A 43,589-nucleotide genomic window follows, 5' to 3' on the forward strand; every position below is an offset into this window, starting at 1 on the left:
CACCCACCTAGGCATCGGACGCGCCCACAAAAACAACCCCGTAATCGCCCTAATACACGGACCACACACCATAATCATCAACAAAAACACCGGGGAAATCATCGCCGAACACACCATCACCCCCAACAAAACCTACCAACCAAAAAACGGACAAATGTCCTGAAACACCCCAAACCCAAAACGGACAAATGACCCGAAACACCCACCCCAAAAACCCAAAAAATCCCGCGACATATGCGGACATATGTCGCGGGACATCACATTCGTCGGGGTGACAGGATTTGAACCTGCGACCTCTTCGTCCCGAACGAAGCGCGCTACCAAACTGCGCCACACCCCGAGCAACTTAAACATTGTAGGCATACGCTCGGTAAATCCAAAAATTAGCCGCCCGGTTTTCAACAGATTTCACATATAAACAGCACCGCACACCCAAAAAACCTGGGTCGTCCTCAAAAAGGAATCAAAACAGCCAGACCCCAATCCCCAATCCCACTACCGCTGCCAGCAAAGACGCCCCCCAAACTAGCACCAGCACCCCGCAAGCACGAAGCCACTTTCCCCGCTGCGCAAGCGAAAAAACATCAAAGACAAAAGTTGAAAAAGTAGAAAACCCGCCCAGGAAACCAGTAACCATCAGGACGAAAAGACTAGCTCCTGCCTCAAAATGTCCGGTAACAACCCCCGACAATACAAATCCGCCCAGAAAACAAGAAACCACGTTCACCAGGGCAATCCCGCCGTAAGAATACCGTTTTTCGGGCTTCCTCCACGTCAAATCAATTCCCCAACGACAAAGCGCACCTATGCCGCCGCTAACCCCGACTAAAATCGCGAAACCAAAACTACTCACAACGCCGCTTCTTACCGTCCAGATTGGAGCATTTAGCAGGAAGGTATTTTCCGGCTAACCGAGAGCCCAAGTCCACACACAGCACCCCTACTACCAGCAGGATTAAACCTAATATCGATGTGAAACAAAACCTTCCACCCATTGCCCACAAATCGCTATTCGCAAAACTTAGCTCACCACTTACCGCCGCAATCCCCAAAGCAGAAAAAGTAGTGAAAGCACCCAAAAATCCAGTGGTTATTCCCAGTTTTATAGGAAGTGTCAAACGGTTTACACGAGTGCCAGCCCTATCAGCAGAGGTCTTAAAATACCCCAACAGGAAAGCACCCAAAAGATTAACCGAAATCACCCCGAAAGTCAGCGATGACCAGGTGAAATAATTATTTGAAAACGTAAGCGTAACCCTGTCTATCCCCCAGCGTGTTAAAGTACCTGCTATCCCTCCAATAAAGATACAAATCCCGCAAAAAAAGGCACTCCGCCAAGTATTGAAATCAGCAGATTTAGGCTTCAGCGGCATTTTCTTCCCTCGCCACTAATCCTCACAAATAATGTCACTATCGGGTAGTTTTCCGCCCACCAGATAATTATCTACCGCCTGTTGAACACAATCAGAACCCATCCCATAGGCAGTGTGAGAATAAGACTTCCATTTCACCAGACGCGACCCATCCAACTGTTGATGAACCGACTGAGCCATCGCAAAAGGAGTAGCCGGATCATTAGTATTACCAACCAACAAAATCGGTTGCGCGCCCTCTACCATAATTCTTTGACGACTAGCCTTAGACGGCCACGACCAAGCCTGGAGTGCATATTCCCCGTAAGCCATAGAAGAACCCATAATTGGGAAGCTATTTATTATCTGGTCACCGCGAGCATCCCATTCTTTTTTATCTCCCTGCACCGGATAATCCACCCCGTTAATCGCGATAAACGCATCCTGAGAATTATTTCTGTATTTCCCATCTGCACCTCGCTCGTTAAATAAATCCGAGACTTTAAGCAGCGGCGCGCCATCCCCATTAAAGGCTGATTTCAGATTCTCTAAGAGCGCGGGATACAGATTCTCGTAATAGAGCATCCCGACCACTGCCCCTAGGGCTAAAGCCCCATTCACAGGGCGCGCCCTATCTCCACTTTCAATCGGAGAAGCATCGGCGTCTAAAAAGAACTGTTTCAACCGTTTAAGCCCGGCCTGTTTGCTAGCCCAAGGACATTCTTTACCCTCGGATACACACCAGGAAGCAAAATTAGCGAATGCGTCCTCGAAACCTTTCGCTTGAGCCAAAGAAACCTGCCCGTAAGAGTAGGAACCATCTAGCACTCCGTCCAAAACCAGGCGCCCAACATTTTTAGGAAATAGCTGCGCATAGGTGGTTCCCAAGAAAGAACCATAAGAATATCCCAGGTAGGAGAGTTTTTTGTCTCCTAGCACTGCCCGCATGATGTCTAAATCCCGAGCAGCCGACCGAGTATCCAAATACTTTGCGAAATCGCCATTTTTTGCTCGGCATTGCTCAGCGAACTCTTTCATTTGCGCAACTGAACGTTCCCGACCGGCAACAGTAGCCAGATTAATGCTTTCAGCCAAGGATTCATCCTTTTGCGCATCCGTGGTACATTCCAGCGGGTGAGAGCGTCCCACTCCCCTAGGGTCAAATCCCACCACATCAAAGGCGGAAAAAACCGCTCTAGAAAAGGTTTCTTGGCTGTTCTTCAGCAGATTAACCCCGGAGCCTCCCGGACCACCAGGGTTAATAAATAAACTCCCCAAGCGTTTCCCGCTGGCTGCTCGGCGTGCCAGCTGTAACTCGATAGTGTCACCTTGCGGTTTTTCGTAATCTAGCGGCACCTTTACTTTTGCGCATTGATAGTTCTTGAAATCTGTTTCGCTACAGCCAGTCCAAGCAGCTTTTTGTCGATAGAAATCTTCAAGCCCCGCAGGAATCGGGCTATCGTCTCCCTGTAAAGGATTGGTTTGCGAGGACGAGCTGGGGGTAACTCTTGGTTGCGTACCTATCCCAATAGAGCAGCCCGCCGTCATACACACCGCAAATACGCTGGCGAGCAGCGCAAACATTTTTTGTTTACCCATAAACTTACTGCCTTAAATCCATCATCATTGCTTCCATGGTGAGCAGGGGAGTCACGTTTGCCGCCAGGCGACGCCTCGCGGTGCGGATTGCATCTAGTCTGCGCAAGGTACGCTGCGGGGTAGAACCTTGTGCCACGGAGTCAATAGTTTGCGACAAATCCACGTTAATCAAGGGTACTTTCGCGCCGCTTTGCAGCAGATACACATCCCGATAAAACCCCAGAAGATTCAGTAATACCCGGTCAAGACTGTCGCGCACATACCGGGTGGCGCGGCGTTTTTGATCTGCTTTTAACGCAGTTTCTTGGGCTTTTAAGGCAGGTGGCAGTCGTGACCCCTCTTGTCCATACCCTAGGGAGCGATGCAATTCGTCAAGTTCAGCCTGATCTTTTTTAGCTGCCCGCTCACTGGCATCGGTTTTTGCCGCCTCCACCAGTTTTTGTGCTAATAATACTGCCTGAGCAACACTGCTGGTAGTAACGGCAGAAAGTAAAATATCGTGGCGACGTGCAAGTTCTGTTTCATCACGAACCAGTGATTTTGCGACCCCGATATGGCATTGAGAAAGCGCTGCCGCGCGGCGAGCAGTTACCGGATCTGCCCCCTCCTTTTCCACTAATAGCTCTGCCACCTGCGACACTGGTGGAGTAACTAAAGCAACATGGCGACAGCGTGAACGAATGGTAGGTAACACGTCGCCAGGTTGAGTGGTACACAGCAACCACACCGTGCGCGGTGGTGGCTCCTCTATTGCTTTCAGCAGCAAATTAGAGGTGCGCTCTACCATTCGATCTGCGTCCTCCAGCAAAATAACCCGCCATTTTCCTCCAGCGGGAGCTTGCTGCGCCAAGGTGACCAGGGAAGCTATCTCCTCCATTTTTATAATCAGTCGCTCAGTGGTAACCACTTTCACGTCTGGATGGGTATTTTTGAGGACGCGCTGACATCCAGGGCAACAGCCACACCCTGCTATTTGCGAATCTTCGCATTGCAGCGCTGCCGCAAAAGCAAGCGCCGCCACCGAACGCCCCGCACCGGGCGGGCCGGTAATTAGCCAGGCTTGCGACATTTTCCTGGCTAGAGAACCGCTGTCGCCTCCATCTTTATCGGTTTGTCTTAGCTCGCGCGCCGAAACGGCTGCCGCCTGGAAAATCCCGACCGCTCCCTTTTGACCAACAATGTCCTCCCAAACGCTCATAACTGCCGCAACCCTAAGTTATTATCAGCACTCGCCGAGGTGTCCTGGCCGTCACCCGCAGCGCCTGAGAATACCGCACCCGCATCGCCAGTCAGCACCCCACTATCCTGACCAGCAGTTTTTCCTCCAATAATCCGTTTGGCAAATGCCGCACTGACTAAATCCAAAACTTGCTGATGGATTTTAGCTATCCCACCGGTAGCGTCTAGCACTTTTATTCGCTGCTTATCACGCGCAGCTATCTGCAAGAATGCTTGCCGCACTGCTTGATGGAAATCCAGAGGAGCCGCTTCCATTCGGTCGGGATTTCCCAAACTGCGCGCCCTTAAAACCTGCGGATCCCCATCAAGTAAAATGGTCAGGTCGGGAAGCAGATTACCGGTTGCCCACAGGGAGATTTCTTCAATTTTTTCTAATCCTAAACCTCGTCCTATTCCCTGATAGGCGAGTGAAGAATCCAGGTAGCGGTCAGAAACTACCACTTCGCCCGCGAGCAGATGCGGTTTGATTATCGTCTGTGCGTGCCAAGCCCGGTCGGCGGCGTATAGCAGCGCCTCGGTGTAGGGGTCGATGTCCTCTCCGTGCATGACTTCCCGGCGTAACCTTTGCCCCAGGCTGGTTCCTCCGGGTTCAAAGGTGGTTATAGCTGCTGCACCGCGCGCCGCCAACGCCTGCATCAGCAGTTTTACCTGAGTAGATTTCCCGGTATAGTCCCCTCCTTCAAAGGAGATAAAGAAACCTGGATAGGGCGTGGCGGCATTCATGTGTTTAGCTTACCGAACTTATCTAGATTGGCGCTGCGGTAGTTGTGGGAGATGGAATCCGAAAATCGGTTGCGGATTTCCGCTCCTTTAATCAGCTGCAATCTGGTGAGCAGAGACAATCTTTTTCTCAAAAAGGCTCTGTTAATCGGAAAGGCTATTCCACCAGTCCAGCAGATGTTCGCGCGCCGCCTCTTTGCCAATCTCGCCCTCTTCTAGACGCAAGTTCAACAGGTATTTATAGGCTTTCCCCACCTCTGGACCTGGTTTTATCTGTAAAAGCTGCATGATTTCTTCGCCGTCTAGTTCGGGGCGAATCCGGGATAGTTCTTCTTTTTCGGCCAGCTGGGCGATGCGTTTTTCCAGGTCATCATAGGCGTGTTCTAGGCGCGCCGCGCGGCGTCGATTCCGGGTAGTGCAATCGGCGCGGGTTAGGCGGTGTAGGCGGGTAAGCATCAATCCGGCATCGGCTACGTAGCGACGCACGGCCGAATCACTCCAAGCCTGTTCCCCATAGCCGTGAAACCGCAGGTGCAAAGCAACTAACTGGGTTACGTCCTTGATGGTTTGTTTATCGAAATGGAGGGCGCGCATCCGTTTTCGGGTAAGTTTCGCTCCCACGATTTCATGGTGGTGAAAAGAAACTGTCCCATTTTTTTCAAAACGGCGGGTCGCCGGTTTGCCCACGTCATGCATGAGGGCGGCGAAACGCAAAATAAAATCGGGACGCGGAACCTCCCCCTCGGGGTCGGTCTCTAAGGCTATCGCCTGGTCCACTACGGTCAAGGTATGTTCATAAACATCCTTGTGGCGACCGTGTTCATCGACAGTGGCTCGCAGATTTGCCACTTCCGGCAGCACCAGTGCCGCCAGACCGGTGTAAACCATGAGTTCTAGCCCTTTACGGGGATTAACCCCCAGCATTAGTTTTTCCAGTTCGACTCGTATCCGCTCGGGGGACACAATCTCGATGCGGCTAGCCATATTTTCCATGGCTGCCATTACCGGCATGGTTACATCTAAATCTAGTTGGGAAGCGAAACGTGCCGCCCGCATCATCCGCAAAGGGTCATCGTCAAAGGACTGCTCGGGTGAGACTGGGGTACGTAATTGTCCACTAACCAGGTCGGTGATTCCTTGATGGGGATCAACTAGGGTTAAATCCGGCAAGCGCAGCGCCATTGCGTTTACCGTGAAATCTCGGCGGCTGAGGTCGCCCTCTAAGGTATCCCCAAATTGGACGGCAGGTTTGCGGCTATCGCTTTGGTATTCATCACTGCGATAGGTGGTTACTTCTACATTTAATCCGTGTTTGTGAGCACCGATAGTGCCAAATTCTTTCCCCATGGTCCACACGGTTCCCGCCCAGTTTTTCAAAATCTGTTCGGTCTCGTCTGGTCGTGCCGAAGTCGCTAAATCCCAATCATGCGGAATCCTGCCACACATGGCATCTCGCACCGGCCCACCTACTAGGGATAGTTCTTGCCCGCGAGCGGTAAACAGCTCCGCTAGTTCGTGGATTGGGGCAGGCAGGTCACTGAGCGCTCCCAGCATATTAGCGAGGGCGTGCGCTGCGTTTTCCGGCAGGGTTACTTTCGCTGGGGCTGCGCTATCTGATTCGTTAGCCAGGTGAAGATTGCTTTTCATCGTTTCCAGATTGCCAGAAATTATGCGCCTGTTCCAAGTGGCAAGTTGTTGGGTTGTTATTAAGAGCGCAAGGTAACATTAAAGATATGTCTGTTCGCAATTCGTATCGCCGCCGCCGACGCATGGGTTCGCGCCGCGTTGCCTCGCTACCAATTGTGGACGAGACTTCTGCCGGTGGTTTGATGCTGAAAATTGAGCAAGGTCAGGCTTTTGTAGCGCTGATTGCTCGGCGTAACCGGAATGGAGAAATCGAGTGGTGCCTACCTAAAGGCCATTTAGAGGCGGGCGAGACTGCCCAGGAGGCTGCTCGGCGGGAAATATTTGAAGAGACTGGGATTAAAGGCAAGATTGTTGCTCCGCTAATTTCTATCGACTATTGGTTTGCTGGCGCGGGTAGGCGTATTCATAAAGTTGTGCATCACTATCTGTTAGAGGCAACCGGGGGCACGATTACGGTCGCTAACGACCCGGATCAAGAAGCTGAAGCTGCCGCTTGGATACCTTTAGAGGAGGTTTCAAAGATTCTGGTTTACCCTAATGAACGCAGAGTGGTTGCTACTGCCCTGGAATTGTTGGAAATCGGGGATTAGGGTGGCTGGGTCACGCCTGGGGGCAAAGTTTTATTTGACACTGGCTTTCGCTGCTCTGATTTTTGCTTTTGCCCTGGAAGCGAGCTGCGCCCTTAGTGCTATGGCTAAGAATTTGGGGCAGGCAAAAGTTTCTGTGGCAATCTCTGCTATCAGTCCCGATATTTTGACTTTTTCTGAGGACGATAAAGGGTTTCCGGAAAAAGTTACCGTTAAAGGCAGCGTCACTAACTCTAGTGACGCTGCCATAGATAATGTGAGGGTGCTAGTTAGAACCAGTTCTCGCCTGGCTACTGACGCTAAGACTATTCATGATTGGGTTAAAGGTAGCTCTGACAAGGGTTTTGGTTCTTTGCGGGTTAAGACCAGTAAATCTTTAGGACAGTTGCCAGCGAAGAAATCTGTAGATTTTACGGTGGAGATTCCCGCTAGCTCCCTCCCTAAACCTACTAAAACCGCATTTGGGAGCTTAGCGGTGGAAACTATCGTCACCGCTAACCGACTCACCAGCGAGGACGCTACTGCGGGCAGATCTTTACTGCTATATGGGGATGGGAAAAACTTAAGCGCGAAAACCAAGCTCTCGGTGATTGCGCCACTTTCTGCCTCTTCCCCGGAAATGGCGAAATGGTTAGCGACTGGGGGTGCGGGCAGCGCTGCCACTGCTGGGGAACAGGAAAGTGACAGTGCGAAGCCTTTGAAAAGCGTTAGCGATAACGCTGGTTTAGTTAAATCCCTCTCTAGGGTGGGGATAACTTGGGTAATCGATCCGGCACTGCTTCAAAGTGATTCTCCCCTATTGACCGGCAGTTTTAATCCTCTTCCCGAGAGAAAACCTCCCCTTAGTCTCGATGAAACCATGCTTGAAGCTCTAAAGGTTGCGCAAAGCAAAGGAGCCAGCCTGTCGTTGGATTTATGGGGGGCTCCTGATTTTGTGCAGCTTGACGAGGGAGCGCTCATCCAGTCAGCTCAGTGGAATCAGCAGCTTGGGAAGCTGCTGGGGAAACAGGTATTACTGGAGCCCAGCACGGTTTTCTTAGCGAATCCTACTTGGGTTGATCGCGCCGATAAGATTTGTAAAACAGGCGATAATCGTCTTACGAACGGTTGCGTTTTTGTTACCGGCGGAAACCAGTTAGAGCTGACCGGAAAATACAACTACCAACCGGATCTCTTAGGACAAGTACGCTTAGAGAATCAAACCCGTAACTATCTGGGTGACCATGGTGACCTGTCGGCGTTAATGACTAAATCCTCTGGTCAAAATGCTTTTACTGACACCCAGTTGGCGCGGGCAATCTTGGCGGCAATAGCTAATGAACGCCCCTCACAGCCCCGCCTAGTTAATATCGCGCTTGCGAACGCCGCCTTAGCCAGCTCTACCGCCCAGCAGCGTTTAGCTAAAATTCTTTCAGACCCCTGGGTAGACCCAGTTTCCCTTTCTCAGGCACTCAGCTCGAACCCTACCCCGGTTTCTTTCCCTAAAAGGTCGCAAACCTCTAGGCTAGCTGCGTCCTCTGCCAGTTCCCTCGGGGTTAGCGGTAGTTCTTTCCAGCCCGCCACTACCGCCATAAATAAGGCACGCAGCCAGGTACTTCCCTCGTTAAATAAAATAACCGACTCACCGCAGCGAATCAGTGTTCCTCTCTACCAGCAGCTATTACTTTCCACTTCTAGAGCGATGACGGTTGCCGAACGTACCCAGGCAATCAGTAATGCCAGCCGAGAGATTGACCTGATTTCCGGGGCGGTCCAAATCCAGTCGTCCTCGGATATTAATCTCATCTCCGATCGCAGTGAAATACCCATCAAAGTGTTAAACCGGCTGCCAGTGCAGGTGAGGGTACGTTTACAGCTACATCCGACCGATGCGCGTTTACGAGCCGATTCGGCTCCGCAGGTGAGCCTGGCTCCCAAGGGGTCAAAGAATATTAGAATCCCGGTAACTGCGGTGCGTAACGGAAACGTCAGCGCTAACGTGGAGATTCTATCTGAGGACGGTAACCTGGTACTCGGCAAGCAACAACAGATTAACCTGCGCATTCGTAGTGGCTGGGAGGATCATATTTTCCTAGGTTTCATTTTGAGTGCAGCCACAGTTTTCATAGTGGGTTTGGTTCTTAACTTGCGGCGAGGTACCCGCATGGAACGTAACCAAGAAGAGGAGGAGTGAGTGAGCGCACAAGCAGATAAACCCGATAGTGAAATCCGGGGGATTAAAAAGGTAAATGTGGCTCGTGCCTCTGGGATTATGCTCGCGGGCACGATGCTTTCACGGATTCTCGGTTTTGTGCGGGCAGCTTTACTTATTGCCCTGATTGGTTCTATCGGCGCAAATGATGCATTCCAGGCTGCCAATAACCTGCCGAACATTATTTATAATCTGCTTGCCTCCTCTATCCTCTCCGCGGTTCTGGTGCCTCAAATTGTGCGGGCTTTACAACGCAAGAATTCTGACGAGTTCATTAACCGGCTGCTTACTTTGTTCACTACCGGGCTGCTGCTGCTTACTCTTATTTGTGTCGCCCTAGCACCTGTTTTCATCACCCTTTTCGCCGCGAAACTAGATCCGGGGTGGAAACAGCTGGCAATCACGTTTTCTTATTGGTCACTCCCCCAAGTTTTCTTTTATGGTCTTTATTCGCTGTGGGGACAGTTCCTCAACGCGAAAGGTTCTTTTGGCCCATATATGTGGGCACCGGTGGTAAACAATGTGGTGGGCATTGCCGGGATATTTATTTTTTGGCAGGTATTAGGTACCGAAACTGATTGGGCAAAAGATCCCAGCGTTTGGACTGGGGAGCCTATAGCTTTACTTGCCGGGATATCTACTTTAGGTATCGTGGTGCAAGCCCTGATTTTATTGATTCCTCTGCGTCGCTCGGGATTCAAAATGCGACCGGTCTGGGGGATTCGTGGATACGGTCTCGGCGAAGTATCTCGCACCGCTATGTGGGCGTTTTCTGCGTTATGTGTAGCCCAACTTGGGTTTTTGGCGATTTCTAATATCGCGGCGGCAGCTAACGGTTATGCTTCAAAAAATCACGTTACTATCGCTACTACCACTGCTTATAACACTGCCTTCACCGTATATATGATTCCGCAATCCATGATTGTGACCTCGGTAGTTACCGCCATGTTTACCTCGATGAGCGCTATGGTGGCGGTGGGGCAGCTTTCCCGTTTGCGTAACCAGTTTCTTGCCACCCAGCAGGGAGTTGGTTTGATTACCGCTCTATGTGCAGCGTTAATGATGGTCTTAGCTGTGCCGATTATGCAGTTCATTATGCCTACCAGCGCTACTGCTTCCGTGCGCGCCTTTGCCCAGGTATTAGCGGTGATGGCGCTTGGGATTCCGTTCCTGGGATTTTTTAACCTATCCCAAAGGTTAATTTTGGCTTTCGCTGATGCCCGGAGCACATTTTTTGTGCAAATCCCGATGACTATCTTCACTTTGGTTGTTTGTGGTTTAACCGTTGTTTTCTTACCGGTTAAATACTGGGTTGCAGGTGCGGAGGTGGGTACCCAAATGTCTTACCTGGTGGGAGCAGCTCTAACTATTTGGTTGTTGCATACTAAACATTTGCCGTTAAAGTTTACTTCTCAGCTTTGGCGTTCCCTGTGGACAATCATGCTGGCTGCGGTGGGATCTGCCTGCGCGGGCTGGTTGATTTTGCATTATTGGGGCCCATTTTCCGGCAGTGAACATGATTCAGCGCTTACCCATATGATGGGGGCTTTCGCCAGGGTGATGGTAGTGACCACGGTAATGACGATTCTTTACTTAGGTCTGCTGCTCGCGTGGCGTTCGCCCGCCCTGGGATTATTGGCGGTTCCAGTCTGGAAGAAACTAGGGCGTGCTCGTCCTTTACCGCGCATACTAGCGTATGCACAGCAGGAGGCAGTTTTGGAAGATAGCGATAAATTGAGTGAAGACGAAAGCGAGCTCAGCGAGATAAAATCGGGGCAAGACTCTCCCGGGCAGGTAGAACCACAAGTGGATGAAACCCCAGTTATCGGCGGTAATGTAAATGCGCTAGACAGCGATACTGCTGAGGCATCACCGCTGGAACCTGAGGATGAAATAACTACAGAAGATGAGGACAAAGTGGGCAATGACCAGGTAAAAGTTAGCGCCGTGAGCTATAACGCTGATGGATACGTTAATCTGCAATCCGGTATGAATCTGCGTTTTCCCTCGCAAGAAGATTTTGGTTTGATTACTCTGGGGCAACGTTTGGACGGAGATTTCTTACCAGAAAAGGATGTTTGGACGGTTACTGATGAGGGCGAACAAAGCGCTGAACTGCTAGTTTTGCAGGGTAAACGGGAAAATAGTAGAAGCTATTATCAGCGCCTACAACAGGTAAACGCCTCCTGTCTGCAAGACTTTATTTGGATTAGCTCTGACCCGGTGGATGCGGTTTTATTGCGGGCAATCCCGGCCCGTCCTCTAAGTCAAATTGTTTCCTCTGGAATGCCTCCCGAGGTGATTCATTCTCTAATCTCCCAGGTCAGCGAAGGGCTTTCCCAGTTACATCAAGCAGATTTGGCGCATGGAGCAATCGATCCGGCACATATTTTGGTTGGTGCAGATGGGCAAGTGATTATCCGCTTGGATGTGGCTGACCAGAACGCTACTGCTCATTTGAAAGAGGCGCAAACTCGGGATGGTCAGCAAGTATTAGAGCTGCTATATTTCCTGTGCAGCGGTAAACGTGACCAGTTTGAACAGGCGAAAAATGGCGAAAAACTGGCTCCGCCCTCTGATTTTCATAACGGAAGCGATGTTGATTTAGATGCGGTCGCCCTCGCCGGGGTGGCGATACCTTCAGCGCGTCTGTGCCAGGCTATCTGGGAGCAACTGGGGCAAGCTGACCTAGAGCCGGTCGCGCAATGGTTAAAAAAGGATGATTCCCCGATGGAGAAAACCCCTGAAAAACCCAGTAAGAAACCGTTAGCAATGGAAGGTGCCCCTGTCGAGCGGGTCATAAAACCAGTGTTACCCCCGGCAGCTAAAATCCCGGATAGGCGTAATCATCCTTTTGTTGAACCGGCTGAAACCCAGGCGATTCCGCTGGCCGAAATGCAGGAAATGAACCTTAATCCCGAGGAAGAGCAGGCTGGCTCGGGGGCTTGGATTCCGCAAGCGGTCAGCAAAGATGATTCATTGTCGGATATGGCTACTCCTCCGAACTTTTTGGATCGTTTAAGTGGTGGCGATAAACCGGCAGGGCAAATCCCTACGCTGGCTGCTACGGTTTTGCCATCTACCCCTTTTGAGGAGCAATCCGTTTCTAAGGACGAAATGGCGGGAGAAAAAGTTGCTGCTAGTTCTAAGAATCCGCACCAGATTGAAAAGCAGAAAGCGAAACTCGCTAGGAAGATGCAGCGCGATAAGCAGCGGGCTGCCCGTACCCAGCAGCGAGAACAGCAGCGACAGCAAAGGCGCGAAAAGCGGCTTTCCAAGCTGTCTCCAAGAGATTTAGAGCCGGTAAATGCTACTCGACGAGTAGTTGCCTCTAGCCTTGTTGGCATGGCGGCGCTGCTAGTAATCTCGGTTTTAGTGCTGATTTATTGGCCTCAGCATAACCCTCCGGTAGCTAAGCCTTCTCCTTCGCACTCTCAATCTCAAAAGCAGTCCTCTACAGTGACGGCAGCAAAACCGGCGGAGATTGCCGGGGTTTCTTCTATAGATGCCGAGGGTAATGACACTGAACACCCAGAGCTTGCCGACCGGATGATTGACGGCAAGGAGGATTCTTGGTGGCGTTCTCGGTTCTTCCGTAACCCGAAACTAGGCGACCGGAATGGTTTTGGGGTGGTTGTTACTTTTAAAGATAAAGCTACTATTTCCGAGATTAGGTTAAAAACTAAGGCTCAGGGCGGAAAGATTGAGGTACGTTCTCTGCCTGATTCGGGACTTCCCCGGGATGGCAAGGTGCTTACTACCGGTTCTTTTGCTGATACGGTCACTTTGAAGCTTAATCCTGCGACTAACGCTCATGCCCTGATTTTATGGTTCCCAGAACTGCCGGTAGATAACACTGGCAACAATAGAGCCACAATTTCAGAGATTTCCGTTTCCTAGCAAAGCTCATTGGGTTTTCCAGGTTTGCGAATAGATTGGTTTGGTCTTTGAGTCACCGTTCGGACTCCTCGTTGTACCAGTAACCCCGTTCAGGATTACACACAACTTCGTCCTCCTCACTAATGAAAAAAGCCCGAAGGCTTTTTTCACCGTTCGGACTCCTCGTTGTACGCCCGCAGGGGATCGGCGGTGCTACGCACCAGCAACGGTTTTCGGAGCACAGCCTCCGAAAACCACTGGCGCGGGCGAACGCTCAGCCCGCGTTCGCTACCTTCCCGCGCCAGCCCTCACGGGTTCGATCCCAGGGACTCAAAATTATTTAAGCCCGGCGCAAGGCCGGGCTTAAATAATTTAGTACGCCCGCAGGGGATCGAACCCTGGACCCACGGATTAAAAGTCCGTTGCTCTACCAACTGAGCTACAGGCGCCTGTCGTAAAGACAAGCTCTATTGTACAAGTAGACCCCACTTTCCCCCAACTCAGATTTTGGTTGCTTCCCTCACTAAAGACACCGTAAAGTAGTATTCAAATCCCTCCATACTTCGGCGGGTTTTGTTTCTAAGAAAGGGTTCTCATGCTCACGCCAACTACTTTTGGAACTCCCCTATCAAAATCTGCTTTACGAGTACTGTTACTCGGCTCAGGAGAGTTAGGCAAAGAGCTAGCAATCGCATTCATGCGTATCGGGGTAGAGGTTCACGCTGCTGACCGTTACCAAAATGCTCCCGCCCAGCAGGTAGCACACTATTCGCATACCCTCGATATGACTAACGGTGAGCAGGTCGCCATATTGGTTAAAAAAATCCGTCCCCACTTTATCGTTCCCGAGATTGAGGCAATTGCTACCGAGACTCTCGAAAAAATTGCCGCTTCCAGTCAGGTAACAGTCATCCCCACCGCTCACGCCACCCGTCTCACCATGGATAGGGAGGGTATCCGGCGGCTTACCGCCGAAAAACTGGGGATACCAACTTCCCGCTATCTTTTTGCTACCGGTAAAGAACAAATGCGCCAAGCGGTAGAGAAAATTGGTCTGCCCTGCATTGTAAAACCGGTAATGTCCTCCTCTGGAAAAGGACAATCCTTAATAAAAAGCCCGGAAGAAATCGATTCCGCCTGGAATTACGCCCTAGAGGGTGGACGCGGAGACAGTCAAGGTCGAGTAATAGTGGAGCAACTGGTTGATTTTGACTATGAAATCACCCTGCTAACGGTACGTTCCTTGGATGCTCAAACCGGTCAGACAGTCACCAGTTTTTGTCAGCCAATTGGACATCGCCAAGAGCACGGGGATTACCAAGAGTCTTGGCAACCAGCCCCTATGGACAGTGAAGTATTGAGCAAAGCGCAAGACATTGCTGAAAAAGTCACTTCTGCTCTGGGAGGACGCGGCCTGTTCGGGGTGGAACTGTTTATTTGTGGTGATGAAGTCCTATTTTCTGAGGTGTCGCCGCGTCCTCATGACACCGGAATGGTCACCATGCTCACCGGATACCTCTCAGAGTTTGAGCTTCATGCCCGCGCTATTTTAGGTCTGCCAGTCGATACCCGTCTGCGCACTCCCGGAGCCTCCGCGGTTATTAGCGGCACCACTCAAAGTTCGGCACCGGTTTACCGAGGTCTAGCAAAGGCTCTTTCCCTACCGGAAGTAGATATTCGCCTATTTGGTAAACCTGATTGCCGTCCCGGTCGCAGAATGGGAGTAGCTTTAGCCCGTGGGAACGATATTCCTCAGGCACTGAACCGAGCAAAGGAAGCAGCACGCTCAATTACGGTAGAGGACGCTTAGTTGCTGAAATATAAAAGGATTATTTACCTTAGTAAAACCCTATTTTCTTGACGATTTTTTCTCTATATTTTTTCCGGTTAGCAATCAGGGAAATTTTATAGAAATACTTTCCACCAACAGATATGTTGGTTTAAACTACAAGTAACTAAGTAGAATTATTGCTATTAGAAACATCAGAAAAACATCATTAATCAATCAAATGGGGGAAGAAAACCTTATGGCACGGAAAACTAGAATAGTTCTTATTGATGATATTAACGGTGAACTTGGTGATGAAACCATAAAGTTCGGTCTGGATGGTATTGATTATGAAATCGATTTATCTACAGAAAACGCCAATAAACTTCGGGAAGCTTTAAATCCGTGGGTTCAGGCGGGACGACGGGTAGGTGGACGCCGGATAGCGGGAACCGATAAGCGTCCAGCTTCTGATGCCGCCAAGATTCGTGATTGGGCGAAGGAACAAAATATCGAGGTATCCGAGAAAGGACGTATCTCAGCCAAGATACGCTCAGCCTATTACCGTACCCATTTGCAATAGTTTCGGGACTTTCACCCCGTGCGCCTTGAACCAAAAAATGAAAGACTAAGGATATGACTTACAAACTGATACTGCTCCGTCATGGGCAAAGCGAATGGAATGCAAAGAATCTTTTCACCGGTTGGGTAGATGTTCCCCTCTCTGATCAGGGACGCCAGGAAGCTGTTCATGGTGGCGAACTGATGAAGCAAGAAAACATTTTGCCAGATGTTGTTTTCACTTCTTTACTACGCCGGGCGATTATGACCGCTAATCTTTCTTTGGATGCGGCTGATCGTCACTGGATTCCGGTTCAGCGCAGCTGGCGTTTGAATGAACGCCACTATGGCGCTTTACAGGGCAAAGACAAGAAAGCTATCCGGGACGAATACGGCGATGAACAGTTCATGCTGTGGCGTCGTTCCTACTCCACTCCGCCTCCGGAAATCGAACTAGGTTCCGAGTTTTCCCAAGATCAAGATCCACGCTACTGCGGGGAACCGATTCCGCGTACTGAATGCCTAGAGCAGGTACTAGAGCGCCTACTTCCCTATTGGGAGGAAGCGATTGTCCCCGAGCTAAAGAGCGGTAAGACGGTTATGGTTGCCGCACATGGCAATTCGCTGCGTGCGATTGTTAAGCACCTGGATCAGATTAGTGACGAGGATATCTCTGAGCTTAATATCCCTACTGGGATTCCGCTTTACTACGAGTTGGATGAGAATCTCCAGCCCGTGAAAAAGGGTGGCACTTACCTGGATCCGGATGCGCAGGCAAAGATTGCGGCTGTAGCTAACCAGGGCAAATAGTAGCTTTTCTTTTTGATTAATCCCCGAGGACGTCCTCGGGGATTTTTCTTTGCCTCGGTTTTTCTGGTTTCGGTTTCCCTTTGATGATAGGGGTTTTAAGGGGCTATAAGTTTTTAAAAGAGATTACCGCCACTTTCGGGCAGGTTTGTAGCAGTGAACACATATTTGTGGCAAACTTAAGGACAGGTGCTACCTGCACCTGTGTCACTGGTGACACGTTTGGTGGACGCTGGCGTCGGCTGAACAGTTACATGAGGCACTCCACTCGGATCGTCGGGCACGTACCTGCCCGTGGAGGAGAGATATTAATATGGCAAGAATAGTTTTTGATTCCGTTACTCGGGTTTACCCCGGTTCAGATCATCCAGCTGTAGACAGGTTGAATCTGGAAATTGCTGATGGCGAGTTTCTAGTTTTGGTTGGTCCTTCTGGTTGCGGAAAGTCCACTTCTTTGCGGATGCTAGCCGGGCTAGAGGATGTTAATTCCGGCAAGATTTATATCGGCGATAACGATGTCACCGATATGGCTCCCAAGGATCGCGATATCGCCATGGTTTTCCAGAACTATGCGCTTTACCCGCACATGACGGTGCGTCAAAACATGGGTTTCGCCCTCAAGATCGCTAAGGTTCCGCAGGCAGAAATCGATAAGCGGGTTGAACAGGCTGCCGCGACTCTTGATTTGACCGAATATTTGGATCGTAAACCGAAGGCTCTTTCTGGTGGTCAGCGTCAGCGGGTAGCGATGGGGCGCGCGATTGTGCGTAAACCCCAGGTGTTCTTGATGGATGAACCGCTGTCGAACTTGGATGCGAAGCTGCGTGTACAAACCCGTACCCAGATTGCCCAGTTGCAGCGCACTTTAGGGGTTACTACTCTTTACGTTACTCACGACCAGACTGAGGCTCTGACTATGGGTGACCGGATTGCGGTTATCGCTGGTGGTGTTTTGCAGCAGGTTGGTACCCCTGAGGAGCTTTATGATCGCCCAGGTAATGCTTTCGTGGCGGCCTTCATTGGTTCACCGGCTATGAATATCGGTACTTTCCGGGTTGATAACGGAGTGGCTGTCCTTGGTGATGCTCGCATTCCGCTCAGCCAGGCTACGCTAGATGCGATGACTCCTGAAGATAATGGGGAAATCATTATTGGTTTCCGCCCTGAGGCTTTGGATGTTCAAGCTGACGGTCAGGATATGGCTCATAGCATTCCAATTAAGGTTACCCATGTGGAAGAACTAGGTTCTGATGCTTACGTTTATGGAACGCTGGCTGGTCATGATCCCAGTCTGCGCACTGATGACAAGCCGCGCCTGGCTCAGGTTACGGTTCGCGTTCCTCCGCGTACCGCTCCTCCAGCAGGTTCGATTATGCCGGTCAGGATTCGCCCTGGTGGTCAGCATAACTTCTCTGCTGCTACTCAGAATCGGTTGCCTGAATAGAGCGTTATAGGATTTAGATTCCTCTCAAAGTTGTGGGGGGGCAGGCATTGTGCCTGCCCCCCACGATTTTTTAGTTATAGATTTTTAGGTGCTAATCCTTAATTTTTGCTATTTGCTTAAGTCTTGGGTATTTACCCTGATTTTTATTATTTACCTGAACGGTTTGGATATTAACCGCGGGTTTGGGTTTATTGCGCCTATTTGGCTCTATAAACCCAAACCCGATTGACAGTTCTTGTTTAACGTAAGGGGTGGGGGAACGCCGATTTCGGCGTTCCCCCACCCCTTACGTTTTAGAGCATTAACCCTATTTTTTAGTTGATTTCACGTTTTCTTTTAGCAGTGCTTTGCTTGGCGCCGCCTAGCGAGCAAATAGATGCCAGCACCGGCAGTAATGGTTGATAGTCCTAGCACGGTTGATAAATCTGCTGCCCCGGTTCTTGGCAGTTGTTTAGCCTGTGCGCTAGCGCTAGCTGCTGGTTTTCCTTTCTGTCCCGGTAGGGGTGCCGTACATTCCTTATATAGTTTCTCGTAGGTTGCTTTAGTGTCTATTAGCTTGGAATTCGCCGATTTGACCGCGTTTTCTAGCGGTTCTAACTGCGCTAGGGCTGCTTCATATTCTGCTTTTAGTTTTTCAACCTGTTCGGCAGGGGTGTTTACAGCTTGTGCAGCCTCTAAATAGCGCTGATATTGCGCCATTACCTCAGCGATAGCCTGCTGGCTTTCGGCACTAACCTTAATAGTTGTGGGCGCGCGTAGCGCTGCTACTGGCATCGGGGCCGGAGCCGGCTTGGGGGCGGTTTGCTGCTTGACCCAGGCATCGAGGTCGGGTACTTTCTGTACGGCTTCGTTATCTACCACAGCCTGATCTTTAGCTTTCTGGGCAGTATCTTTTGCCGCCTCAGCGTCCTGTGCTGCTTTCTCCACTTCTTCTTTCGCCGTATTCGCATCGGTTACCGCTTTATCTGCGGCTTCGACATTAGACTTGGCGTCATCCGCAGCCTTTTGGGCGGCGGCTTTGTCTGCGTAATCCTTGGCTGCCGCCTCGTTTGTCGTCTTGGCGTCCGCTGCTTTTTGATCAGCGGTGTCTTTAGCTTTCTGCGCATTTTGTGCCTGGGTTTCGGCCTCGGCAGCTTTCTGCTTCGCTTCGTTTAGCTTGGTGTCGGCATCGGTTACTACCGCATCGGTTTTAGCTTTTTCGGATTCAGCAGCCTTCAGGTCAGCTTCTGCCTGCTTTACTGCATTTTCTGCCTCATCCAGCTGTTTCGTAGCGTCAGCCTTGGTGGCTTTTACCGCTTCATAGTTCTCTTTAGCCGCATCTAAAGCCTTTTGCTTTTCATCTACTTTCTTTTGCGCCTCATCAGCGGCTTGCCGCTTAGTATTAACTTCCTCTTGTGCCTGGGTGACTGCTTCATCTGCTGCCGCTTTAGCCTTTTCCGCGTTTAGCAGTTCCGTGCGTTTGTTTTCAACTACACCGTTTTGAGCTTTAGCAGCAGCCTTAGCGGCTTCTAGGTCTTGCTTTGCAGATGTGGCAGCTTCCTCAGCTTTCTTGAGTGCTTCTTTAGCAGCCTCAAGTTTCGCTTTACAGGCCTCGCATTTCTTTGCTTCTGCCTCAGAGGCGGCTATCGCCTCTTGCAATTTTTGTTCGACTTCAGCTTGCTTGGCTAGTTTTTCTTGCAAACCCGCGTTTGCCTCAGCTTTAGCCAGCGCATCGCGAGCTTCTTGAGAACCATTCTCCTTGGCGTCCTTCAATCCGTTGTAATACTTCATGAAGTCCTTTTGATATTCCATTCCTCCACAGAATAAGCTTTACCTGTAATTTCCGAGCTTAAATCAAGAGATTGTACGTACCTGTATCGCGAGCTTGAAGGGCGAAAAGCGTAACCCATTACTTTTCGTTCTTCCGGACTCCACGAATATCCCCACATTAAATCATCAACCAGGTTCGTGTAGTGACCAACCGATTTACCTTTAGGTGCAAGCGCCTTATCCATGTCCGTTCTGGTTTTGTACCCCTTCGCACGTAAATCGTCGAAAAGTTCCTTCTCTTCATCCCACCATCCTTGAAGTGCTTGCGCTGCAGTTCTAGTACCCCAAGAGAGGTTCTCGTAGGGAGGTTGAATCGCAGTAGCGTGCCCAATCTTTGCTTGCGACCAGTTAGCGTTAGCTTGTGCAACTGCCATCACAAAATCGTCTACCTGCAGGATAGATAGTTTTCGCCCGTCAATTCCGCCATCTTTCTGGCGTTTCTCATTGATAGTCGCGAGTTGCTCTATCGAAATTTTCATATTCTCCAAGCTGCGGGCATCGTTTTCACCGGCATTACGGGTTGGGTCTAGGTAGGAGGTGCCATCGCTCGCCGTACGCTCTTTAGTAAATACCTCCAATGCCGCGGTAGAACCATGCGATTGGAAGTATCCAACAGAACCTAGGTTCCACTGCTCCTGAGCTTTGGATTTGGAGGCTGCTAGGGCATCTTTGGCTGCTTGAACTGCTTTTTGCGCTTCTGCAACTGCCGCGTCAGCTGCTTCCTTGGCTTTCTTTGCGTCATCTAGCTTTTTATTGGCAGCGTCGCATTTGGGCTGCTGTTCATTTAAGGCATTTTGCGCGTTATCCTTATTGGTTTCAGCCTCTTTTTGCGCCTTGACGGCTTCCTCATAGGCGGCCTGCTTTTCCAACTGTGCCTGATTTAACTTACGTAGCTCAGTCTTTGCATCTTCAAAGACTTGATTAGCTTGCTTTTCTGCCTTGTCTTTTTCCGCTGCTTCCGCTTGCTTTTGTTTTAGTACCTCTTTGGCGGCAGCCAAATCTTTAGCTGTCGCGTCCTTAGTAGTAGTTGCAGCCTTAAGTTCCTGCTGAGCCGCATCGACCTTATCTTGTGCTTCCTGCAGCGCTTTGTCGTTTTTCAGAACATCTTTAACGTTCTTCAGTTTCTGCTGCGCGTCAGCTAAGGCCTCTTTTTTATCTTTTACCTTATCTGCAGCGTCTTGAGCTTTTTGATCTGCGTCTTGCTTGGCGCTTTCAGCCTGCTTTACATTCTGTTTTGCCTGGTCTGCAGCCTTGGTGACTTCATCTAGTTCAGATTTAGCCTGATTGGCTTTTTCTTGCGCCTCATCCAGAGCCTTGGCGGCCTCATCGGCAGCTTTCTTAGCTTCAGCTACCGCTTCAGCTCCCGGAGCGGCGGCCTGGGCTTTAGCGCTAGCTTCCTCGGCTGCCGTTTTATTTGCCTCGGCAGCTTTTAGGGTTTCACTTGCTTTTTCTGCTTGCTGTTTTGCTTTAGCTAAGTTATCTTCAGCTTGCTGCAGCTGAGAAACCGCGTTGTTTAAAGCAGCCAGAGTATTAGCTTGTAGCTGTTCGTGGGCTTTGGTCGCAGCTTTTCGAGCGCCCTCCTGTTTTGCTTTCGCATTCTGTAAAGCAGCCTGTGCAGCTAGGTATTCATTTAAGGGCTTGGATATTTCCGGTTTTGCTTTAGCGGTCGCTAACTCGGCGGCGGCACTATCAGCTTCCTGTTGAGCCCGTTTAAATTCCTCGTATGCTTTATTAACTGCCGAAACATCAACTGAGGCACGGCACTGGGTAAGCGAAGTAGGCATATTTACTTTATTGACTTGATTGTCAGTATTAATCCCGAACGCCGCCCCTGCTGGAGCTACTAGAGCAATACCGGTTCCGGCTGCCACCGCTAGTTTAGTAACCCGTTTTTGTGCCATGAGATTCCCCTTAAATGAGTTATTTATCGGCGCCAAACACGCCAGGTTTTCGAGTTAGCACTAAGGCGCTAACCATACTTTTAACTTCTCTATAATCTTCCCATCTTTTGACACTAAAAGTCCAGCTAAAAGCGGGAAATACTGTCATTATCTGAGAGAAGAAAATCACTATTTAGTAGGCTGCAAATAGCGTTTATCTAAAGCCCGGATATTGCTTAAATTATTCTGGCTCCTAGACTGGGAACGTCCTAGGAGCCAGAATAATCTATTTATTTATTTTTGAAGCCAATCACTGGGTAACGACTGGGTTCACAGATTGTTGAGGAACCAGGTCCTCGTCCCTAAGGACGCGGTTCCTCTCGGGACCGTTAGGTTAAGAAAACGCAAGTTACCCAACGGAGTAGGCAGGTAGCTTCAACTCGTAAAGCGAAGCTGACATGAACGAAGTGAGCCAGAACTGAACGGTGGGACGAATCTTCTTGCCCTTCATCTCGGGAGTAAGAGTCAAAGTGTCCCCAGTTCCAACTTTCTGATCGTTCTGATCTTTCCAAATAACATCACTGTGGCGTGCCACCGAGTCGCTGTTTCCCTGCAAGCTAACCTTTGCAATCAGCTTGTCACCCTGGCGGATTACCTTGTCTTCATCGAATCCGTAGTATTCCAGCTTCATCGGTTCAGAAATCGAAGTTCCAACCGGGTTAGTCACCTTCAGGCGGAAGCGTAAGGACTCAGCCTCGGCACGGTTCGCAATCGGAGCAGACCGCAGCAGTCCCCATTTATCTTCGGTGCGAGCACCGGGAGCGTAGTCCAAATCATTTGCGGTGCCATAGAAAGTGTGGCTGTCGGGAATACGGAACTTGTCTTTCACGTCCTCCCAGGTCTTGCCGGCATCTTTGGAACGCTGCCACTGGTATTTCATTCCGGTAGAGCCCTGCACCGCGAGCTTTGCCGGCTCGGAATATCCACCCTGAGCAACCCGGGGAGCAGCGTAGACCTTGATTTGCGGAGCCATGCGAGTTGAGGAAATCATCGGGTCGAACAGTTTTACCGTATAGGTGTAAGAGCTGCGAGTTGCGCCCTTAATCCCGGAAACGCTGACCGTGTAGTCACGCGAGCCATCAGTTCCCACCGGAAGATCGGTAATCTTCGCCATCTTGATTAGGAGGGTGTTGTAGTAGTTCCAAGTGCCCGGGCCTTTCCCGTTTTGGTCATTGCTGAGGACGGTAATCGGAACTTCCGCGCCATTAGGACCGGTAACCCGTACCCGAGCCTGAGAGAGGTCAGGACGGTCAAACTTGCTTTCACCCCGGAAAGAAATGCTCCAACGTTCCACATCATCACGGTCGTCACGATTGGTGGTCAGTAGTTGGTAGGGGAAGTAACCAGCCGAAGGCCAAGTCATAATTTCGGGCTTGTAGGCTTTATCATTCGCGATTTGTTTGTTATTGAAATCAGGGGTGCTTACCAGGTGATTTCCGGAAACTACTATCGCGTTGTAACCATCAACGTTCCCGTAGGAGCTGGTAGCCAAAGTGGGATCCATTAGGGCAATGCGGTGTCCGAGACGGTCATTAGAGCCAACCTTGGTCATAGTGGAAGCACCTAGGTTGGAGGGATCAATGAAGTACCAAAGAATCTGTTCAGCAGGAGTCTGGCCGGCACTATCAGAAAGATTAGAGATATAGGCTCCGGTTTGAGCTTTAAGGCTGTAGCATTTGGAGTTTTTCTGTACCGAGTGGGTTAGGCGACCATTGGCAGCCATATTAAGGGCGGCTTGCTGAGTGTAATCTTGCAGTCCGGAAGTCATATCCATTTTGACCGCTTCGGCTCCATTTAAACCCCGGAAATAGTTTAGGGCGCGAGCTACCGAGTTGGCAGTAGTGGGATTAGCAACCCCCGCCCGGCAATTCTTGGAGTCGGCACCATTATTGGGGCTTTCCGGGTAGTTGGTATCGGCAATATCGCTGAGGTAACGGGCGCGAACCTCTTCCCGGTTGTTGGTATTAATCGCATTCGAAGTGGCTACGGCAGAACCGGTGGTAGAGGTTGCGGTGAAAAAGGTAGCTGCGTCAGCTAGGTTTACCCCGGCGGCAACTACTCCGGCGACTAGAACACCAACGGCCAAAGTCTTGGCGTGCTCTTTCCACGTTTTCATCGTAGATCCATTCTCTGCGTTTTCCTGGTTTGGAAATCAAATCCTTTGATTCCCGTGAACGTCGCTTCCTTTGCTTCGTTCATTAACTATTATCCATGAAAACGCACATGCTTTAAAGCGAAAATGTTTGAAAATGAAAGTTTTACACCCGGTAGGGACTATTTGCGAAAACTTACCAACCATAAAGTAGGTTTGACCTGCAATATTAGAATGTTTTCAGATAATTTCAGGTTTTTCAGCACCTTGGGGATATATTGTGAAGTCCGTCATATCGAATTTTAACCATTTGAATAGTTTAATGAAGATTTTAATGCTAAAAACGTAGCCACCTGCGTAAATAAGCGGTAATCTTCAATTCTCTCATCTTAAATTAAATGAAACTCAGTCGTCCCACCCCTACAACTTCCTCACATGAGTACATACTCACCTAAACGGCTTAACCAGTTAAGCCCTCACAACATTTAGTTATTTTCATCTTTCGCTCCTTTTATGAAATTCTTTCCATCTACGAGCTAACAAGGCGCTAACTTAGCTGGTTAAATGATGTTTACCTCGAAACTAGCTACCAGAAATGGACACGCTCATAAACACCATTTGCTTCCCCTCGGCATAAGCAATGTATATATAAGGTATAAAGGTGAGTTATTAACCAAAAGGAAGTGGCAGCTTTGAGCGCTAAAAAACTGGTAATCGTAGAATCTCCAGCTAAAGCTCGCACTATTAGCGGATACCTAGGTGCTGACTACCAGGTAGAAGCCTCAGTGGGGCATATTAGGGACTTGCCACAACCGTCTGCCCTACCAGACAAACTCAAACAAACCGGTTACAAGAAGTTCGCGGTTGATGTAGATGACAACTTCCAGCCCTACTATGTGGTTAATCCTGACAAAAAGAAAACGGTAGCCACCCTACGTAAAGATTTAGCGAAAGCTGAAGAACTCTACCTCGCAACCGATGAAGACCGCGAAGGAGAAGCGATTGCCTGGCATCTGCTGGAAGTACTTAAACCCAAGATTCCAGTAAAAAGAATGGTTTTCCATGAGATAACCCAAGAAGCTATTGAACGCGCCCTCGAAAACACCCGCGATATTGACACCGATTTAGTATCCGCTCAGGAAACTCGCCGGATTCTAGACCGTCTATATGGCTACGAAGTATCCCCAATTCTATGGAGAAAAGTTGCCCGCCACCTATCCGCTGGCAGGGTACAGTCGGTAGCAACCCGCCTGGTAGTACAACGCGAACGCGAACGCATCGCCTTTATACCCGCCAACTATTACGATTTAACCGCCACTTTTAGCGCCAATGGGGAAGATTTTTCTGCCCGCGCCCTCGAAATGGATGGGGTACGCTTCGCACTAGGACGCGACTTTGATGACCACGGACAATTAAAACGCCAAGCCACGGTGATGGACCAGGCACTGTGGGAAAAACTCTGTGCGGCTTTAGAACAAAAACCCACCTGCCAGGTAACTTCTATCGAATCAAAGCCCTATACGCGACGTCCTGCACCCCCCTTTACTACCTCTACACTCCAACAAGAAGCCGGACGAAAACTAAGGATGTCGTCGCGGCAAACCATGGCGGTTGCGCAATATCTTTACGAAAACGGTTTTATCACCTATATGCGTACCGACTCGACGGCGCTTTCAAGCCAGGCAATCTCGGCTGCTCGCCGTCAGGCAAAGAACCTCTATGGCACTGACGCTATCCCCGAAAAACCCCGTTTTTATGCGAAAAAAGCCAAAGGGGCGCAAGAAGCCCATGAAGCGATTCGCCCCGCTGGAGATAATTTCCGCACCCCTGAACAGGTGCGTTCCTTGCTCAGTGACCAGCAAGCTGCCCTCTACGAACTGATTTGGAAACGCACCTTAGCCTCGCAAATGAATGATGCGAGCGGGACTACCGATACAGTTAGGGTAAGCGCCCATATTAATTTAGAGAACACCCCTCACGAACTGGTGTTTACCGCCTCGGGAACCGTGATTACTTTCCGGGGTTTCCTGGCCGCCTATGAAGAAGGTAAAGACAAATCCCGCTACGCTAGCAGCGACACTTCCACAGCTCTGCCCAAACTAAGCGAGGGACAAGAACTAGCGTTTAACGAGGTAGACAGGGAAAAAGCAGCGCATGTGACCAGCCCGCCTCCACGGTATACCGAAGCATCCTTGGTGAAAACCTTAGAAGAAAACGGAGTAGGGCGACCCTCCACCTATGCCTCGACTATCGGGGTAATTATTGAACGCGGGTATGTGCGCCGCGCCGGGCAAGCCCTGATTCCCTCTTGGCAAGCATTCGCGGTAGTGCGTCTCCTGGAAGAAAATCTCGCTTCCCTCGTAGACTACGATTTCACCGCCACCATGGAGGGCTACCTGGATCAGATAGCCGCCGGCGAACGGGACGGAAAAGAACTATTGGCACACTTTTATTTTGGAGGTGGCGCTTCCGGAGAATTTTGGGCACGTGGTCTTAAAGATACGGTCGAAGGTCTAGGGGACATTGATGCCCGCGACCTGAACTCTATTCAGGTACTTAAAGGGATAAACGTGCGGGTAGGACGATACGGTCCCTATTTAGAGGACGCAGAAGGCAAGCGCGCCTCAGTCCCCGAGGATTTAGCCCCCGACGAGTTAAATGCCGAAAAAGTTTCAGAACTGTTTACGATTTCGGCAGATACCGGTCGGGAACTGGGTAAAGATCCCGAAAATGGGAACGTTATTTTAGTAAAGAACGGGCGCTACGGTCCCTACTTTACCGAGGTATTACCCGAGGACGCCCCCAAGAGTGCCAAACCTCGTACCGCCTCCCTATTTAAAACCATGTCAATTGAGAGCGTCGGTCTAGATGATGCCTTGAAATTACTTTCGTTGCCGCGAATCGTGGGCAAAGATCCCGAAAGCGAAACCGAAATTACTGCGCAAAACGGCAGGTACGGCCCATATTTGAAGAAAGGGACGGATTCGCGCTCGCTAGAAACCGAAGACCAGATTTTCTCAATCACGCTCGAGCAAGCCTTAGAGATTTACGCTCAACCAAAGACCCGGCGCGCTCGCACTGCAAAACCGCCGTTAAAGGAACTGGGAACCGATCCAGTCTCCGGCAAACCGGTAGTGATTAAGGACGGGCGTTTTGGTCCCTATATTACGGACGGCACTACCAATGTGACGGTTCCGCGTTCGAGCACTATTGAAGATATTGACGCTGAACAGGCCTATACGCTGCTAGCTGATAAGCGGGCGAAAGGACCGGCTAAAAAACGCGGGACTCGCAAAACCACCAAGAAAACTACGAAGAAAACTGCAGCCAAGAAAACTACCGCGAAACGGGCTACCGCCAAGAAATCCGCAGCTAAAACCGTAAAGGAACAGTAGGTAACGTCCCGTAAGTATTAGTCAGGATTGTCCGTCTAACGTGGTGGGGGGCAGCTCCGCCTCAGCGCCTCCTTTGCGCCCTCAGCTAACTTAGTAGGTAGTGCGCTCGGCTTGACGCATAGTGAAACCCCGACCAGTCTTTGAGTTCCAACAGTCCACGCCAGTGTATTGACCGACTTCACAGGCGTAGTCGCCATTGTAATAGGTGGTGCCATAACTGGCTTCTACTTGCGGATCGGTTCCGTTACCAGGATCGCAATGTTGATTTACTCCGCTACTGTTTAGCTCAATTGCCCAGATGTCATTACAGCCTTTTTCCCACTGCCGTTCACCTATCTGACAATATACTGAATCTCCATTCATCAGGCAAGCAATATTTTTGGTGGGGGTGAAGAAACCATGACTTTCGTAAACCGCATCGGCGGGTATCGGTCTAGCTGCTGGTGTGGGATTTTCAGTGCTGGTCACCGTGGTTTCTACCACCGTGGAGGTACGGGTAGTTGCACTCTCAGACTGACCGCTAGCAGCCTGCCCTTCGCTCTGTCCTTTTGAAGAAATAATCCAGGTACCCACAATCGCTAAGCCAATCAAGGCGAAAACCAGCAGCACTGTCAAAATAATTATCCCCCAACTGCGCTTAGGTTTCTGCTGTATAGGAGCGCTCTGGGGATAGCTCTGCGCTGCCGGGTCAGGATAAACGGGATAGGGCGAATAGCTGGGCGCAGGTGTAGTCATGATTGATTGTCGAGGTCTGGGGGAATAGCCTGGCGCAGAATAAGCCTCTGGTGGCATCACTGGGGGAACCATGCGCGTTGCAGACTCGTCATATGAGGACGCAGCTACCGTAAAATCGCTAGGGGGCAGACTTCCCAACCGAGTTGCATCTACGTCAGCTAATTGGGTCTCGGTTCCCAGCTCAAATTGGTTTGCACTCTCCTGACCAAGACCGTTTCCTTCAGTAGATTCTTTGCTACCAGCTGCGATATCGGTTAGGGCTTCCGGTTCTACTACCGTGTTTTCCGGGGTTTGTTCCTCGTTTGGCTGCGGGTAATCGTTCGCGTCCTCTTGGGCGTTGTCTATCTCATCCGCTTCCTCCTGGGGAGCAAAAGCGCTATGAGATGAGCCCGTCTGATTAGACCGCTCTGGTCCACTATCTGGTGAGCTTTCCGGTTCAAACGCACCTGGAGATGCCGGGATTCGCCCTGCCTGCCCTAAGGCTTCTAAACCCGATAGACCGTTACGGCGCGCCTGTACTACGGCTTTCACCCGGTCATCGCCCACGTTTTCTAACCAATTGAGCAAGTCTGGATAGGCGTTCGGGTTCGCCGCGACCTCTGCATAAACCTCGGGATGTTGCGCAGATATCTCGAATAGTTGATTTGCGTCGGTTTCGGGCGCTAATGCGCGTTCGCGCAATTTCTTTAAATCATCACTATCAGTCATGGCTTACCTTTAGGTTGGGAAAACACTGCTCCTATTCTAACTAGCATTTAATGGCGGCGTACAGCGCTTACCTAATAAATCAGTTAAACCCGAAAGCAGCGGGCGCGGCGGACGAGTTTTAATCCCTTTCCCACCTAAGCGGGACGGAAAGAAAACTTTTCAAATCCCAAATCTTCGATTTCCTTAGCCCAGGTTTTTACTTGGCTATCCCAACCTTGAGCTTGCGCCTGAAAATCTGGAGAGGCTCCCAACTCGCGCGCCTGCTGTAAAGCAAAGTTCTTTACCCCTCGCGCCGCCAAATCTCGCGCCAAATCCACCACTTTTCCGGGGTGCCCTGGGTAAACAGTTAGGCGTACCTCGTAGTCGATACCCCTGGACAACACGACATCTAGGCAGGTGAAAGCCTTATGCGCGCCGGCTACCCCAGTTACTTGCCGGTAATCGGCGGGTAAGGCTTTAATATCTAGCCCCACCCAATCGAGCAAACCCGCCGCCAACATTTCTTGCAGGCGCGTCGGATAAGCCCCCGCCGCGTGCAGCCCCACCTGGAAACCTTGCGATTTCACCCAGCGCGCTGCCGGGATTATCGCCGCCTGCGCTAGCGCTTCCCCGCCGGAAAACACTACCCCATCCAGGAGACCTTGTCTGCGCCCTAGTAACTCCTCTAGCTCTGCAAACGGGACTGCGCCGGGTACTAAAAAATCTAAGATTTCGCAGTTTTGACAGTAGACACAGCGCCAAGGACACCCCTGGCAAAACACGCTCGCCACAATCTTTCCCGGCCAGTCCACAGTAGAAAATGGCACTAGCCCCGCGATATTTAACTGGCGGGCTCGCCCTAACAAACTAGGTTGGGAGGGCAGCGAAAAATCAGACACCGGCTAACTCTTGCGAGAAAGTCGTGCGCTCTGCATATTCGCTCTTCTTGCCCTTGTTGAAGGAAGTCACTGGACGGAAATATCCCATAACCCGAGTCCACACTTCACAGGGCTGCTCATGGTTACCTTCGGCGGCACACTTCGGGCAGTCGAAATGTTCACCCGACAAATACCCATGAACTGGGCAAATCGAGAAAGTGGGAGTAACCGTAATATAGGGCAGCTTAAAGTTCGCGAGCGCCCTGCGCACCAGGTTCTTACAGGATTCAGCCGAATTCACTGCCTCCCCCATATACAGATGCAACACGGTTCCACCAGTGTATTTACCTTGTAGCTCTACCTGTTCTTCCAAAGCCTGGAAAGGATCATCGGTATAACCTACCGGAAGCTGCGAAGAGTTGGTGTAGTAGGGCGCATCCTTAGTTCCGGCCTGGATAATTTCGGGGAAGCGTTTGGCGTCCTCTTTCGCGAAACGGTAGGTAGTGCCTTCGGCAGGCGTTGCCTCCAAGTTATACAGATGCCCGGTTTCTTCTTGCAGCTGCACCATCCGACCTCTAATATGATCTAGCAGGTCAGCGCAGATTTTATGCCCCACTTCGCCGGTAATATCTTCCGCGTCATCGGTAAAGTTGCGCACCATCTCATTCATTCCGTTTACCCCAATAGTGGAGAAATGGTTGTCAAGAGTGCCCAGGTAGCGGCGGGTATAGGGGAAAAGACCGGAATCCATATGCCAGGAAATAACTTCCCGTTTCTTCTCTAGAGACTGGCTGGCCAGGTCGATTAGATAATCTAGGCGCTTGGTAAGCCCACTTAAATCCCCCTTATAGAGGTGACCAAGGCGCGCCATATTGATGGTCACAACCCCCAAGGAGCCGGTTTGTTCTGCTGAACCGAACAACCCATTGCCTCGTTTTAAGAGTTCGCGCAGGTCTAGCTGCAAACGGCAGCACATGGAGCGAATCATATGGGGATCCAGGTCAGAGTTCAGGAAGTTCTGGAAGTAGGGCAAACCGTATTTAGCGGTCATGGCGAACAGGCGCTCGGTGTTGGGGGAATCCCAATCAAAATCGGGGGTGATGTTATAGGTGGGAATAGGGAAAGTGAACACCCGTCCATCAGCGTCCCCGCCGGTCATTACCTCGATAAATGCCCGGTTAATCATGTCCATTTCTGCTTGCAAATCCCCATAAGTGAAATCCATTAATTCCTCACCAATCAGGGGGTTTTCATCTGCGAGGTCATCGGGGCAAGTCCAATCAAAAGTGAGGTTAGTGAAAGGACATTGGCTGCCCCAGCGGCTAGGCACGTTCAGGTTGTAAATCAGTTCTTGCATACATTGGCGAACCTGCTGGTAATCCAGGTTATCTTTGCGGATAAATGGAGCCATATAGGTGTCGAAGCTAGAGAATGCCTGGGCGCCAGCCCACTCGTTTTGCAAAGTTCCCAGGAAGTTTACGATTTGCCCGCAGGCGGAGGAAAAATGGGTGGGAGGATTCGAGGCAATTGCTCCTGGAACCCCGTTAAATCCTTGCTGTAATAGCTGCTTTAGAGACCAACCGGCACAGTACCCGGCAAACATATCTAGGTCGTGGATATGGTAGTCGCCCTCGCGGTGCGCCTTTCCAATTTCGGGTGTATAAATCTCGTTTAACCAGTAGTTAGCGATAATTTTTCCCGCAGAGTTGAGAATCATTCCCCCTAGGGAGTATCCCTGATTTGCGTTTGCGTTTACCCGCCAATCAGCTTTGGATAGATACTCATTAACGGTTTGAGCAGGATTAACCAAGTTTTTATCTTGAGTTTGGGGTGCCATTTTTTCCTTCTTTTTTCCTTCAGCTCTGGGGCTTTTTAGCCACTGTTACCGACTATAGGTGCAATCAGAGCGAGGGAAGCAGCGACACACGAGATATAGTAGGTTTCCTAAATGCTAACCACTAGATATTGTGGTTTCAAGATTTCTCTCATATTCCCAGGCTACGACGCAAATGAAGGCAGCATTTTAGAATACGACTTTCATCTACCTGCACAAACGGTTTAGGTATAAAGCCCTAGGCGGTAGAGGAGGGGTTTTTCACAGGTCGCAACCCCGCCCTCGCCACTTCAAAAACAAAAATCCAGCAGACCCCCAGCAGGGCGAGCACCGTTCCTGCACTCAGGGCGAGAGCGAGCGGGTGGCGCGAGGCAGCCAGGCGACTCAAATCGCTGGTAACCGTACCCGCCGTGAAGTAGCCTTGCCCCGAGGTAAGCCTGAAATAACAGTGGCTGACTATTACTACCCCCAGCAGAGCTACTACCGCTGCCAGCACAGTCAAGATTCGTCCTCGCCCCAATGCCCGCTGACCACGTTCATCACCAAGCTCAAGCGGTGAAAGTAGGAGCGCAAAAACTGTAACCACACAAATTGCGGCGAAAACATCCGAGGGGCGATGCCAACGCGCCACAATCACCGCCAGCGCCACCAGGAACAACACTAGAGCCGACAGGTAGGTAGCCAGCTCGCGCCACTTAGAAGCCGAAACCATTACCAAAGCTACGGCAGCAGCCCCCGCCGCCGTAGTGTGACCAGAGGGGAAAGAGTTAGTCATATAGTAGGTGACCCCTAGCGCCGGACGAGAAAGCAGCATATGTTTAAGCACCTGGGTAGTAACTGTCGCCGCCACCACCATTATCAACATTCGTACCCCTAACGCGAAACGCCGCCTGAAAAGTGCTACTATTACCGCAGCCGCGATTAAAGGCGCCAAAATAAACCAGTACCACTCCCGCAGTAACACCTGATCCCAGGAAGCGAAAGAAGCGTTCAAATCGGAGAGGGTAAACATCGTCAAAGTGTCCACTACCTGACCGGTGCGAGTGCAAACAAATATGAAATAACAGAGCACTAACAGCATTGCGGCGGCACAGGATGCTGAAAAACGACGCACATAACCTGGCGTTAGATTACTTTCCGACCTGCTATTCATGGTTTAACCTTATTTTGTCACCTGCTAGATTTCTACAATCAGCAAGTACCTACCAACGAATGTTATCCAACTATCTTGCAGTAAAAGGAGGCGCTGGTGGCTATCTCGGATTTGTTAGCGCACTTGCGTTCCTTAAACGTTGAACAGTTACTGCATGAAAAGACCCTGCCCGCTCAAAGAGCCAGTTTTGCTCCTTGGCCACCTTGGGTTAGCGAAAACCTGCGTAATAGTTTTGTTCAAAATGGGATAGAAAAACTATGGGAACATCAGGCAACCTGCGCAAACACTCTACATGAGGGTGGGGACGTAATCCTTACTACCGGAACAGGATCGGGCAAATCTTTAGCCGCCTGGCTGGCGTTCTTGGCGCGGCGCGAAGGCGCTAACCCAGGCGACAGTTGTCTCGATAACGTCTCGCCTACGGCTCTTTATATTGCGCCCACCAAGGCACTTGCCCGCGACCAGGCAACTACTTTAACCCAGTGGAATGGGCAAGCAAATCTATATTTGCAGATTGCGCCAGTAGATGGCGATTCTTCTTCCCCGGTGAAAAAGTGGGCACGCACTCACGCCGATATTGTGCTCACTAACCCCGATTATTTACATTTTGCTATTTTGCGCTCACACCAGCTTTGGCGACCGTTCCTGCGCGGTCTGTCCCTGGTGATTATTGATGAGGCTCACTATTATCGGGGCGTATTAGGCGCTAACGTAGCCTTGATTTTGCGGCGCTTGCGCCGCCTCGCCCGCCTGTATCATGCGCAGCCAACTTTTGCGCTGCTATCGGCAACTACCGCCAATCCGGCAGTTCACGGACGTAATCTTTTAGGAGGAGGGCGTACCCTGCGGGTCATTGACCGCGACACTTCCGGCTCGGGAAGCCGGACGGTATTGGTGTGGCAGCCAGGGAAAATCCCCGTAGAAGATGAGGAAAATCAGCCACGTTTTCCTGCTATCTGGGAGAGTGCTCGCCTAATGGCGGAGCTAGTAAATTGCGGAGGGCGAGTAATCACTTTTGCGCCATCTCGGCAGGGGGTGGAAACTATAGCTCAACTTGCGCGCGACCATTTAAGTACCCGTAACCCTCTTTTGATGCCGAAAGTTGCTGCCTATCGTGGCGGCTATTTACCTGAAGAGCGCCGCCAGCTAGAAAAGGATTTACGCAGCGGGAAGCTGCAAGGATTGTCGGCAACATCTGCCTTGGAGCTGGGGATTGATATTTCCGGTCTTGACTGCACTGTTACCTGCTCATGGCCGGGCACGCGCGCCAGTTTCTTTCAGCAAATAGGCAGAGCTGGGCGGGCTGGTAAAGATGGTATCGGTATTTTTGTGGTTTCAGATAATCCCCTTGATGACTTTTTGGCTCACCATCCAGAAGAGATTTTCCGCCCGGTAGAAACTATAGTTTTCGATACCGAAAATCCGTTTGTACTGGCTCCTCAGCTTTTATGCGCAGCCGCCGAGAGCCCTTTAACCAGTAAAGATGCTGACCTATTTGGGCAAGCAAGCGAACAGGTGACCAAGGAACTACTTGAACAAGGATTACTGATAGCTAGACCCGGGGGACTTTGTTTTGACATCACCAAGCCGTTTTCCCCTTGGGAAAAAGTTAGAATCCGCGGCGAGAGTGGACAGGTTCAGATTATTGAGTCCCAGAGCGCGCAAGTACTGGGCACGGTTGATAGCAAACGCGCAGATAGCGTCTTACATCCGGACGCTATTTATGTGCATCAAGGGCGTGTTTGGCAGGTTTTACGGCGTGAAGAGGACGTAGCGGAGGTAGTTGCGGGGCCAAAGAATCTGCGAACTCGCCCAAATACTGACACCAGCATTTCAATACTTTCTGAGCAAGCAGATCCGCTTAGTGTTCCTGCGGGTATCAGCTGGCATTATGGACGTATAGAGGTTCAAACCACAGTTACCTCTTTTGATTTGCTGCGTCTGCCCCGGCACGTATATCAGGCGACTTTCCAATTGGACTGCCCTACCCGGGCGTTTCAAACTACCGGCACTTATTTCACCTTGAATGAAGAGGTTATTAAGCACTTACATTTTGATGATCAGCAATTGTTGTCAGGGGCTTTACATGCCGGTGAACACGCCCTGATTGGAATGCTTCCCCTGGTCGCGACCTGTGACCGTTGGGATTTGGGGGGACTTTCACTCACGCAACACCTACAGACAGGCCTGCCAACAGTGTTTATCTATGATGGCACTTTGGGGGGAGCTGGTTTTTCGCGCCACGGCTTTCATCAGTTATCCTCCTGGCTGGATTTAACCTATCAACAGGTCGCGCAGTGTTCCTGCACCCAGGGGTGTCCTCGGTGTATTCATTCGCCTAAATGCGGCAATGGCAACGAAATGCTTTCTAAATCAGGGGCTCGCGACCTTCTGGAGTACCTGCGCGAGAGCTTTTATGAAACCATCAGCTAACCAGGAGAGTTTTTCTGGGGTCACAACCTTTTGCTGCCTAGAAATCTCATCTAGCTGCGCCCTGATTTAGGGCTATTTCCCGCCAATCCCCTGCTTGCCGCCCGCTAAATAACGACTTATAACCGCTATTACTGTCCGCATTTACAAGGTATGCGCCGTTAGTGGCTAATGCCAGTTATATTTCACCGGACCGGCTCTAGAATGTGCCGAGACCTGCCAGTTGGAAAGGGCGCTAACGCTCACCTGTACTCGCACGTCCTTTTCGCCCAGTTCACAGGAATCTAAAGCAACTTGATTTTGATGTGCAACTTGTTCAGCTAGGACGCAAGGGGAGGTTTCACTGCCATAAAAGTGGGCGCTGGCGGCAGCTAAAGCCGCAAAATCGGCACCTGTTTGGGCACGGGCTTTCGCTGCCAATGCTCCATTCAATACCGCGATTCCTGCCACTAATGCCACCAGTAAACATATAAATCCCACTGCCCAAATGGTGGCGGAACCTTCCTCTAGAGCTCTAGAGTTACTCGGAGTCTTTTTCACCGTTCAATCCCCATAGCAAGTTCTGGTTCTTTAAGAGCGCTGGCACTACAAGTTAGTGCCGGTAATAGTTTTGCCTGTCCAACTAAATGTTTCCGGGCAGTAACCTTTACCCATTTGTCGGAACTATCCACGGTTACTGACACCGTATTTCCCGCCCTATAAGGCGTGCCGATACTTTCGGCGCGCGCTGCCACGCGCGCCACGTCACACGCCTGTACTTTCGCTGCTCCAGCGGCTGATACCCCTAAGGCGAGAGCCACCACCGCCAGCAGTGCGGGAAGCGTAAGTGCAGTCTCTACCGTGGCATAGCCACCCTCACTAGCTAGGCAAAGTTGCCATAGTCGGCGCAGCCACTGCTTTTGCTGCGCCGACCACAGATGCTTCTGAACTAATTTATTCACTTTAAATCGAGAGCGCCTGTTTAATAATCGCAGTTAAAGCGCTTTTTATCCCCCCTCCCTTAATTACAGCCATTAATAAAGCGGCAAAAGCGGCCGCAGCTAAGGTTCCGATTGCATATTCTGCGGTAGTCATTCCGTCCTCTTCGTTTCGCAGTCGCTCCACCGCTTGCCGAGTTTGCGCCCAAGCCAATATGCGCAACGCTAAATCTTTCATTTCTCCCCTTTCTTCCTCCCCAGACCGCTATCGGTCTGCGGTTAAAACCACGATGCCAGGGATTTAGATATTTAAGCGAAGTTCAAATAATTGTTTAAGCACAGCCGGTGATTATCACCCTTTGGGGACTTGTGAGCGATAATAGGCGCATGAGTAAGCAAGCAAACCAATCCGATAAAGAACTATTTGCCCAGGCACGCGAGATGATTCCCGGCGGGGTAAACTCTCCCGTTCGCGCCTACGGATCCGTGGGAGGAACTCCCCATTTCATTAAAGAAGCCTTTGGCCCGTATGTGCGCGATGAAGAGGGCAATACTTTTGTGGATTTGGTGTGCTCTTGGGGGCCGGCTCTGCTGGGGCATTCTTGTCCCCAGGTGGTACAGGCAGTTCAAGATTGTGCCGTTAAAGGTTTATCTTTTGGAGCCCCTACGGTTGCGGAAACAAAACTAGCGCAAGCTATCACTGCCCGGATGCCCTCTTGCGAGCAGGTAAGAATGGTTTCTACCGGTACGGAAGCCACTATGACCGCGATTCGCTTGGCGCGGGGAGTTACCGGACGCGACCTGATTGTAAAGTTCGCGGGTTGCTATCACGGTCACTCCGATGGTCTACTTGCGGCTGCCGGTTCGGGGGTTGCAACCCAAGGGCTTCCCGGCTCGGCGGGAGTAACCGCCGCGGTAGCTAGCGAAACTATAGTTGTGCCATATAACGATTTTGATGCCCTCACCGAGACTTTCGAGCTTAAGGGCGAACAAATCGCGGCAGTTATCTGTGAGTCTTCCCCCGCCAATATGGGGGTAGTACCCCCACTACCCGGATTTAACCAGCACATTCGCGCCCTCACCAGAAAATATGGTGCGTTAATGATTACCGATGAGGTTCTCACCGGTTTTCGGGTTGGACCTAGCGGATATTGGGGATTGCAAAATGATTATTGGGTTGATTTACCAGCTAAGCTTCCTGATTTTTCCGATGAGGACGCACGCGCAGCTTGGCATATCCAACAACTTAAAAACTTAGATTTTATTCCTGATATTTTCACTTTCGGCAAGGTGATTGGGGGAGGGATGCCGCTGGCAGCTTTAGGCGGATCGCGTGAAATTATGGAACACCTTTCTCCGCTGGGACCGGTTTATCAGGCGGGTACCCTTTCGGGTAATCCTTTGGCAACCGCAGCTGGATTAAAAACTCTGGAGCTCGCCGACCACGCCGTATATGCGCGCACTGCGGCTGTAGCAGATGTGATTTCGCGTGCCATTGAACAAGAAGCTGAGCAGGCAGAGGTGGCGCTAAAAGTGAACCGTGCTGGCTCGTTGTTCTCGGTATTTTTTGGGCAACAACCCGCAGAACACGGAGTACACAATTTCGAACAGGCTAACGCGCAAGAGACTTTCCGTTACCGCGCTTTCTTCCACGCTATGGAAGAACAAAATATCGCGTTACCGCCTTCTGGTTTTGAAGCCTGGTTTGTTTCGGCCGCTCACGATGATCGGGCAGTTGGACGGATTTTATCGGCGTTACCGTCTGCTATGGAAGCCGCCCGCGATGCTGAAGATGATGACCGTTAGGTTAAGACTTTTTTATGGGCAGTTTTAATCGAGACACCATTATCGCAGGGTGAAATTAAATAATCCCTAAACTCCATTAAAGTTCTATCGCTAATCTTTAATCTTGTGCTATACTAAGAGTGTAAATATCGGTTGGGTAGGAAAGTTCCGATTAACTATGAGCCTTCTGCGTAAAGTCAGCAGTTTTGCTGCCACAGCGTTCGTGGCGGCAGCGCCGCTATGCGTTGGCTTTTATTCTGCTTCCCTCGCCCAGGCGACCACTAGCCCAACTCCCACCACTTCATCATCTGCTAAACAAGCTACGAACTTGGATGACTGGGCTAAACAGCATTGCCCAAATGGTGATCAATTAGAGAATCATTCACTCGGTAACACCCCTATCTATCTGGGGTATTCTACTGAAAAGAAATCGACTTACCTGGGGATGGCGCAATCCACGAAGTTTAACGATACCGGGATATTTATCGATCCCAGTAAAGTTCAATCTAAAGATAAACTTGCTGCTTGCGTACGTGTAAAGTCAAAACAGCAAGCAACCCCGATTAATGCCGAAATTTTCTATGGGGCTCTGTTTAAGTCTGACCCGCAAGCCTCAACCCTACTTTGGAAAACAAGTAAAATACGCAAGACTTACACGACTACTTTCGAAGTCACCAAAGCTAGTTTTTACACGAACACAGCTTCACTAAGTATTCAAAGTAAAGATATTGAAGCTGGAACGCTTGCAACTCCTTACGCTTTTCCTGCTATTAAAAGCCAAGAGGAATACTCACAGTCTTTTAGTTTCTCCGAGCCCGGCTTTTACACCCTAAGCATCAAGGCAACGACTACGAATAAATATATGCCATCTAATCAGTACGTCTCCTACCTTGATTACACTTTTATCGTTGGAAAAGAAGCGGTAATACCTTCCCAGATAGAGGACGCAGTTCGTCCTACTACTGATCCCACTACCGACCCTTCCACCGAGCCTTCTACTGACCCCAGTACAGACCCCTCGACCGACCCCTCCACGAAGCCTTCCACTGGTTCTACTGACAAGCCGGCAACTCCGGGTAACCCCGATAATCCCACAGGCACCCGAGACCCCAGCAATCCCAGTCCCGGAACTGATTCCCCGGCTCCCTCAAGCGAACCCACCTCTCCGCAACATCCTTCAAGTAATCCAGGGGGCTCAACAAATCCGGGCACAGACTCTCACCCCACTGCACCTCGCAATCCCGGTGAGGGCGGATTGCCTTCCCAATCCGGACAGAACTCCGGTAACAGGAATCTTGCCTCCTCTACTTCTGCTAGCTCCGCTAGATTACAGGGTCAAAACGGCAGACAATCCACGGGAACAGATTTAATCGCCGCGCTTTATCCGCAATCCCGTTTAGGGGTCAGCGTCCCGAACCATTCCAAAGGTTTCCCGCTTTCCCCTGGTTATGCGCCCTCGGGCTCCGGTTCTTCTAGCACCTCAAATTCACAGGAAGCTACCGACTCCCAAGCTCCCGATGCTTCTAGCGCTGATAACAATAGCAGCATCTCCAGCTTAATTAATCCTCCGAAATTCCATGCTGCCAGCGGTTCTACCGATGCCGCTGTTAAACAGTGGATTAGCAGCTCATCTCTAGCGGTCTTTGTCCTAGGTTTAGGTTCCGCCGGGTTCTTTGGAGTCGGATTAGTTATTTACTCGCGTCTACATCCTTAAATGAACAGATTTTTACGTTCACGCTGGCGCGATTACCGTTTAAAACACGAAAAAGACCAGCCCCTTGATGAAGCCATTTACATGACGATAGCTACCGGTCGCCTCGAACCGCTACTGCGCGCCCTCGCCACCTACCCGGTCTATAGCAGTGGGCAAACTATCGTAGAAAACGATTCTCAGTTTTTACTGGTGTACTCGACTCAGCTACGAGCCACCGGAACTAAAAAAGCTATCGGCGCTCTAATAAGTGAGCATCTAAAAGACCTGTCTCAAAAAGGGTTAAATCATTTGGGCGCGCGATTAAATCCTGGCGGAAAACATGAAATTACCCTAGAAGCACACAACATTTCACGCTTAAATGAACTGGTAGCAGGGATTCCCACTGAGGACGCTTTAACGGCAATCGCTTCAGAATCTTTGGAAGTAACCACCTGCTCGCCCTCGCACCAAAAACTTCTTGAAAGTATTAACTCTGCGTTGCCCCTACCTAAGGGACTGGGATTCCTTGCCTTAAGCGCCAATTTTTACGGTTTCAAGCCGGGTACTTGGCCGGTACTTTTCCTGGTTGATTCCTTAGCCATGCCCCAAGAAATCCCTCCTGAACTTAGTGAAAAACTTCAGCAAGACTTCCCTCATGTGATAGCGGTAAACCCGGCGGTTGCCGACTGGCGGCGTGATTTATTTTGGGATTACCGCCATCTGCTTGCTCGCGACTAACCCCCTCTGGCGAGAACATTAACGCCGTACACCGGCAACTCTCTTAATGAGCCACGCGAACACAGCAGATAAATCAGAGTTTATAACTACGCGGCTACCAGCCTCGATACCGCAGCTAAATACCTCTGCTACTAACCTGGTTCGACCTGACTGATTGCCGCCAAGAACTGATCATTTTCCTGTCGCAATCCAATGGTGACCCGCACGCCCTCGGGAAAACCGCGCGTTTGTATCCCCTGCGCTAAGGCAGCCGCAAGTATCTTCTCGCCCACCTTGCCAGGAAACCAAATAAAGTTCCCACCCGAATCTTGGATATTCCATCCCGCCTCGCGCATTCGGCTAACTACCCGTTCACGTTCTTGAATTATCTCTTGTACCTGGCAGCGCATTTTTTGTTCGTCCGCAAGCGCCGCCACTGCACAGGCCTCAGCTACCGCACTCAAAGCAAATGGGGTGGAAACTTTTAGGATTGCCTCTGCTATTTCCTGACTGGCTAAACCATAACCGCAACGCAGACCGGCCAGGCCGTAGGCTTTAGAAAAGGTGCGCAGCACTAACAGATTAGAAAACTCAGCGAGCAGTCGAGCCCCATCAACGTGACCTTTTAAGGTATCGAACTCAAAATAGGCCTCATCTAATACCACCAGCACCGATGGGGGAATCTCGGCTAGAAAATCCCGGACTTCTTTTTCGGTCAGGGAAGTTCCCGTTGGGTTATTGGGGCTACAAAGAATAACCGCCGCAGTATCGCCGTCCACCGCTGCTTTCATCGCATCTAGGTCGTGTCTGCCCTGAGCGGTTAAGGGAATCTGCCGCGAGGAAGCTCCAGTTATCCCCACTAGAATCGGGTAGGCCTCAAAGGAACGCCACCCGTAAACCACGTTTTTTCCGCTTTGTGCCACGGCAGTTAGAGCATTCGCGAGAACCTGGATAGAACCAGACCCTACCACCACCTGATTGTTTGGAAGCTGATAGCGTGATGCGAGTTTTTCTACCAGACCAGCTCCGGTGGCACTGGGATAGCGATTCGCATCTTTAAGGGCATATTGACCAGCCTGAATTATTTGCGGTGCGGTCAAAAAGGGCAGTTCATTACTGGACAGCTTCACGGTTTTATGACCGTCACCTTTCCCGGCAACATAGGCGGGAAGCTTAGCTAGTACCTCGCGAAATTTCACCTGGCTCATATTCTTAGTTTGCTCTTTTTTAGCGTTCCTTGCGCCCTCGTCCCAGATTGTATGCCAGAATACGTGCCATAATAGGAGATATGCAGATGCGCTTTGATAACTGTTTTGATTTCGCTAAATCCGATATTGCTTTAGGTCCGCTCGATGGACGCTACCGCTCGCAGGTGGCAGCGCTCACCAACTACCTGTCTGAACCGGCTCTAAACCGAGCTCGGCTACTGGTAGAGGTCGAGTGGCTGATTTTCTTAGCCGAGAACCAGATATTGACAGGGGTTACGCCTTTTAACGAGGACGAAAAACGCTACCTGAGAGAGCTAGTTGCTAGCTTTGGCAGCGAAGAGGTTAGCGAACTTAAACGCATTGAGGCGGAAACTAGACACGATGTGAAAGCGGTGGAGTATTTCCTGCAAGAGCGCTTGCGCCGGGCAGGTGAGCAGATTGCCAACACCGATTTGCCTCGCTATCTAGCGGCAGTGCACATTTTTTGCACTTCCGAAGATATTAACAACCTGTCCTACGGGATTTGCATTAAGGGCGCAGTTAGCGATGTTTGGCTTCCTCAACTGCTTAGCCTGGTAGAACAACTTGACGAGCTGGCCGGCAGCGCAGCTGATGTTCCCATGTTGGCACATACTCACGGTCAGCCTGCTACTCCGGTTACTTTAGGTAAAGAGATTGCAGTTTTTGCTCATCGTTTGCGACGCCAGATTCGCCGGATTGAAAACACGGAATATCTGGGGAAGATAAACGGCGCTACTGGGACTTGGGCTGCTCATCAGGTCGGGGTTCCCTCTGCTAACTGGCCGCTTCTTGCTAAGGCATTCGTAGAGCACCTGGGGCTACAGTGGAATCCGCTTACTACCCAGATTGAGTCTCATGATTGGCAAAGTGAGCTTTATAGCGATATCAGTCGGGCAAATCGGATTATGCATAATTTGGCTACCGATTGTTGGAGCTATATTTCGATGGGTTACTTCCATCAGAACCTGGCCGGGCAAGGCTCGACCGGCTCTTCTACTATGCCCCATAAGGTAAACCCGATTCGTTTTGAGAACGCGGAAGCTAATCTAGAGATTTCATCTGCCCTACTAGAGACGTTGTCCGCGACTTTAGTTACTTCCCGTTTACAACGGGATTTAACTGATTCTTCTACTCAACGCAATATTGGGGTTGCGCTTGGGCATTCTCTGCTTGCCCTAAACAACCTAGCTGGCGGGCTTCGCGGGTTGGACGTAGCTGACCAGGTTATGAAACGTGACCTCGATCAGAACTGGGAAGTTTTGGGCGAGGCCGTGCAGCAGGTAATGCGGGTAGAGGGCTTAGCTGGCACTGCCGGTATGGATAACCCTTACGAGCGGTTAAAGGAACTTACTCGGGATAACCGGGTTGATGAGGCGACAATGAGAGATTTTGTGGTTTCCTTAGGTCTGCCTGAGGACGCGCAGGCACGCCTGTTGGCTCTGCGGCCCGATAATTATATTGGTTACGCTAGCGAACTGGCGGTAGGGAACATCTAATATAACAAAAACTTACCAGGTGGTAAGTAAACGAGATTTAGCTTTTCTTGCGAAAATATCGGATTTTTAGGGATACGTTTTTAGCATTTTTCCTGGTTACAGGCGTATGTGGCGCATCTCACTTAGATTAGACAATTATCAGCTGGCTTTTTAGTGACCATGCGGTAAGATTGGGACTGTCATCATTTATTGGAGCGTTCCCACTTAAGGCTCCGCGACAGATGAGGGATTGAAAAATGAGACTTAATAACTTCGCAAAGACCCTAGTATCTGGGATGTGCGCAGCGGCACTAATTCCTGCCGGTCTCTTAGCAGCCTCAGCGGCTAACAACCTACAAGAGCAGCCAGTGGCAAACAAAGACGGCGTAACCACTTCGGTAGCTAACACTCCAAAGTTTCTGACTGGTTGCATCGGCACTGATCAGCTTGGGCACGAGAATGTAAGCATCAAGAAGCTGCCCGCTGGGAAAGATTGGTTCTTAACCATCTCTGACTCTGAAAACAGTCCCTTCGCTACCGCCGGTAGCTACAAAAATCCTAACGCTGGCGGCTATATGTACACCTTTGATGCCGCGGCGAACGCAAACTATCGTTTTATTCGAGAAGCGGTAGTAAACACCGGTTTCGGTTTAGCAGGAAGCTACCACTTTAACGACAACGTAAAGAAGACTTACGGCTGGCTTTTGGTACAACTTGATGACGAACTATACGGAGCATTAAGGGTAAAGGCCGGGTGTGACTACGACTTTTCCACCGTGCTTGAAAATAACGTTTTCGACAAATACGTGGAAATCAAGAAGCTGGTTATCGACCCGACAGCGGTAAAACAAGACTTCAATCCGCGCTTAACTCTCCACCAGTTCACCGCACCCCAGGCAGGGGACTTCAAACTTCTAGATTCCCGTCCCACCCCGCCGCCAACTAACGCACCCACCACGGTACCATGCGATACAAGCCCACCCGAAGGTACCCCTTAGCCGGCACAGGATCCGCGTGCTCCGCACG

General features: G+C 50.5%; 31 protein-coding genes and 2 tRNA genes. 14 read left to right on the plus strand and 19 right to left on the minus strand.

From position 1 onward, the window contains the following. Nucleotides 1-266 precede the first annotated feature (266 nt). From QZT94_RS00015 to QZT94_RS00045, 7 genes are all read right to left on the minus strand, one after another. Nucleotides 267-340, minus strand: a tRNA-Pro gene (locus tag QZT94_RS00015). Nucleotides 341-463: 123 nt separating this feature from the next. Next, nucleotides 464-853 (minus strand): CrcB family protein, encoded by a 390-nt coding sequence (locus QZT94_RS00020; protein ID WP_072510423.1) that lies wholly within the window; start codon nucleotides 851-853, stop codon nucleotides 464-466. Then, a complete protein-coding gene (locus QZT94_RS00025) occupies nucleotides 846-1,373 on the minus strand; it encodes a CrcB family protein (RefSeq protein ID WP_072510424.1) in 528 nt (175 codons plus the stop codon). Before QZT94_RS00025 ends, QZT94_RS00020 begins: the two co-directional genes overlap by 8 nt. 15 nt (nucleotides 1,374-1,388) lie before the next feature. Next, nucleotides 1,389-2,951 carry an alpha/beta hydrolase gene (locus QZT94_RS00030; protein WP_296761151.1) on the minus strand — a complete coding sequence of 521 codons (1,563 nt, stop codon included), beginning with the start codon at nucleotides 2,949-2,951 and terminating at the stop codon, nucleotides 1,389-1,391. A gap of 4 nt (nucleotides 2,952-2,955) precedes the next feature. Further along, nucleotides 2,956-4,149: a DNA polymerase III subunit delta' gene (locus QZT94_RS00035; RefSeq protein ID WP_296761152.1), complete on the minus strand. Its 1,194-nt coding sequence runs from the start codon at nucleotides 4,147-4,149 to the stop codon at nucleotides 2,956-2,958. Then, on the minus strand, nucleotides 4,146-4,913 hold the full coding sequence (gene tmk / locus QZT94_RS00040) for a dTMP kinase (RefSeq protein WP_296761154.1): 768 nt from the start codon (nucleotides 4,911-4,913) through the stop codon (nucleotides 4,146-4,148). Before tmk ends, QZT94_RS00035 begins: the two co-directional genes overlap by 4 nt. Nucleotides 4,914-5,054: 141 nt before the next feature. Beyond that, on the minus strand, nucleotides 5,055-6,464 hold the full coding sequence (locus QZT94_RS00045; RefSeq protein ID WP_296761265.1) for a CCA tRNA nucleotidyltransferase: 1,410 nt from the start codon (nucleotides 6,462-6,464) through the stop codon (nucleotides 5,055-5,057). A 179-nt stretch (nucleotides 6,465-6,643) separates the two neighbouring features. On the opposite strand from QZT94_RS00045, the gene QZT94_RS00050 reads away from it, so the two are divergent. From QZT94_RS00050 to QZT94_RS00060, 3 genes are read left to right on the plus strand one after another with little or no spacing between them, the layout of a single operon-like run. After that, complete coding sequence (locus tag QZT94_RS00050) at nucleotides 6,644-7,147, plus strand: NUDIX hydrolase (protein WP_072510429.1); 504 nt, start codon at nucleotides 6,644-6,646, stop codon at nucleotides 7,145-7,147. After that, complete coding sequence (locus QZT94_RS00055) at nucleotides 7,095-9,317, plus strand: DUF6049 family protein (protein WP_296761156.1); 2,223 nt, start codon at nucleotides 7,095-7,097, stop codon at nucleotides 9,315-9,317. Before QZT94_RS00050 ends, QZT94_RS00055 begins: the two co-directional genes overlap by 53 nt. Beyond that, a complete protein-coding gene (locus tag QZT94_RS00060) occupies nucleotides 9,318-13,235 on the plus strand; it encodes a murein biosynthesis integral membrane protein MurJ (RefSeq protein WP_296761158.1) in 3,918 nt (1,305 codons plus the stop codon). It abuts the gene before it with no gap. A gap of 355 nt (nucleotides 13,236-13,590) precedes the next feature. Here QZT94_RS00060 and QZT94_RS00065 read toward each other — a convergent pair. Then, a tRNA-Lys gene (locus QZT94_RS00065) sits at nucleotides 13,591-13,663 on the minus strand. A gap of 146 nt (nucleotides 13,664-13,809) precedes the next feature. Here QZT94_RS00065 and purT point away from each other — a divergent pair. The 4 genes from purT to ugpC all read left to right on the plus strand — a co-directional run bounded on the left by purT (nucleotide 13,810) and on the right by ugpC (nucleotide 17,794). Further along, nucleotides 13,810-15,024, plus strand: a complete 1,215-nt coding sequence (purT, locus tag QZT94_RS00070; protein ID WP_296761160.1) for a formate-dependent phosphoribosylglycinamide formyltransferase — start codon at nucleotides 13,810-13,812, stop codon at nucleotides 15,022-15,024. Nucleotides 15,025-15,241: 217 nt separating this feature from the next. Further along, nucleotides 15,242-15,565 (plus strand): Lsr2 family protein, encoded by a 324-nt coding sequence (locus QZT94_RS00075; protein WP_072510803.1) that lies wholly within the window; start codon nucleotides 15,242-15,244, stop codon nucleotides 15,563-15,565. 53 nt (nucleotides 15,566-15,618) lie between these two features. Further along, nucleotides 15,619-16,353, plus strand: a complete 735-nt coding sequence (locus QZT94_RS00080; protein ID WP_296761162.1) for a phosphoglyceromutase — start codon at nucleotides 15,619-15,621, stop codon at nucleotides 16,351-16,353. A 310-nt stretch (nucleotides 16,354-16,663) separates the two neighbouring features. Further along, nucleotides 16,664-17,794, plus strand: a complete 1,131-nt coding sequence (gene ugpC, locus QZT94_RS00085) for a sn-glycerol-3-phosphate ABC transporter ATP-binding protein UgpC (RefSeq protein ID WP_072510434.1) — start codon at nucleotides 16,664-16,666, stop codon at nucleotides 17,792-17,794. A 336-nt stretch (nucleotides 17,795-18,130) separates the two neighbouring features. Here the strand turns inward: ugpC and QZT94_RS00090 are convergent, their stop codons facing one another. The 3 genes from QZT94_RS00090 to QZT94_RS00100 all read right to left on the minus strand — a co-directional run bounded on the left by QZT94_RS00090 (nucleotide 18,131) and on the right by QZT94_RS00100 (nucleotide 23,659). Then, nucleotides 18,131-19,585, minus strand: a complete 1,455-nt coding sequence (locus tag QZT94_RS00090; RefSeq protein ID WP_296761163.1) for a hypothetical protein — start codon at nucleotides 19,583-19,585, stop codon at nucleotides 18,131-18,133. Beyond that, nucleotides 19,561-21,504 carry a hypothetical protein gene (locus QZT94_RS00095; protein ID WP_296761165.1) on the minus strand — a complete coding sequence of 648 codons (1,944 nt, stop codon included), beginning with the start codon at nucleotides 21,502-21,504 and terminating at the stop codon, nucleotides 19,561-19,563. The genes QZT94_RS00090 and QZT94_RS00095 overlap by 25 nt, the downstream gene beginning before the upstream one ends. Nucleotides 21,505-21,892: 388 nt before the next feature. After that, nucleotides 21,893-23,659 carry a hypothetical protein gene (locus QZT94_RS00100; RefSeq protein ID WP_270625995.1) on the minus strand — a complete coding sequence of 589 codons (1,767 nt, stop codon included), beginning with the start codon at nucleotides 23,657-23,659 and terminating at the stop codon, nucleotides 21,893-21,895. Nucleotides 23,660-24,327: 668 nt separating this feature from the next. Here QZT94_RS00100 and topA point away from each other — a divergent pair. Further along, entirely contained in the window at nucleotides 24,328-27,030 is a 2,703-nt protein-coding gene (topA, locus tag QZT94_RS00105; protein WP_296761169.1) for a type I DNA topoisomerase, read from the plus strand. Between the two features lie 90 nt (nucleotides 27,031-27,120). Here topA and QZT94_RS00110 read toward each other — a convergent pair whose 3' ends face one another. The 4 genes from QZT94_RS00110 to QZT94_RS00125 all read right to left on the minus strand — a co-directional run bounded on the left by QZT94_RS00110 (nucleotide 27,121) and on the right by QZT94_RS00125 (nucleotide 32,317). Beyond that, on the minus strand, nucleotides 27,121-28,473 hold the full coding sequence (locus tag QZT94_RS00110) for a hypothetical protein (protein WP_072510437.1): 1,353 nt from the start codon (nucleotides 28,471-28,473) through the stop codon (nucleotides 27,121-27,123). A 134-nt stretch (nucleotides 28,474-28,607) separates the two neighbouring features. Then, nucleotides 28,608-29,351, minus strand: coding sequence for an anaerobic ribonucleoside-triphosphate reductase activating protein (locus QZT94_RS00115; protein ID WP_296761171.1), 744 nt, complete (start codon nucleotides 29,349-29,351; stop codon nucleotides 28,608-28,610). Beyond that, a complete protein-coding gene (locus QZT94_RS00120) occupies nucleotides 29,344-31,167 on the minus strand; it encodes a ribonucleoside triphosphate reductase (protein ID WP_296761173.1) in 1,824 nt (607 codons plus the stop codon). The genes QZT94_RS00115 and QZT94_RS00120 overlap by 8 nt, the downstream gene beginning before the upstream one ends. 235 nt (nucleotides 31,168-31,402) lie before the next feature. Further along, on the minus strand, nucleotides 31,403-32,317 hold the full coding sequence (locus QZT94_RS00125; RefSeq protein ID WP_270626000.1) for a phosphatase PAP2 family protein: 915 nt from the start codon (nucleotides 32,315-32,317) through the stop codon (nucleotides 31,403-31,405). Nucleotides 32,318-32,413: 96 nt separating this feature from the next. On the opposite strand from QZT94_RS00125, the gene QZT94_RS00130 reads away from it, so the two are divergent. Then, nucleotides 32,414-34,750: a DEAD/DEAH box helicase gene (locus QZT94_RS00130; RefSeq protein ID WP_296761175.1), complete on the plus strand. Its 2,337-nt coding sequence runs from the start codon at nucleotides 32,414-32,416 to the stop codon at nucleotides 34,748-34,750. A 165-nt stretch (nucleotides 34,751-34,915) separates the two neighbouring features. Here QZT94_RS00130 and QZT94_RS00135 read toward each other — a convergent pair whose 3' ends face one another. The 3 genes from QZT94_RS00135 to QZT94_RS00145 are packed head-to-tail and all read right to left on the minus strand — an operon-like array spanning nucleotide 34,916 to nucleotide 35,902. Continuing rightward, nucleotides 34,916-35,287 carry an Rv3654c family TadE-like protein gene (locus QZT94_RS00135; protein ID WP_270626002.1) on the minus strand — a complete coding sequence of 124 codons (372 nt, stop codon included), beginning with the start codon at nucleotides 35,285-35,287 and terminating at the stop codon, nucleotides 34,916-34,918. Continuing rightward, entirely contained in the window at nucleotides 35,284-35,688 is a 405-nt protein-coding gene (locus QZT94_RS00140; protein ID WP_270626003.1) for a TadE/TadG family type IV pilus assembly protein, read from the minus strand. The genes QZT94_RS00135 and QZT94_RS00140 overlap by 4 nt, the downstream gene beginning before the upstream one ends. A gap of 1 nt (nucleotide 35,689) precedes the next feature. Then, a complete protein-coding gene (locus QZT94_RS00145) occupies nucleotides 35,690-35,902 on the minus strand; it encodes a DUF4244 domain-containing protein (RefSeq protein WP_072510443.1) in 213 nt (70 codons plus the stop codon). Nucleotides 35,903-36,051: 149 nt separating this feature from the next. Here QZT94_RS00145 and QZT94_RS00150 point away from each other — a divergent pair, with 149 nt between their 5' ends. The 3 genes from QZT94_RS00150 to QZT94_RS00160 all read left to right on the plus strand — a co-directional run bounded on the left by QZT94_RS00150 (nucleotide 36,052) and on the right by QZT94_RS00160 (nucleotide 39,880). Next, nucleotides 36,052-37,470, plus strand: a complete 1,419-nt coding sequence (locus tag QZT94_RS00150; RefSeq protein WP_270626004.1) for a glutamate-1-semialdehyde 2,1-aminomutase — start codon at nucleotides 36,052-36,054, stop codon at nucleotides 37,468-37,470. 157 nt (nucleotides 37,471-37,627) lie between these two features. Next, entirely contained in the window at nucleotides 37,628-39,163 is a 1,536-nt protein-coding gene (locus QZT94_RS00155) for a hypothetical protein (protein WP_296761177.1), read from the plus strand. Continuing rightward, nucleotides 39,164-39,880 carry a hypothetical protein gene (locus tag QZT94_RS00160; protein WP_296761179.1) on the plus strand — a complete coding sequence of 239 codons (717 nt, stop codon included), beginning with the start codon at nucleotides 39,164-39,166 and terminating at the stop codon, nucleotides 39,878-39,880. It abuts the gene before it with no gap. A gap of 131 nt (nucleotides 39,881-40,011) precedes the next feature. On the opposite strand, the gene hisC is transcribed toward QZT94_RS00160, so the two are convergent. Beyond that, nucleotides 40,012-41,067, minus strand: coding sequence for a histidinol-phosphate transaminase (gene hisC, locus QZT94_RS00165; protein ID WP_296761181.1), 1,056 nt, complete (start codon nucleotides 41,065-41,067; stop codon nucleotides 40,012-40,014). Between the two features lie 80 nt (nucleotides 41,068-41,147). Here hisC and purB point away from each other — a divergent pair, with 80 nt between their 5' ends. Beyond that, nucleotides 41,148-42,584 (plus strand): adenylosuccinate lyase, encoded by a 1,437-nt coding sequence (gene purB, locus QZT94_RS00170; RefSeq protein ID WP_296761183.1) that lies wholly within the window; start codon nucleotides 41,148-41,150, stop codon nucleotides 42,582-42,584. A gap of 236 nt (nucleotides 42,585-42,820) precedes the next feature. After that, entirely contained in the window at nucleotides 42,821-43,561 is a 741-nt protein-coding gene (locus tag QZT94_RS00175) for a hypothetical protein (RefSeq protein WP_296773077.1), read from the plus strand. The last annotated feature ends 28 nt before the right edge of the window (nucleotides 43,562-43,589 follow it).

The organism is Varibaculum sp., assembly GCF_008661855.1.
Lineage (GTDB): Bacteria > Actinomycetota > Actinomycetes > Actinomycetales > Actinomycetaceae > Varibaculum > Varibaculum timonense_A.

Excerpts from the sequence above, each read along its gene's own strand:
- QZT94_RS00025 (WP_072510424.1), bottom strand. The coding sequence starts at position 1,373 with ATGCCGCTGAAGCCTAAATCTGCTGATTTCAATACTTGGCGGAGTGCC.
- QZT94_RS00030 (WP_296761151.1), bottom strand. The coding sequence starts at position 2,951 with ATGGGTAAACAAAAAATGTTTGCGCTGCTCGCCAGCGTATTTGCGGTG.
- QZT94_RS00035 (WP_296761152.1), bottom strand. The coding sequence starts at position 4,149 with ATGAGCGTTTGGGAGGACATTGTTGGTCAAAAGGGAGCGGTCGGGATT.
- tmk (WP_296761154.1), bottom strand. The coding sequence starts at position 4,913 with ATGAATGCCGCCACGCCCTATCCAGGTTTCTTTATCTCCTTTGAAGGA.
- QZT94_RS00045 (WP_296761265.1), bottom strand. The coding sequence starts at position 6,464 with ATGCTGGGAGCGCTCAGTGACCTGCCTGCCCCAATCCACGAACTAGCG.
- QZT94_RS00050 (WP_072510429.1), top strand. The coding sequence starts at position 6,644 with ATGTCTGTTCGCAATTCGTATCGCCGCCGCCGACGCATGGGTTCGCGC.
- QZT94_RS00055 (WP_296761156.1), top strand. The coding sequence starts at position 7,095 with ATGAACGCAGAGTGGTTGCTACTGCCCTGGAATTGTTGGAAATCGGGG.
- purT (WP_296761160.1), top strand. The coding sequence starts at position 13,810 with ATGCTCACGCCAACTACTTTTGGAACTCCCCTATCAAAATCTGCTTTA.
- QZT94_RS00075 (WP_072510803.1), top strand. The coding sequence starts at position 15,242 with ATGGCACGGAAAACTAGAATAGTTCTTATTGATGATATTAACGGTGAA.
- QZT94_RS00080 (WP_296761162.1), top strand. The coding sequence starts at position 15,619 with ATGACTTACAAACTGATACTGCTCCGTCATGGGCAAAGCGAATGGAAT.
- ugpC (WP_072510434.1), top strand. The coding sequence starts at position 16,664 with ATGGCAAGAATAGTTTTTGATTCCGTTACTCGGGTTTACCCCGGTTCA.
- QZT94_RS00090 (WP_296761163.1), bottom strand. The coding sequence starts at position 19,585 with ATGGAATATCAAAAGGACTTCATGAAGTATTACAACGGATTGAAGGAC.
- QZT94_RS00095 (WP_296761165.1), bottom strand. The coding sequence starts at position 21,504 with ATGGCACAAAAACGGGTTACTAAACTAGCGGTGGCAGCCGGAACCGGT.
- QZT94_RS00100 (WP_270625995.1), bottom strand. The coding sequence starts at position 23,659 with ATGAAAACGTGGAAAGAGCACGCCAAGACTTTGGCCGTTGGTGTTCTA.
- QZT94_RS00110 (WP_072510437.1), bottom strand. The coding sequence starts at position 28,473 with ATGACTGATAGTGATGATTTAAAGAAATTGCGCGAACGCGCATTAGCG.
- QZT94_RS00120 (WP_296761173.1), bottom strand. The coding sequence starts at position 31,167 with ATGGCACCCCAAACTCAAGATAAAAACTTGGTTAATCCTGCTCAAACC.
- QZT94_RS00125 (WP_270626000.1), bottom strand. The coding sequence starts at position 32,317 with ATGAATAGCAGGTCGGAAAGTAATCTAACGCCAGGTTATGTGCGTCGT.
- QZT94_RS00145 (WP_072510443.1), bottom strand. The coding sequence starts at position 35,902 with ATGAAAGATTTAGCGTTGCGCATATTGGCTTGGGCGCAAACTCGGCAA.
- QZT94_RS00150 (WP_270626004.1), top strand. The coding sequence starts at position 36,052 with ATGAGTAAGCAAGCAAACCAATCCGATAAAGAACTATTTGCCCAGGCA.
- QZT94_RS00155 (WP_296761177.1), top strand. The coding sequence starts at position 37,628 with ATGAGCCTTCTGCGTAAAGTCAGCAGTTTTGCTGCCACAGCGTTCGTG.
- QZT94_RS00160 (WP_296761179.1), top strand. The coding sequence starts at position 39,164 with ATGAACAGATTTTTACGTTCACGCTGGCGCGATTACCGTTTAAAACAC.
- hisC (WP_296761181.1), bottom strand. The coding sequence starts at position 41,067 with ATGAGCCAGGTGAAATTTCGCGAGGTACTAGCTAAGCTTCCCGCCTAT.
- purB (WP_296761183.1), top strand. The coding sequence starts at position 41,148 with ATGCAGATGCGCTTTGATAACTGTTTTGATTTCGCTAAATCCGATATT.
- QZT94_RS00175 (WP_296773077.1), top strand. The coding sequence starts at position 42,821 with ATGAGACTTAATAACTTCGCAAAGACCCTAGTATCTGGGATGTGCGCA.